We start from the raw sequence: 57,671 nt of genomic DNA, 5'->3' as shown, positions 1-57,671 counted from the left end.
TACCTGTGGCTGTAGTGATCTCAACTACCGTATCCACACTACTTGGTACATCAATACTTACTGGTACACTTGCTGTTCCTGCGCCTTCATCAACTGTTACATCTCCGATAGTAACCACTGGAGTACCATCGTTATCTGTAATCGTTACTGTTCCACTTGGATCTGTGTTGCTCGTGTTTCCACTTGTCACATTTCCGTTTACTGTGAAGGTCTCATTTGGCTCATCGATACCGTCATCCGTTACTGGAATACTTACATTAACACTAGTGCTTCCTGCTGGAATCGTTACTGTTGTCGTTGTTGTCGTATAATCTGAAGCACCTGCTGTACCTGTGGCTGTAGTGATCTCAACTACCGTATCCACACTACTTGGTACATCAATACTTACTGGTACACTTGCTGTTCCTGCGCCTTCATCAACTGTTACTCTCCGATAGTACCACTGGAGTACCATCGTTATCTGTAATCGTTACTGTTCCACTTGGATCTGTATTGCTCGTGTTTCCACTTGTTACATTTCTCGTGTTTCCACTTGTTACACTCAAGTCTTACTGGCTCAATACCATCATCCGTTACTGGAATACTAACATTAACACTAGTGCTTCCTGCTGGAATCGTTACTGTTGTCGTTGTTGTTGTATAATCTGAAGTACCTGCTGTACCTGTGGCTGTAGTAATCTCAACTACCGTATCCACACTACTTGGTACATCAATACTTACGGTACACTTGCTGTTCCTGCGCCTTCATCAACGTTACATCTCCGATAGTAACCACTGGAGTACCATCGTTATCTGTAATCGTTACTGTTCCACTTGGATCTGTATTGCTCGTGTTTCCACTTGTTACATTTCCGTTTACTGTGAAGGTCTCACTTGGCTCATCAGTTGTATCGTCTGTAATTGGAATACTAACATTTACGCTAGTGCTTCCTGCTGGAATCGTTACTGTTGTCGTTGTGGTTGTATAATCTGAAGTACCTGCTGTACCTGTGGCTGTAGTGATCTCAACTACCGGTATCCACACTACTTGGTACATCAATACTTACGGTACACTTGCTGTTCCTGCGCCTTCATCAACAGTTACATCTCCGATAGTAACCACTGGAGTACCATCGTTATCTGTAATCGTTACCGTTCCACTTGGATCTGTATTGCTCGTGTTTCCACTTGTTACATTTCCGTTTACTGTGAACGTTTCATTTGGCTCATCAGTTGTATCGTCTGTAACTGGGATACTAACATTAACACTAGTACTTCCTGCTGGAATCGTTACTGTTGTCGTTGTTGTCGTATAATCTGAAGCACCTGCTGTACCTGTGGCTGTAGTGATCTCAACTACCGTATCCACACTACTTGGTACATCAATACTTACTGGTACACTTGCTGTTCCTGCGCCTTCATCAACTGTTGCTTCCAATGTACCACTGGAGTACCATCGTTATCTGTAATCGTTACTGTTCCACTTGGATCTGTATTGCTCGTGTTTCCACTTGTTACATTTCCGTTTACTGTGAAGGTCTCATTTGGCTCATCGATACCATCATCCGTTACTGGAATACTAACAGTTACGCTAGTGCTTCCGCTGGAATGGTTACTGTTGTCGTTGTTGTTGTATAATCTGAAGTACCTGCTGTACCTGTGGCTGTAGTAATCTCAACTACCGTATCCACACTACTTGGTACATCAATACTTACGGGTACACTTGCTGTTCCTGCTCCTTCATCAACAGTTACATCTCCGATAGTAACTACTGGAGTACCATCGTTATCTGTAATCGTTACTGTTCCACTTGGATCTGTATTGCTCGTGTTTCCACTTGTTACATTTCCGTTTACTGTGAAGGTCTCATTTGGCTCATCAGTTGTATCGTCTGTAATTGGAATACTAACATTTACGCTAGTGCTTCCTGCTGGAATCGTTACTGTTGTCGTTGTGTTGTATAATCTGAAGTACCTGCTGTACCTGTGGCTGTAGTGATCTCAACTACGGTATCCACACTACTTGGTACATCAATACTTACCGGTACACTTGCCGTTCCTGCTCCTTCATCAACTGTTACATCTCCGATAGTAATCACTGGAGTACCATCGTTATCTGTAATCGTTACTGTTCCACTTGGATCTGTATTGCTCGTGTTTCCACTTGTTACATTTCCGTTTACAGTAAAGGTCTCATTTGGCTCATCAGTTGTATCGTCTGTAATTGGAATATTTACATTAACACTTGTGTTCCTGCTGGAATCGTTACTGTTGTCGTTGTTGTTGTATAATCTGAAGTACCTGCTGTACCTGTGGCTGTAGTGATCTCAACTACCGTATCCACACTACTTGGTACATCAATACTTACCGGTACACTTGCCGTTCCTGCTCCTTCATCAACAGTTACATCTCCGATAGATACCACTGGAGTACCATCGTTATCTGTAATCGTTACTGTTCCACTTGGATCTGTATTGCTCGTGTTTCCACTTGTTACATTTCCGTTTACTGTGAACGTTTCATTTGGCTCATCAGTTGTATCGTCTGTAATTGGAATATTTACATTAACACTTGTGTTTCCTGCTGGAATCGTTACTGTTGTCGTTGTTGTTGTATAATCTGAAGTTCCTGCTGTACCTGTGGCTGTAGTAATCTCAACTACCGTATCCACACTACTTGGTACATCAATACTTACGGGTACACTTGCCGTTCCTGCTCCTTCATCAACAGTTACATCTCCGATAGTAACTACTGGAGTACCATCGTTATCTGTAATCGTTACTGTTCCACTTGGATCTGTATTGCTCGTGTTTCCACTTGTTACATTTCCGTTTACTGTGAACGTTTCATTTGGCTCATCAGTTGTATCGTCTGTAACTGGGATACTAACGTTTACGCTAGTGCTTCCTGCTGGAATCGTTACCGTTGTCGTTGTTGTTGTATAATCTGATGTTCCTGCTGTACCTGTGGCTGTAGTGATCTCAACTACCGTATCCACACTACTTGGTACATCAATACTTACTGGTACACTTGCCGTTCCTGCGCCTTCATCAACAGTTACATCTCCGATAGTAACCACTGGAGTACCATCGTTATCTGTAATCGTTACTGTTCCACTTGGATCTGTATTGCTCGTGTTTCCACTTGTCACATTTCCGTTTACTGTAAAGGTCTCATTTGGCTCATCAGTTGTATCGTCTGTAACTGGGATACTAACATTTACACTTGTACTTCCTGCTGGAATCGTTACTGTTGTCGTTGTTGTTGTATAATCTGATGTTCCTGCTGTACCTGTGGCTGTAGTGATCTCAACTACCGTATCCACACTACTTGGTACATCAATACTTACCGGTACACTTGCTGTTCCTGCGCCTTCATCAACTGTTACATCTCCGATAGTAACCACTGGAGTACCATCGTTATCTGTAATCGTTACTGTTCCACTTGGATCTGTGTTGCTCGTGTTTCCACTTGTCACATTTCCGTTTACTGTGAAGGTCTCATTTGGCTCATCGATACCGTCATCCGTTACTGGAATACTTACATTAACACTAGTGCTTCCTGCTGGAATCGTTACTGTTGTCGTTGTTGTCGTATAATCTGAAGCACCTGCTGTACCTGTGGCTGTAGTGATCTCAACTACCGTATCCATACTACTTGGTACATCAATACTTACTGGTACACTTGCTGTTCCTGCGCCTTCATCAACTGTTGGCTTCCAATGCTTACCACTGGAGTACCATCGTTATCTGTAATCGTTACTGTTCCACTTGGATCTGTATTGCTCGTGTTTCCACTTGTTACATTTCCGTTTACTGTGAAGGTCTCACTTGGCTCATCGATACCATCATCCGTTACTGGAATACTAACAGTTACGCTAGTGCTTCCCGCTGGAATGGTTACTGTTGTCGTTGTTGTTGTATAATCTGAAGTACCTGCTGTACCTGTGGCTGTAGTAATCTCAACTACCGTATCCACACTACTTGGTACATCAATACTTACGGGTACACTTGCTGTTCCTGCGCCTTCATCAACGGTTACATCTCCGATAGTAACCACTGGAGTACCATCGTTATCTGTAATCGTTACTGTTCCACTTGGATCTGTGTTGCTCGTGTTTCCACTTGTTACATTTCCGTTTACTGTGAAGGTCTCATTTGGCTCATCTGTTGTATCGTCTGTAACTGGGATACTAACGTTTACGCTAGTGCTTCCTGCTGGAATCGTTACTGTTGTCGTTGTTGTTGTATAATCTGATGTTCCTGCTGTACCTGTGGCTGTAGTGATCTCAACTACGGTATCCACACTACTTGGTACATCAATACTTACTGGTACACTTGCCGTTCCTGCTCCTTCATCAACTGTTACATCTCCGATAGATACCACTGGAGTACCATCGTTATCTGTAATCGTTACTGTTCCACTTGGATCTGTGTTGCTCGTGTTTCCACTTGTTACATTTCCGTTTACAGTAAAGGTCTCATTTGGCTCATCAGTTGTATCGTCTGTAATTGGAATATTTACATTAACACTTGTGTTTCCTGCTGGAATCGTTACTGTTGTCGTTGTGGTTGTATAATCTGATGTTCCTGCTGTACCTGTGGCTGTAGTGATCTCAACTACCGTATCCACACTACTTGGTACATCAATACTTACTGGTACACTTGCCGTTCCTGCTCCTTCATCAACAGTTACGTCTCCGATAGATACCACTGGAGTACCATCGTTATCTGTAATCGTTACTGTTCCACTTGGATCTGTGTTTGACGTGTTTCCACTTGTTACATTTCCGTTTACTGTGAAGGTCTCATTTGGCTCATCAATACCATCATCCGTTACTGGGATACTTACATTAACACTAGTACTTCCTGCTGGAATGATTACTGTTGTCGTTGTTGTTGTATAATCTGAAGTACCTGCTGTACCTGTGGCTGTAGTAATCTCAACTACCGTATCTACACTACTTGGTACATCAATACTTACTGGTACACTTGCTGTTCCTGCTCCTTCATCAACTGTTACATCTCCGATAGTAACCACTGGAGTACCATCGTTATCTGTAATCGTTACTGTTCCACTTGGATCTGTATTGCTCGTGTTTCCACTTGTCACATTTCCGTTTACTGTAAAGGTCTCATTTGGCTCATCAGTTGTATCGTCTGTAACTGGGATACTAACATTTACACTTGTACTTCCTGCTGGAATCGTTACTGTTGTCGTTGTTGTTGTATAATCTGATGTTCCTGCTGTACCTGTGGCTGTAGTGATCTCAACTACCGTATCCACACTACTTGGTACATCAATACTTACCGGTACACTTGCTGTTCCTGCGCCTTCATCAACTGTTACATCTCCGATAGTAACCACTGGAGTACCATCGTTATCTGTAATCGTTACTGTTCCACTTGGATCTGTGTTGCTCGTGTTTCCACTTGTCACATTTCCGTTTACTGTGAAGGTCTCATTTGGCTCATCGATACCGTCATCCGTTACTGGAATACTTACATTAACACTAGTGCTTCCTGCTGGAATCGTTACTGTTGTCGTTGTTGTCGTATAATCTGAAGCACCTGCTGTACCTGTGGCTGTAGTGATCTCAACTACCGTATCCACACTACTTGGTACATCAATACTTACGGGTACACTTGCTGTTCCTGCGCCTTCATCAACTGTTGGGCTTCCAATGCTTACCACTGGAGTACCATCGTTATCTGTAATCGTTACTGTTCCACTTGGATCTGTATTGCTCGTGTTTCCACTTGTTACATTTCCGTTTACTGTGAAGGTCTCACTTGGCTCATCGATACCATCATCCGTTACTGGAATACTAACAGTTACGCTAGTGCTTCCCGCTGGAATGGTTACTGTTGTCGTTGTTGTTGTATAATCTGAAGTACCTGCTGTACCTGTGGCTGTAGTAATCTCAACTACCGTATCCACACTACTTGGTACATCAATACTTACGGGTACACTTGCTGTTCCTGCGCCTTCATCAACGGTTACATCTCCGATAGTAACCACTGGAGTACCATCGTTATCTGTAATCGTTACTGTTCCACTTGGATCTGTATTGCTCGTGTTTCCACTTGTTACATTTCCGTTTACAGTGAACGTTTCATTTGGCTCATCAGTTGTATCGTCTGTAATTGGAACACTTACATTAACACTAGTACTTCCTGCTGGAATCGTTACCGTTGTCGTTGTGGTTGTATAATCTGATGTTCCTGCTGTTCCTGTTGCTGTAGTGATCTCAACTACGGTATCCACACTACTTGGTACATCAATACTTACTGGTACACTTGCCGTTCCTGCGCCTTCATCAACTGTTACATCTCCGATGCTGATGATAGGAAGAACATTAACTGTAAAAGAAATTGTTTGATTTAAACAAATATTTTGTGAATGAGTTACATTTACTCTGTATGTTCCTGCATCTAAATTTGTAACTGATCCTTGTGAATAAGTAGGTGAACTAGAATTTGCTTGAATTGTTACAAATCCAGCTCCATCGCCTCTATCAATTTGAAATTCATATAATAACTGAGTAGAAGAATCTGTACCTGAACCGTAATCTGGTGTTCCTCCAGTAAAAACAATCGTATTTGTTGCTGTAGAAGTCGCATCAACATTTAATGAACCTCCCGAAGGTATTGTTTGATTTGCTATTGTTGCTAAAGCTGTAATTTGTGTAGCTATTATTTCATTACCTGTAGCTCCGTTGTAACCTCCTGATCCACCAGTTACTAAACCTGTTCCACTAAATCCAGTTCCGTCCAATCTACCATCAGCAGGAGATTCATCTACACCTCCTGATTCTCTTGCATCTGGACAACCATCTCCATCAGAATCTAAATCTAAATGATTTGGAGTTCCATCTCCATCAGTATCTAAATAACAAAATAAATCTGAAAAAGGTAAATCTTGTCTAGAAATAGTACCTGGTAATTCATAATCTAAATCTAAAGATTCACCACCTCCATTTTCATAAAACGGTACAACAATTTCATGTAGTCCAACACCAAGGAAATAAGAATTTGAAACAGTTACAACTGCATGATCTCCATCATTATCAATTACTTCTACTCCATCAATAAATAATTTAGAACCATCATCAGATGCTAAATAAAAATTATAAGTTCCTGCTGTTGTTATATTTAAGTACCCTCTAAATCTTAAACCGTAAGAATTATTATCAGCTCCAATCGAAGCTATAATTGCATCTACATCAAAAGAGTTAAAAGTTCCAGAAGCATCAGGACTAGTAGTAGGAATGTTATCTACTGTTAATCCTGCTGGTGTACCATCATAATACTCATAAGAAATACTTCCTGAACAAGAAGCTAACTCTACAGTATCAAGAATACCATCATTATCATCATCTAAATCTGTTATATCAGAAACTGAATCATTATCTGAATCAGCACCAACAAATAAAGTAGCACTATTTACTATATCTAAACACAAATTATTATTGTGTGAAACAACTAAAAAGTACTCTGTATTATTTAAACCAGTTACATTAGCTATGTTTAATATATCTGTATTTTCTCCGCTATAATTTGGATCTGAAGCTGCTATAGCAGTTCCTCCAGAACTAGGATTTCCAATAAACCATTGATAATTTATTCCTGCATTTGCATTTCCTGGTGTACCATAAGTTGGTGTTCCTGAACTATAACTTGTAGCACTTGAAGCAGTAGCTGATGTTATTGTAAATGAAGTACTCGCTCCTTCTGCAACAGTTTGATCCACTAAGGCAGTTGCATCGACAGAAGCTTCTACGGCTATGAACTCACCACCTCCAGCAGACAATCCATTATACCCACCAGAACCACCAGTAACTTGACCTGTACTACTAAAACCTGTTCCGTCTAAAATTCCATTAGCAGGAGTAGTATCAACTCCTCCAGATTCAACTACATCAAAACAACCGTCACCGTCTGAATCTGAATCTAAATGGTTAGGAATATTGTCGTTATCTACATCATCGAATGTACAGTATTCAAAATTTGTGAACGTAAATGTAACTGATCCATTATTAGCAACATTACCGTCTTGTCTTTCTTTTCTTGTTGTTACTTGAAATGAAGAAACAACACCATTTATAGATATATCTGTAAAGCTATTATTAGCATTTCCTCCACTAATAAACGAAGTAATTGTAGGAGAATTTGTTCCATTATTATCTATATCAAATAATACTCCGTTTGGATTTGGATCACCTGCACCTGAACCATTGTAGTCATCACTAATAGTATTAAAAACAGGATCTGCAAAACCTGCCATAAACACATCATTAGCCCCAGAAGGTCCTGTAGATGTTACAGTTACTTTATCTCCTTGATCTATTCCAGTCCATCTGAAATTAACATTTGTTACTGGTTGGCTAAAAGTGAAAGTGTATACTACTGAATCTCCTGCTCCATCGTCTGCATTATTTCCTTGAACTCTTAGCGTAGTTGCATTCTGTACTTGTAACTGAGTTAAATTTGCATTAGTAGTTGTTGCTGCTAAATCTATATTAACACCATCATGTGGGTAAATATCATTAATTGCAGCCGCACCTAGAAAACTTCCAGTTGTTCCTACATTTAAAGCACCTGGAGCACAATTTAATCCTTCATTAGCATCAGTAATTCCATCGTTATCGTTATCTGTATCACAATTATCTGGTATTCCGTCTGAATCTGCATCCTGGTTATCATCAAAACCATTACACACATCAGAAGCATTTGGAACACCGTCTCCATCATCATCACACTGAGCATCTCTTGTATCAAAATCAGTAGCTGTTCCAACAGACTGACCACCAGAAACTAAATTAGGAACACCACTACCATCTACACCTCCAGTAATTCTTCCACTACCATCAACTTGAACAGTTGTTATTCCTGCTCCACCTTCTAATGCATCAAAACATCCGTCGCCATCAGAATCTAAATCTAAATAATCTTTAATTCCGTCGTTATCAGTATCTTGTGTTTGACAAAAAGAAAAATCTCCAATTGCCATGGCTTGATTAGCACTTGGTGAACCTCCACTATTTCTATATCTTAATTCTAATTGAACAACCCATTGTTGAATGCCATTAACAACAAAACTACCGTCTAATCCTGTACCTGTAATTGTATTCCCAGAAACTGTTTGACCATTTGTTGTATATTCTGCTGCATTAAGTGTATGAATAGAACCGTCTGATAGCGTGAATATTAAATCAATATTATCTGTAAAGTTTGGTCCTGTATCTACATCAAATAAAGTAAAACCTAAATTAAATACAGGTTCATCAAAAATAAAGGTATGTCTAGATTCAGCCGAAGCAGTGGAGGATTGGGTTAAAACATAACCGTCTCCAACAAAAGTACCTGTTAGATTTTGTATTCGATACTGTTGATTATTTATAACACCTATTACTTCTCTCTGTAACGTTAAGCCTACTCCATTGATATCTATAGTCGGATTCTGTAATGGATCTTCTCCTGTATTAGCCGCTGTGCCAGCAGTATAAAACGAACTCCAGTCTAAGTTCGTATCTGTTCCCGAACAAGTTCCGAATTCTAAAGTATCTAAAATACCATCATTATCATCGTCAGCATCTGTTAAGTTATTAAAAGCATCTCCATCAGGATTTGGAATAGCTGGATCTGCAGGTGATACATATATATCTGCTATCCAACCAGCTTGATTTATAACGTTATCGGAATCAAAAACAAAATGTAATTGTGATCCTGTAGATGTTATAGTACCTGGAGCGAAACCATCACAATAAAATCCAATTCTATTTGCTGCTATAGGTGCATTTCCATTAAAGATTTGTAAAAAATCAAAACACCCACCTCCTCCTGTAGACTCTACAGAAAAGTTAGTGAAATTTACAATAAGTGTACCTCCTGTGGCAGCGGTTAAAGTAATACTGTTATTTTCATTGAAACCATAATCACCTGTAGAACCTCCACTATCAACAAATGTGGCTCCATTATTTACCGTTTGATTTGGACCGGTGATGTTTATCTCTTGAGAATAAACTTGATTTAAAAAAGCAGATATTACAATTAAAGCAACCGTAATTAATGCCTTTGGGGATTTTAAAGGGTAAAAGTTTCTCATGCTGACAACTTCTATTTTTGAAAACTTACTTAACTATATTCTTAATTAGCTATCAACTATATAAACTCTAAAAAATCTTAATAATGAAAATATGCAGAGAAGTTAAATATATCCCTCCGTGTTATAATCTCAAAGTAAAGACCCTTTATACAAGTTATAAAACTTGATAGCGGGGGGAACATATTTCGTGTGCAAATATATATTTTTTTAACACACATTTATATTTTTTAGAAACTTTTTTTATCAAAAAGTCACAATTTAGTATCAAAAATTCATTAATTATTTTTTAATGTAGACTCTGAACCCTTGTCATCCTTACAGAAAAAAATAAATTTATTTTTTTGTTTTTTTTAGACTACCAAAAAACAAATAGATAAAAAATATGATCAACAAACAAAAAATAAGAAAAAACTATTTAATTGACTTTAATAAAAGATTTCTAAGGAACGAAAAAACAAAACTCATACAATTACAAAGGAACACCAACAAAAACACCTCAAAAAGCCTTAAATCACTTTTTTTAATTTTTCAATTACAAATTCCACCTCTTCTTTATCAGAAAACTTACTAAAAGAAAATCGAACGGATGATTTCGATATTTCCTCATTATTTAAAATTTCTTTTAGTACATGAGATTTTTTTGAAGCTCCACTTTGACATGCACTTCCTCCTGAAACAAAAACTCCATTTAAATCTAAATTGAATAATAACATTTTGTTTTCAATAGGAAATCTTACATTTAATATGGTATATGAAGATTTTTCTGGAATACTTGATAAACCGTTGAATTTTACATCAGGAAAATTATCTGTAAGTAGACCTATAAAATATTCTTTAACGCCTGAAATTAATTTAGCTTTTTCTCCCAAGTCTGTTAAACTAATTTCTAAAGCTTTTTGCATACCTAAAACAGCATGTATATCCTCTGTTCCTGAACGTTTTCCTTTTTCTTGTCCACCTCCATGAATAATAGGTTTTACAGTAACGTCTTTTTTAACAAACACAAATCCCACTCCATTAGGACCATGAAACTTATGAGCACTTGCAACTAAAAAATCAACATTTACTGCTTTAAGATCAATCTGAAAATGACCTACTGCCTGCACAGCATCTGTATGAAAAAGAGCTTTATGATTTTTACAAATCTCGCCAACTTTCTCAACAGGCAAGATATTCCCTAATTCGTTATTCACCCACATTAAACTCACTAAAGTCAAACTATCTGTACTCGATAATTTATCTATTAGATCATTTAAGTCTACTTCTCCTTTATCATTTAAGCCTACAAAATCTAATTGAAAATCATACTCTTTTTTTAATTCTAACAGAACATCTAAAACTGCATGATGTTCTATCTTAGAAGTAATAATTCTTTTTACTTTTAAATTTTCTACTGCATTTCTTAACACTAGATTATTACCTTCTGTTCCACCAGAAGTAAAAACAATCTCATTTGAATTTGCATTTAGTAAACTAGCCATCTTTTTTCTAGCTGTTTCTAGTTGAACCTTAGCTTTTCTTCCTACTTCATGAATAGACGATGGATTCCCATAATTCTCTATCATAGATTTTGCCATAACATCTACCACTTCTTTTAAAATAGGTGTGGTGGCCGCATTATCAAAATAGACTTTTTTCATACTTAGTAAATAATATGCAAAAATACTGATTTATTGATTTTGATACACATAAACCTCAGTCGCACCTAATCCATATTTCTGATAAGACGCATCATAAAACTTAACAGGGTACCTATTCAACAAATAATGTAACTCCGACTTTAACACTCCTTCTCCTACGCCATGAATAAAAACAATTTTTGAAATCTTCTTTTGTATACAATATTCTACTTTTCTTTTTGCAGTTTCAATTTGAATAGAAAGTATATCATAATTATCCATTCCTTTTCTAGACTTCACTAACTTCTCTATATGCAAATCAACTTCCATTACAACTTCATTTTTACTTTTAATAAATGAAGTTTTCTTCTTCTTATGTTCATCAGCTAGTTCTTTCTGCCTTAAGAAACGATTGTCATTTTTAGAATATCCTGAGATACTATTTTGCTCTACATCTATCTTTACCAACTCCGCAGAAAAAAAAGTCATCTCCATTCCATCATCTGTTCTAACCAAAACTGCATCGTCATTAATCTTGACTACAACACCTTTTATAACATCATCTAAAACAGCTACTTTATTACCAATTTCTAAACACATAGTTAACCTTAAATTAAAAACAAGAAGCGAAGCTCTTTATTACTTTTGTACCGAATAATTAATAGCAAAAATACACTTAAAGTCCCCTTAAAACACTATTAAACTAATGATAAAAACTACTAATTTCGAAACTAAAGTTTTTTTTGAAGATGCTAGAAAAGATTTAATTGTTTCAGAAGAGAGGAAAGATTTATTGTATTCAATAGCAGACAAGATTGTAGAAGAATTAGAGGACAGAGATAAAATCAACTTAAATTTTATTTGCACACACAACTCTAGAAGAAGCCAAATGGCACAAGTTTGGTCTTTTTTCGCTACAGAATACTTTAAGCTAGAAAACATATTTGCTTATTCTGGCGGAACTGAAACCACTGCTTTTCATAGAAACACTGTAAAATGCTTACAAAAAACAAGTTTTGATTTTAGTGTAGAAGATTTTTCTCATCAAAATCCGTTGTATTTAATTTCATTTAAAGGAGCCAAAAAAACGATTAAGGGATTTTCTAAAACTTACGATAATGAAGACAATGATTATCCTTACATAGCTATAACAACCTGTGATCATGCCGACGAAAATTGCCCTTTTATTCCAGATGCAATTCATAGGTTTCATTTACCTTATACAGATCCTAAAGTAGCTGACAATACAGATTCACAAAATGAAAAATATTTAGAAACCAGCAAAAGAATAGCTGGTGAATTGTTTTTAATATTTGAAGAAACAAAAAGATTACTTTCATAAAAAGTAATCTTTTTTCATCTATATCTCTGTATTTTTATCATAAGGAATACTATCAAGAATGTGCTCTATGCATTCTATTCTAGCTTCAGTTTTCCTATTTGCTCTTATAACTTTCCAAGGAGACAGCTCTGTATTGGTTTTTTTAAACATTTTCTTTTTATACACCGTGTAATCATCCCAAAGTTCTTGAGCTCTTTCATCCACACGAGTCATTTTCCATTGCTTTAGCGGATCATTTTTAATATCATCGAAACGTTTTTGCTGTTCTTTTTTAGAAATAGACATGTAAATTTTTACCAAACGAATTCCTGATTGTAAAATCATCTTTTCAAATCCATTTACCTGCTTCATAAAAATTTTATATTCCTGCTCTGAACAAAAATCATTCACAGGTTCTACTACTGCTCTATTATACCAACTTCTATCAAATAAAACCAGCTCCCCTGCCTTTGGAAATTGCTCAACATAACGCTGAAAATACCATTGTGTCTCTTGTTCTTCCGTAGGTTTTGGTAATGCAACTATTCGCATATGCCTAGGATTTATTCGCTCTGTAATCCTTCTAATAGCACCACCTTTCCCAGCAGCATCTCTACCTTCAAATAAGATTATAATTCTTTCATTATGTTCAATTGCCCAAGTTTGTAATCGTATCAACTCAACTTGTAACTCTTCTAACTTATTTAGATAATTGACATATCTTAAAGCTTTTTCAATATTATAAGGTTCTCTAGAAAGTATAGCTTTAAGTCCTTCTTTAGAACTTAACTTTTCTGCATCAATCGCTGACAATTCTATTTTAGAACTTTTTTTATTCTCCATAAAAATTTAATCGTTTTGAACTACAGATCTGTAATATCGCATTACTACATTTGGATCTGGATTTAAATATGTCATTGCATCTTCTTTTCCTTCATAATCAAACTTAGATAATACATGACGCATTGCTTCTAACCTAGCCGTTTTTTTACTATTAGTTTTTATGATAGTCCAAGGACAATAAGTAGTATGTGTATTCGAGAACATTTCTCCTTTATAATAGGTATACTTATCCCATAACTCTTGACCTTTTTTATCTACAGGACTAAACTTCCAATGCTTTAATGGATTATCCATTCTAGCCTCAAAGCGTTTTAACTGTTCTTTTTTGGTTATAGATAACCAAAATTTAATTACTACTACCCCATCTTCATACAACATGTGTTCAAATTCTGGTACTTGAACTAAAAACTTTCTGTATTGCGCATCAGTACAAAACCCCATTACTGGCTCAACAACAGCTCTATTATACCAACTTCTATCAAAAAAGACAATTTCTCCTGGATTAGGTAACTCTTTTATGTAACGCTGAAAATACCATTGTCCCATCTCAACTTCCGTTGGTTTATTTAATGCGACCAAACGAGAAGATCTTGGATTTAAATGTTCCATGAATCTTCTAATATTCCCTCCTTTTCCAGCCGCATCTCTTCCTTCAAAAATAACAGCTACACGTTTTTTATTTTTTGCTATCCATTGTTGTAATTTCACAAGTTCAACCTGAAGATCTTTTAACTCTTTTTCGTAGATCAAATCTTTCTCAACAGATTTAAAAGGTATCTTCTTATCTTTAATAAGAGTCAACAATTCCTCATTACTTTTAATATTCAAAAAATCTTGTGCTGTTATTTTCCCTTTTTTATCCATATAAAATTAAAACTACTACTAAATTATAAATTCTACTTTAGAATGTTATATGTTTTTTTTGTTATTTTCGTCTAGTGAAAAAATTGATTTTATTATTTTTTGTAATCATTAATTGCTATAGTCAGAAAAAGTATTCAAAACAGTTTAGCTTTGTAAATGATAATGATTTGTACATATCTTTTTATCAAGATCGATATTATACTAACGGAGCTTTTCTAAACTACTCTTACCTAAGCACTAAAGCATCAGAGAAAGTTGTAAAGAAAATTTATAATTTTCAGATTGGACAAAAATTATACTCGCCTTTTAAGGCCAATGTTAGATTTCTAAGAGAACATGACAGACCTTTTGCTGGATACTTGTATGGTGGTTTTGGTATAAGTTATTTTTTCAAAAAGAAATCTTTATTCCGAATTAATGCTGAAGTTGGTGTAATTGGCCCTTCTGCTTTTGGTAAGGAATCTATGAATTTTGTACATGATATTTATGGTTTCGATCCAGCTACAGGATGGAAATACCAAATTCAAGATGCATTTGCTCTGAATTTTAATGCAGAATTTACCAAACAACTAACTACATCAAAATATATTGATTTAAACTGGGTAAACACAGGAAATTTAGGGACTGTTTTTTCTGATATTTCTACAGGTTTTTTGTCTAGAATCGGAATAAAACCAATACAAGACCTTGCTAACAGTATCGCTTTTAATAGCAATTTAAACAATGAAGTAACCAATTTTAATAATGAAATTGAAACCTTTTTTTACATAAATCCAATGCTTCGATACGCTATATATGATGCTACAATACAGGGAAGTTTTTTAAATGATAATAATCCTGTTACTTTCGAGCTTAAACCATTTGTACTTACTACAGAAATCGGGTTTAAATTCACTGCTAATAGATTTAATTTTAAATACGCTATTATACACCATACCAAGAAATTAAAAAGCATAAATGTACCTAACGGAAACTTTTATGGTAGCATTGCTATTAATTATCTTTTTAATTAATCAACAATAACAACAAAAGTGTTGATAAAATAATTTTTAAAATTAACGGAATAGAATATCTTTGTACATCAAATTCTTTAGAAAAAAACAATGAAATTTATTGTATCTAGCTCACATTTACTAAAACAGCTACAAATTTTAGGTGGAGTAATTAACAGTAATAACACCTTACCTATTTTAGATAATTTTTTATTTGAACTTTCAGAAAATCAACTAAAAGCCTCTGCTTCTGATCTTGAAACTACAATGAGCGCTGTTGTAAATGTGGAAAGTACAGATACGGGTTCCATAGCAATTAATGCTCGTTTACTTTTAGATACATTAAAAACTTTTCCTGATCAGCCTTTAACTTTTAAGACTGAAGGAGAAAATACTATTGAAATTAGCTCTGAACAAGGAAAATATGATATGGCTTATTATGACGGAGAAGAATTTCCTAAAGCTATAGAATTACCTTCACCTAGTAGTACAGATGTTCCTTCTCATGTATTATCTACAGCTATTTCTAAAACGATTTTTGCTGCTGGTAATGATGATTTAAGACCTGTAATGAGTGGGGTGTTTTTTCAATTTAACTCTAAAGAATTAACTTTTGTAGCTACAGATGCTCACAAATTAGTGAAATACACAAGAACTGACGTTTCTGCTGATAAATCTGCTGAATTTATTATGCCTAAGAAGCCTTTAACAATTTTAAAAGGTATACTTGGAGGTTCTGAAGAAAATGTAACTATAGAATATAATGACACTAATGCTAAATTCACTTTTGATAATGTTGTATTAGTTTGTCGTTTGATTGATGGGAAATATCCAAATTACGAAGCTGTAATTCCAAAAGAAAATCCTAATAAATTAACTGTAGACAGAGCTTCTTTCTTAAACTCTGTGAAGCGTGTTTCTATTTTCTCTAGTAAAACGACTCACCAAATCCGTTTAAAAATGGCTGGAACTGAGTTGAATATTTCCGCTGAAGATTTAGACTATGCAAACAAAGCTGATGAACGTTTAAACTGCGATTACCAAGGTGATGATATGCAAATCGGTTTTAATTCTCGCTTTTTAAGTGAAATGTTAAACAACTTAAACGCTAATGATGTTCAATTAGAAATGAGTTTACCAAATAGAGCTGGAATTTTAACTCCAATAGATGGAACTGAAGATGGTGAGCATGTAACGATGTTAGTTATGCCAGTTATGTTAAATGGATAATTTTTTTTCCAAAAACAATATTCAAAAAAGAGATTAGATTATAAACTAATCTCTTTTTTATTTTTTGATAAATTTTACGCTTTTAGAAAACCTTCCAGAAGCGGTATCAATTGTAATCATATAAATATTTCGGGTAAGTTGAAAAATTACATCATAAAACTCATAAGAATACACACCCGTTTTCAGTTGAAATTTTTCTCTTCTTATTCTCCTTCCATGAAGATCGAAAATATTCAGATAAGCTTCTTCTTCAATATTTGACTCTACTAAAGCATGAACATAATCATCAGACGGATTAGGATACAAGGAAACAAAATCTAAAGTAATTTGATCCATCTTACTTTCTTTATTGTAGTAATCGTAGAATAGTTTAATACTATTATACATATTTAAACTCCCACCTGATGTTGTCTTATCTTGTAAAAAATCAATCTTATCAATCCCTTTTAAGATAAAATCTTTAATAGACAATGCTACTTTTTTAGGATTCTCCTGAATATCATTATCAAAATCTTCAAAATACATTTGATACATTAGACCAATAGCGCTTGTTACATAAGGTGCTGCTGCTGAAGTTCCATCGAAAAAACCAAAGTCTCCAGAATTTAATAATGTAAAACTTCGTTCACCTGGAGCTGCTATATCAACAGACTCTTCTCCAAAAGCAGCATATTCTAATCCAGAACTTTCATTATGTATATTAGTTACAGTTAATAGAAAATCACTTAAACAAGTAGATGGCATATCTCCTATTTGATCAACATTTACATCTTCATTAGGAACAGAAGAAACAACTAAAACACCTTGTTCACCTAATAAATCATAATAACTACACCATTGCTTATTATTATAGTTCCATAAACCATTTTTACCCCAAGAACAATTTACGGCAACTATAAAAGCTCCCTCTTTACCATTAGTTTCATTATATCTTTTTCTCATTTCAAGAATGTAAGCCAAAGATTCTTCAATTTCTTGAATAGAATTTCCTTTTACCAAACTCATAACCTTAACTAATCTTTGTTTAGCTAATTTTTGATGTAAGAAACTCTTTATTATACTAAACACAGGTGTTCCGTGCCAATTACCAAAATTTTTATTAGTAACATCATTTGAATGATCTGAAAAGTTCCATCCAAAAACATCATCTATATAACCATTCTTATCATCATCAATTTCATTTCCTGGAATTTCTTCTGAATTTTTCCAAATTATATTCTCGTCAAATAATTCAAGTTGGATTGGCGCATCTAAAATTGCAATAACTGGAATTCTCTTAGGAACTTCAGTTTTCTTTAAAATCTGTAAAGCTTCTGCATATTTCACCTCTTTCAAATTCTGAGATTTTATATGAGATATATGAACTGCAAAAACTAAAAAAACCAAGAGTAACTTTACTCTTGGCTTCTTGTTTTGTTGTTTCTTAGTATTCAAACTCAATAGTAACAGAATTATTAGAACCTTTATATTTTCTTCTTGCTTTCATGTGATAACAAGGAGTTCTTGTAAAAGATTTTGTTTCATTTCTTTTAATTCTAGTCCACTCACCTGCAATAGTGCTCCATCCACTTGAAGAAGTTTTTTTGTAACTCACACTGTAATATCCTCTTTTCCAAAAGTTATGTCCAAAAATATTAACAGTTACTGTGTTTCCATCGATAGCTTCACTATAGTATGTTGAATATTTCCAACCTCTTACATCATCACTGTAAGGTGGATTCTCAGTTAATATTAATCTTTTATTCGTATCAACGATATTCTTTCTTATTATTCTATATGAAATTTCAGCTCCTACATCATCATTCGTGTCATCATCTGAAGCATTATTTTCATCACCCGGATTTAATTCGATTACTTCTTCTGATTTTGATAATATGTTTAATTCAAAGCTTTCTTCACTCCATAAATCTAAAACCGAAGCATCATTTGATCCAACTTCTAATGTAACTGAATTCGCTTTTGCAGTATCATAAATAGTTATTTCTTTTGTAAACTTCCCTAAAAATGAACTTTCTTGAGCTTCGATTTCTGACATCTCAGACTCATCTGAACAAGAATTTAAAAATGGAATTGTCGCTATTACTAAAAAAAGAAATGCTGTTTTTAAAGTTTTAATTTTTTTCATCGTTTAAATTTTATTGGTTTTTAAATATTCAATTGTCTTTTTATGACTTCAATTGATTTTCGGTCTACCCTTAGCCTTAGGAATTGTTAACACCTCAAAAGTAAAAACCAACCTGTATTCAAACACTACACAAAAAGGCAGTAACACCTTAATAAACAATAAACTAAACTTTATTGTAGTATTTTGAAAAACAGGTTTTTTCCTTTTAGAGTTTTAATCTTTTTCTTTAGACAAAAAATAGAGCCTTGATAAATTACCAAGACTCTTTGCTAACAATTATTATTAAAAATTTAATAAAAACAATGTTCTATAATACTACTTTCTCATAGTTTAAAAAGTAAAGAATATATCATGGAAACTTCCTGTTGGACTAGTTCCCCAATATGTTTCATGTAATGAACCTCCTGAATTAATTGAATATGAAGCTGTACCGAAATTAAATAATGTTATTTGAGTGGTAAAATAATTTGTACCGTTCCAACTACCACCAGTAGCCACAGTTTGAGAAGGTGCTCCTGAATACGGATTTACATCAACTAATAAATCGTAGTTTAAAGAATTATCTGAAATTGTTGGTACCCAGAAAGAAAAGAACCAAAAAGAAATTCTTCTCTCTACCCAAGTAGAACCTCCTACAAAATTAATGAACCCAAGATTTTCATTAAAAACTGCTCCTCTTAATCTTACATTATTATTAATATTTACACTACCAAACTGAGTAGTTCTAGCCTCAATCTTTTTGCTTTTATACTTAAAAACAGACAAACCTTTACTGTATTGGTAATCTACTTCGCTCTTAATTTCAATTTTTCCAGCTCTATACTTTTCTTTGAAATCATTTATCTCATCTCCTGAACCAGCTCTGTATGTGTATACAAAATCTTCATCAATTCTATAAATCTTATCATCTATAATCACTTCTCCATCTTTATTCAAAATTGATAGAAATAATGAACTATTAGACTTTACAGCTGGTAATTCTGTTCTTTCAATTCCTAATTCTTTAGCTTCCTCACCACTTATATTATACAATAACAATAATGATAAAAAACCTTTCTCTTTGGCAGATTCTTTTGCCTCTTCTAATAAGTTAGCACTATTCTTTTCTTTTATATATGCTCCCAACTCATCGAAAGATTTAAACTCTAAAATATCATATTCATCTCTTTGCTGAAATGCTATTTCTTCTTGTTCTAAATTGGTTACAACCTCTTCCTCTTTACATCCTATTGCCATGATAGTTATCATGATTAATAAAAATACTTTTTTCATTATAATTTAATTTATCTTAATTTTCACCTACTCTCACGCTTTTCGGTTTCCGCGTTTTTAAGGTTGATCAATCCTTTTTAAAACAATTGTTATTCGTTTATTCATTAAAACAACACCGCAAACATACTCTCCACCTGAATTTTAACTCTCATGTTAAATCCTATTTAAAAAAGTGAAAACCCCTTCAAAAAAAACAGGGAAGAAATCCTTTAACGCCGTTTATTTTTTTTGTTAATATTTTAGTATTTAATAAGTCATAAATAATTGTATTTTTACGTTCGGTAAATACATGAAAAGTATGAGTAAAATCATTGCAATAGCAAATCAAAAAGGAGGAGTTGGAAAAACTACAACTTCTGTGAACTTAGCCGCTGCTTTAGGCGTATTAGAAAAAAAAGTTTTACTTATTGATGCAGACCCTCAGGCAAACGCTACTTCTGGGTTAGGTATTGATGTAGATAGTGTTGAGATTGGTACTTACCAAGTGCTTGAACACACTGCTTCTGTAAAACAAGCTATTGTTAAAACAGAATCTCCAAATGTAGATTTAGTTCCTGCTCATATTGATTTAGTTGCCATCGAAATTGAATTAGTTGATAAACTTGAGCGTGAATACATGCTTAAAAAATCTTTAAAGGAACTAGAAGATGATTATGATTATATTTTAATTGACTGTGCTCCTTCTTTAGGTTTAATCACGTTGAATTCTTTGGTTGCCTCTAATTCTGTAATTATACCTATTCAATGCGAATACTTTGCTTTAGAAGGTTTAGGAAAATTACTAAACACCATAAAGAGTGTTCAAAAAATACATAATAAAGAACTAGAAATAGAAGGACTGTTATTAACCATGTATGATGCCAGATTACGTTTATCTAATCAAGTAGTAGATGAAGTAAGAAAGCATTTTAACTCAATGGTTTTTGAAACAATAGTTCACAGAAATATACGTTTAAGTGAAGCTCCTAGTTACGGAGAAAGTATAATTTCATATGATGCCACAAGTAAAGGTGCAGTAAATTATATTAACTTAGCAAATGAAATTATAAATAAGAACTCATAAAATGGCAAAAGCAACCAAGAAGCAAGCATTAGGAAGAGGATTATCAGCTTTGTTAAAAGAAACTGCAGAAGTAAATTCTGCTTCAGATGAAAATGCCGATAAAGTTGTTGGTAGTATTATTGAAATTGATTTAAATCTAATTGAAGTAAATCCTTTTCAACCAAGAACTTATTTTGATGAAGATGCGCTACAAGAACTAGCAAACTCTATTAGAGAATTAGGTGTTATTCAACCTATTACTGTTAGAAAACTTGCTGAAGATAAGTTTCAATTAGTTTCTGGAGAAAGACGTTTTAGAGCTTCTAAATTAGTTGGTAATACTACAGTACCAGCTTATATTCGTATAGCTAACGACCAGGAAATGCTAGAAATGGCGTTAGTCGAGAACATACAAAGAAAAAACTTAGATCCAATAGAAGTCGCTTTATCTTATCAAAGATTAATAGATGAAATAAAACTTACTCAAGAAAAGCTGAGTATTCGAGTTGGAAAAAAAAGATCGACAGTTACTAACTATTTACGTTTATTAAAGTTAGACCCAATTATTCAAACTGGAATGCGAGACGCATTTATTTCAATGGGACATGGTAGAGCTTTAATTAATGTTGAAAATCCTTCTGATCAACTTAAAATTTATGAGAAAATTTTACGTGATAAGTTATCAGTAAGACAAACAGAAGATTTAGTAAGAGCTTTAAAATCTGGAAATTTAGCCAAAGCGAGCAAGAAAAAAACATTACCATCTTCAATAACAAATAGTATCCAAGATTTTAATCAATTTTTTGATGCTAAAATTAATGTTACTGTAGGAAATAATGGAAAAGGTAAAATTTCTATTCCTTTTACTTCGTTAGAAGATTTTAATAGAATAAAAGATTTGCTAAAATAGAATTGAAAAAACTTTATTACATAATATTATTTTTCGTGTGTATTCATACTTACGCACAAAAAGATTCTACCAAGGTACAACAAGTATCTCAGCTACAGTTAAGATCGCCTAAAGTTCAATACAATCCGCTTTCTCCTTCAAAAGCTGCATTTTATTCAGCAATTTTACCTGGAGCAGGACAAATTTATAACAATCGATATTGGTGGCAATTGCCTTTAATCTACGGAGGAATGGCAACTAGTATTTATTTCTTTATTGATAATAGTAATGAATATGATCGATTTAGAACTGCCTTCAGACAACGAAGTGCCGGACTACAAGATGAATTTACTTTAGCAGATGGAACTCAAATTATTTCAACTGCAGGATTAGAAAGCGCACAGCGTCAACTAAGACAAAATAGAGATTTATCGTTATTAACCACAGTACTCATATATGTTTTACAAATAGTAGAGGCTAGTGTAACTGCACATTTAATACAATTTGACGATAGTGACGATTTATCTCTCAGTCCCACTGCTATTCCAAGTAGAGACGCTTATGATGCTTCACCAAAGGTAGGTTTAACCTTAAAATATACTTTTTAAAATGAAAATAGCCTTATTAGGTTACGGAAGAATGGGTAAAGAAATAGAAAAAATTGCCCAACAAAGAGGTCATGAAATCGTAATTAGAGATAATGGAGAGAAAAGTTACGATATTACAACCGCAGATGTAGCCATAGATTTCAGTATTCCTAACGCTGCTTATAATAATATTACAAATTGTTTTAAGAACAACATCCCTGTAGTTTCTGGAACTACAGGATGGCTTGACAAATATGAGGATGCTTTAGAAATTTGTAAGGCAAATAACGGGGGATTTATCTATGCGTCAAACTTTAGTTTGGGTGTAAATATTTTCTTCGAACTTAACAATCAGTTAGCAAAAATGATGAGTGCTTTAGATCAATATAAAGTTGATATTGAAGAAATTCATCATACCAAAAAACTTGATGCACCAAGTGGAACTGCCATTACTTTAGCTGAAGGAATTATTGAAAATTCTGAAAGAAAATCTTGGGAGTTAAATGGAGAAGCTTCTGAAGAAGTTATTCCAATCACTGCAGTAAGAACTCCTGACGTTCCTGGCACACATACAATTAATTACAACTCTGTAGTTGACGCTATAGAAATTAAGCATACAGCTCATAACAGACAAGGCTTTGCTTTAGGAGCTGTTATTGCAGCAGAATGGTTAAAAGATAAGCAAGGAGTGTTCACCATGAAAGATGTGTTAAACATTGGTTAAAGTAGACTAGCTATTTTAACGAAAAAATGTAGATTGCGTCTTAATATTGATAAAAACTAAACTAGAGAAATTATGTCATTTACAGGATGGTTTATTTTATTTTTAATTATCCAATTCATCCACTTTTTAGGAACTTGGAAATTATATGTTAAAGCAGGAAGAAAAGCTTGGGAAGCGGCAGTGCCTGTATATAATGCCATAGTTTTATTGGGTATTTTAAAAAGACCTAAATGGTGGGTTATATTATTATTTGTACCTACAGTAAATCTTATCATGTTTCCTGTAATTTGGATAGAAACTTGTCGTAGTTTTGGATTTAAATCTACAAAAGATTCGATTTTAGTAATTGCTACTTTAGGATTCTATATCTTTTATATTTCATATTTCAACGACCCGCAATATGATCAAAAAAGAGCTTTAAAAGCACCTACAACTGCTGGTGAATGGGTAAGCTCAATCGCATTTGCAATAGTTGCGGCTACCATAGTTCATAACTACTTTATCAGACCTTATGTAATTCCTTCATCTTCTTTAGAGAAAACTTTATTAGTTGGAGATTATTTGTTTGTAAGTAAGTTTCATTATGGTTCTCGAGTTCCCATGACTACAGTTTCTCTACCAATGATTCACGATAGTATTCCTGGATTAGGAACTAAATCTTACGTATTTAGCGATGATTATGAGAATAGAAATAATTCTTTAATAAATAAGCTACAATTACCTTACATGAGGTTACCTGGTTTAAAAAAGATTAAACGAAATGATATTGTAGTTTTTGGTCAGCCGGCAGATACGTTAAGAAATATGAATATTCTTACTTCTGACAGAAATTATTACAAGCCTATCGACAAAAAAACAAACTTAGTTAAGCGTTGTGTTGGTATTGCTGGTGATAGTTTAGAAATTAAAGATGGATACATTTATATTAATGGAAAACGAACTGTACTTCCTAAAAGTGCTAAGCCACAATGGAATTTTATTGTAGATACTAATGGAGAAAAACTATCTCCTGGAGATTTAAAGCGCTATAATATTAGAGAAGCAAAAGTATTTAATGATGGAAGGTTTTATCTAACATTAACAGATGCAGAAGCAGCAGCATTAAAGAAAAACCCAAAAGTAAAAAGTATCGAAAAATCTAATCGTCCAAAAGGATATTATGATGATGGAATTTTCCCGCATAATCCAAAATATCCTTGGTCTATAGATAATTTTGGGCCTATTTATATTCCTAAAAAGGGAGCTACAGTTGCTTTAAATGCAGAAAGTATTCCTTTTTATAAAAGAATTATTCAAGAATACGAGAAAAATGAATTAACATTTTTTGGAGACGATATATACATCAACGGAAAGAAAACAGATTCGTATACTTTTAAACAAGATTATTATTGGATGATGGGAGATAACAGACAAAACTCTTTAGATGCTAGAGCATGGGGTTATGTTCCTTTTGATCATGTAATTGGTACTCCTGTAATGGTTTGGTTTAGTTATGATAAAGATACAGGAAGTATTCGCTGGGATAGAATGTTTACAACGGTTACTAATGGAGAATCTAAGTCATATTTTTGGTTAGGTATAATAGCTGCTTTGGCTATTTTAGGATTTGTTTTTATGCCAAAAAAGAAAAAAGCAAAATAATTTGAGTCTTTTCATCCCTACATATTTTTCACCTATCAGCCAATATGCGGCCATTTTACAATCTGATGGAATTATTTTTGAACAAGAGGATAATTTCCAAAAACAAACGTACAGAAACAGATGTTACATTTATGGAGCGAATGGTAAATTATCTTTAAATGTTCCTGTAAAACATCTTAAAAGTACTTCAGGAAGAAAAAAAACGAAAGACACACTCATTGAAAATGACTTTCCTTGGCAAAGTCAACATTTTAAATCAATAAAAACAGCATACCAATCATCTCCCTACTTCGAATTCTTTGAAGATGACATTTCTAATATCTTTAGTAAAAATTACGTATATTTAGTAGATTTAAATATCGATACGTATTTATTTGTAACTGATGCCTTGCAAATTTCTCAAGAATACTCAAAGACAAAAACGTATGAAATGACACCTTCACTTAACGATTATAGGGAATTAGCAATCGCAAAGAATGGTGTTTTTGTAGCAACTAAAGAATATACCCAAATGTTTGATCATAAGCATGGGTTTATTCCTAATTTATCTATTTTAGACCTTCTATTTATGGAAGGTCCTAATGCATTAACGTATCTTGAAGATACGAACATTTAAACATTAACCCCAGTATAACTTCAATTTTTAACCGTATGGAAATTGATTTAATAACATCTTTGCTAAGATCGTATGTAAACGATCTTTCAGACGAGGCTATAACGTTATTTTCGAGTTTTATTTCTTTAAAAGAATACCCAAGAGATCATATTATCATAAAAAATAAATCTAAGGCCAATAAATTTTATATTATAAAATCTGGTATTGTTGGTAGTTTCGCACAAGATAAAATAAGCGAGAAAGAATACATAAGAGCCATTCACAACGATAAAACTATATTTACTAATATTTCTTCATTAGATAAAGATGATAACAGAAGTGTAAACTACTACAAATGTTTATCTGACTGTGTCGTATACCAAGGTAGTTATCCAGAATTCATCAAACAAACTCACTTAAACCACGAGTTGTCTGTTCTTTACAACAGAATACTTGAAGACGCACTTCTTAGGTCTCAAAAAAGAATTGATGAATTATCTTTTATGGATGCTACACAGCGTTATCAAGCTTTAAAAAATAACATCCCTAATATTGAAAATTTAATTGCTCAATATCAGATTGCAAGCTATTTGAGCGTTACACCTGTACAGTTAAGTAGAATTAGAAAAAAAATGTACTCTCAATAAATGAAAGATACTTTTGTACACGACTTTTGTAAGATATACATGAATGATATATCGCAAGAATCTATAGATAAATTTAATAATTTATTAAGCTTCAAAGAATTCTCTACTAATGAAGTAATTAAGGTTGATCCTTTAAAAAATCAGAAATTTTATATCATAGTTGATGGTATTATAGCGAATTATTCACAAGATGAAAAAGCAAATAAAGAGTACATTAGAGCTATTTTATTTGAAAAGCATGTGTTTATAAACCTTACAGGTTTAGACTTTGTAGAACATATTTCTACCGACTATTATAAATGCTTAACCAAAGTTAAATTTTTAGTTGGTGATTTAAATGACTTTTTCAATTTGGCTCAAAATAGTGTCGAGCTTTTTAATTTTATCATAAAATTAAATCATGTTTCTATTTATTATCTACAAAACAGACTTGACAGACTTTCATTGTTAGATGCTACAAATCGTTATAAAATACTTAAGAAAAGAATACCAAATATAGAAAACTTAATACCTCAGTATCAAATAGCAAGTTACTTGAATATTACACCTGTACAATTGAGTAGAATAAGGAAGAAAATGTATTCAATTTAATTTATAAACCTATGTTTATCAAACGAATGCGATTATATTTTAAATTTGTAAATGAAATAATTCCCTATAATTAGTCAATTAGAAAAGGCTTGCTATCCCCATGTATTTAATTTTGATTGCAAGTCTTTCTTTATCCGAAAATTTTACTTCTAAATCGACTTATCAAAGCATTAAATTGTGGTGAAATTTTTAGTTTTACAACTACTATTAAGTAGAAAACAGTAATTACTAAACTTTTTATTAAAATATTTAAAATGATATGAACTGGTATTTTACCTAGAAAAAACTCTGGAATAGATAAATGCCAAAAATAAAAAGTTGCAAAAAACACCATTATAACTAAAGAAATAATAGCTGTTTTTTTAGTGTATGGATTCATTTTAAATTTAGCCTTAACAAACCACAATTTTATCGTATTAAATACAAATAAGCTTATTAATGTTGAAAGTGCTAAACCTTCAGTACCAAAATCCATAGAAAAATAAAAGAGTTTATTTAAATAATATACTGAAGCTGCCATTCCAAAACCTATAGGCAATATCATACGGTAAAATTTAGAGTTATTGATAATATCTCTATTGTTTCCTAAAGACATTGTATACATTTTCCCTAATGAAATCATTAGAACAACTAACTCTCCTCCTGCATAACCTTCTGGCATTATTTTAAACAAATCGCTAATACTACAGTTCACTAAAAGAAAGAACAAACCACTTATTAATATTAAATTTATTGAACTTTTCTTATAAAGATTGTCTACTTCTTCTTCGTTATTATCATTTAAAGATTTCGAGGTTAATGGCTGTAAAATTTGACCTAATGCTCTACCAGGCGCTTCAATAAAAGAACCTATATACACTGCTACAGCATAATAACTTGCAGCTTTAATTGCTTCTTTACCTGGTATCATTAATTTATCAATATCAATAATAATAGCACCGGCGCTACCTGCTAAAAATATGTATGCAGAATACTTTATAATCTCTTTAGTATTAACTGGTAATAAAAAAACAAACTTTGGAAAATACGTTTTAAATGCATAAAACATCATAATTAAAGTTCTTACAACATAAAATATAGTTAATGCAAATATGAATTCAGATTTTGATATCAATTGAAAAAATACGGCTAATAATAAAACAAAAACTGCAGCCCTATTATAAAATTCCTTTAATACATTTCCTAAAACCGTTTTTAAATGCACTTTTGCCCACGAATAAAAAACTTCAAAATAAGCACAACAAACAGCTATAATATATATTGCCATAGTGTAATCTTCTACTTTTGAATCGTTACTTTTATTTAATTGAGAAATGATAAAGTCATGAAATATATCCCAAAAAAAACCAATTGGTAGTGCAATAACAAGAGGAAATAAAATAATAGATGATAAAAACCTATCTCTTTCTGCTTTTGTTTTGTAAGAAGAATAAAACTTAACAATAGTGTTATGAACACCAAAGGCTATTAAAGGCATAAATAAATTTGATGCTGATAGCAAAAAAGTAACTAATCCATGATATTCTTCTTGAAGAATATTAGGGTAAAATATTATTGCATTTATAGCTCCAACGAGGAAACCTAAATAAATAACTAAAGTATTTCTAAATGACTGTTTAAATATAATTCCCAAATTAATCTTGAATTAAATCTTTAATAATAACGGATAGTTTCTCAGTTAATTTTCTTCTATGAAAACTATCTATTCCTTTTGATGATAACTGCAAGTTACCCTTTTTATAATCTGCATATAGATTGAGAATTGTTTTTTTAGCCAATTCTTTATTTTTAAAGTCTACAGCAACACCTGAATTAGTTTCTGATAAGATCTCTGCCAAATCTCCATCTTCTGGTGCAAAACCTAAAATAGGTCTATTCGCTTGTAAATATTCAAAAGTTTTGCCCGGAATCATTTCCTTTGCACTTGGATAATCATTCACTACTATTAAAAGTACTTGAGACTTTCTTTGATTTAGTTTGGCTTCTAAGTGCGGAACATAGTCTATTCGTTTTACATCTTTAAAGAATCTTGTTTCTATTTCTTTTTCCCAAATAGAATCATCTACTTTACCTATAAATTTGAGTTCTAAATCATCTGTAAAATCGGGATTCTCATTACTAATTTCAGTAAGTGCTTCCCAAAATGCTATAGGATTTCTTTCAGAATTCATCGTTCCAATATGTGTAATACTGAACTTTCTATCTAGTTCTTCTTTTGCAGTTTCTAAACCTTTTTCAGTGTCAAAACCATTAGTAATTACGGCTATATTAGCATTAAAGCTTTGATATTTTTTCTTAGCGTTATTACTTACCATAATTACCTGATCAGCTGCTCTTACTACTTCTTCTTCTAATTTAAAATGTTTTTTTCTTGCAGCATTAGTTAAAGGTAGTAAATGAAAATAATCTATACTAGTCCATGGATCTCGAAAATCTGCAATCCACTTCACTCCTATACTTTCTTTAAGTTTTTTTCCAATAAGATGTAAACTATGAGGTGGACCTGTAGTTATCACGGCATCTATTGCATTCGTTGAAAGATAGGTTTTCAGCATTTTTACAGCTGGTTTAACCCAAAATTTTCTAGCATCTGGAATAAAATAGTTTGCTCTTATATACAAAAGTAATTTTGATATAAGAGATGGATTAGGATCTAGAAAACCAGCACTTCGTTGTGTTTCGTTTTTCTTAAACTTAGCTACAATGTTATTTGGCTCAAAAATCGGGCATTTAATTAATTCTATTCCTTCTGGAACATCAGTAATTAAAGTTTCATCTAGTGTAGGGTAAAAAGGATTTTCTGCTGTGAACACAACAGGCTCTATTCCAAAATCTCTTAAGTATTTTACAAACTTTAACCAACGTTGCACTCCAGGTCCTCCTGCTGGTGGCCAATAATATGTTACAATTAGTACTTTCAACTTAAACTATGATATAAATCGATTAATGTTTTGGCTGTAATTTCCCAGACAAAATGATTTCTAACAAAATTTTGTCCATTCTCCCCTAGTTTTACTCGTAATTCCTGATCATTATACAAAGTAAGTATCTTTTCTGAAAAATCTTCACTGTTTCTTTCTTCATGTACTAATCCAGAATTGTACTTTTCTATCAATTTTTGCTGTGCTGTGGCATTACTTACTACTAAAGGTTTACCAAATCCCATATATTGAAAGATTTTGTTAGCGTAAGCAACATCATGCTGTATACTTCTTCGTAATGGAGAAATACAAATACTACTTGTTAAAATATAAGATGGAAATAAAGTTAAATCTTGCCAACCTTCAAAATCTATATAATCATTAACGCCTAAAGTTTTAGCTCTACTTTTCAAAACTGTATCTGTAGTATTCGAACCTACAATGACTAATTTAAAATTAGGAATAGTTTTTATAAGTTCTGGAACAGCATTTATTGCAGTTAATAATCCTCTTCGTACATTAGTATCTCCTAAATATAAAACGACAAAATTATTCTTGTAACGCTCTATAATAGATTCGTCTATCTTAGCATTTTCATAAAAGGATTTATTTATTGTATTAGGTACTAGCAATACTTTATCTGGGTTTTCCACCCTTTCCTTTAGTTGATCTACAAACTCTTGAGATACCGTTAGAACATTTGTAGCTTTTTTGAGAAAAATAGCTTCCTTTTGTTTCCACCTTTTTGGAGAAATGATATACTTACCAGGAAATTTTTGTAAATGTGGATAAAACTTCATGTTTTCCGGTAAATTATCGTGTAAATCTAATACTACTGGAAGATTAAATTCTTTATTAGCAGAAAATACTGCTTCGGCTACTCTTATATCATGACAATGTAGTGCTTCAATTTCATTTGAAATTATAAAATCTTTGATTTTCCTTTTCATCATAATAGTATAAAAAGGAACCGTATAAGCTAATGCAGATAATTTATATTCAAGCTTAGAGCTTTTATATCTCCTAACCTTTATTTTTTTTACTTCTTCTTTTAAACTTTGATTGTTGTAAGTTAAACAGAATAGAAATACATCATGTCCACCTTTTATAAGTTCTATTGCTTCATTTTCTACTCTTGGATCTGGAGGATAAACATTGTCCAGTATCATTCCTATTTTCATAATAAAGTTTACTTTGTCTAAAAGAAAGTTTAATAGAAAACAAATCTATTGATTATAAATAGAACTTCACCAAAAGTTACAAAATAAAAAAAGGAGTATTGACACTCCTTAAATCGACCTCCATTGCTATTTTCCCTGAAAATTATTCTTTGACTTTTAGCTCGGCCAAAATTAGGTTTCTCTGGTATGTTTGAAAAGTTTTATATTGCGCTTTTTATAAAATGTATGCAACCTTCTTAGGTAAAAAGAAGAAAAACAAACCAAATAATCCGCTGTAAATTGAAAGAAAAATTATTCTTTTTATTAATTCTTGTATGCTGTTTTTGTGAAGCACAACTCGACTCTAAAGATATTTTTTATGGTAAAGTATATCACTATAAAGGCTCTAATTTAGACAGTCTATACAACTATGCTAAAAAGCATATAAATTCTGAAGACTTGTGTGTAAGATTAAGTGCTGAAAATGCTATTATTTATTATAACTACCGTCTTAAAAAATATGATAAAGTAGAAGAGTTAACAGAAAAATTGTTAAAAAAAACAGACTCTTTAGCTTTATTAAAAAATGTAAACGACTGTGTTGTTAAAACAAAAATTGCAGTTTTTAATCGACTATTTTGGACTTATAAGAATACAGAAGAATTCGAGAAAGCATACAATAAACTTCTACAATTTTCTGATTATGTAAAATCTATAAATGATACAGAATTTGATAAGTTTCATTATTTAGTCACGATTAACATGTCTAAAGCTCTAATTAAAAATGAATTAAAATTAGAAAATGACTCTAAAAAAATTCTACTAAATATTATTAAGGATATTGAAAATAAGAAGGTAAGTAAAATAGATACTGGTAATTTTAATCATATTATAGATAAAAAAGCAGCTGCTAATAATTTACTTGGTAAAACATATTTACTTTTAAGCAAACGCGAAAAAAAACCTGAACTATTAGATTCTACTATCTACTATTATAATAAAGCATACAAGTATGCAAAACTTTTTATTCCTCCACACCCTGATTCAGAGTTAATGTATACTCTAAAAATGACAGAAGTTTACATTAGTAAAGGTGCTTATGAAAAAGCATTAGAATTAGTAAATAATTACGCTAAAATTAATAATGGTCATGAGTATTTACAAGAATCGTTTATGAATAAAGCTATATGTTTTCATAATTTACAGAAAAGCGACTCTGCTATTTATTATGCGCATAAATTAATTGAAATTCCTAATCTTAGTAAAAGTTTTTTAATTACTGGATATGATATTCTTTCTAATCAATACATCAAAAAAAATCAACTAAAAAAAGCGTATAAGTATTCAAAACTAACTTTAAGTGAATTTGATAAGGCTAGACTACAACAAGATAAAACGTATCAACTATTATATGATAATGATATCGAAAAAATTAAAGAACTTAATCAATCAATATTAAAAAGTGAAAAAAGTAAATACACTAACATTATTTTAACTTTTGCTCTTATACTGTTTATTGCTTTTAGCTTCTTTCTATTTAAAAGAAAAAAATACAAGAATAAAATTGTTGATATCCAAAATAAAGAGAAAGAAGAAGATATTAAGATTGAAATTTCTAAAGAAAAAGAATCTCAAAAAGTTGAATATAATATTGATGAAGAATTAGAAAATAAGATATTAGCTAAAATTAACACCATAGATAATGAACTTAGTTTTCTAAAACCTGATTTTACTATAAACACTTTAGCTAAAGACTTACAAACTAACTCAACTTATATTTCTTTCATTTTTAATAAAAACAAGAATGAAACTTTTAAACAGTACTACAGCAAAAGAAAGATAGATTATATAGTAGAGAAATTAAATGATGAAAAAATATATCGTAATTATTCAATACAAGCTTTAGCAGAAGAGGTTGGATATACAAACGCTTCTGCTTTTACCAGAGTTTTTAAAAAATATATGAATATTACTCCTTCAGCTTACATTAAGAATCTAAAGGAGTAGCTTTTTTTCTTTCAAAATAAAACCAAGCAATCGAAATTAAGGCAAACAAACCTAAAAAGATCAACGATATTTTGCTTCCTGTTTTAATGACTTTAGGTTCAAATTTAAACTCAATTTTATGTTCTCCTTTAGGAATATGCATACCTCTTAAAACATAGTTCACTTGATAATGAGGCTCTAATTTTCCATCTACATAAGCATTCCAACCATCCTTATAAAAGACTTCAGAGAAAACAGCAAATTGATCTTCTTTTGTATTACTAATATATGATAAATGGTTAGGTGTATATTTTTCAAGACGAATAGACGCTGAAGAATCTTTTTTGAAAGTATTTACTCCAGAATACTCATTTTTTCTAATCACAGTAGCTTTCTTAGTATTAAGAGACTTTAAAATATTTATTTCATCATTAGCAGAAGCTACTGGTATTAACTTAGACGTAAACCATGCATTTCCGTTCGCTTTATCATTTTCTAAAACAGTTTCATCACTCAAAATAAAATATTTTGTATTTAACATATTAAGTGAACTAAAGCTTGCCTGCTCTAACTTTTCTACAATGGAATCTCTACTATTAAGAATATTGATTAAACTAGATAATTCTCTACTAATGTTATATTCAAATAATTCTTGGTATCGCATCATCTTCGCGGCATGGTATCCACCAATTGAATTATGAAAATAAGAAGTTCGACCTTCGTTTACCAGATTAGCTGTTAAATTAGCTACTCTAAAATGAGATTTATCTTCTAGTATTTTTTTATCAGCTTTGTTTGCTACAAAAGGTCTTTGAACATTTCTTGCTGTAGTAAAATCATCTTTATTTACATATTTTAAATCTACACTTAGTAAATCGAAAAGTATTAATACCGCAGTTAATCCAATAACTGGAATTAACTTTACCTTCTCTTTTATGAAGAACCACAATATTCCTCCCGATAATACTACAAGTATTAGAGATCTTAAAGAATCTGTATACAACATCGATTTTCTGTCTGCAATTAATGCATCTATCAATGTTGGTAATTCTTTGTATTGATATTGGCTATCTCTTAAACCTTCAAAAGTAGAAGATGCTAAAGCTAATAATAATCCTAAGATAATTACACCACTGGTAACAGCTACAGCTTTAATTAATAATTGCTGTTTTTCTTCTTTAGCCATTTTGGTATTAAAAAACTCTTTAAGTCCTAAAACTCCCAATAATGGCACGCATAATTCTGCAATTACTTGTATTGAAGAAACTGCTCTAAATTTATTGTAAAGAGGTACATAGTCGATAAACAAATTAGTTAATACCGAAAAGTTTTTTCCCCAGCTTAACAATATTGAGAAAATTGTTGCACTTACTAACCAATATTTCAATTTTCCTCTCACAAAGAAAACTCCTAAAAAGAACAAAAACCATATTACTGCTCCTATATATGCAGGTGCTTCAACTATTGGTTGATCACCCCAATAGGTTAAAACTTGTTCTGAATACTCTTCAGCAGCTTTTTTTCCTGCTTTTTCTTCAAATACTTTATAGAAATTAGAATTTTCTCCTAATTTTTCGACTGTCCCTCCTCCCATATAACGAGGAACAATAAGATTAAAGGTTTCTAAAATACCGTAACTATATTCGGTTATGTAAGCTTTGTCAAGACCTTTCGCTTTCTTTTTAGGAGATCCATCGGTATTTATCGTTAATTCAGATTTTCCTCTAGTACTATAGTTAGCATATTCTTTCGTTGACAATAAACGAGTCGCATTGGTTCCTATACCAATAACAAAAGCTACAATTAAAATACCTGCTTGTTTTGCGAAAGTTGGTAACTGTTTTTTCTTGAAGGCATCTATAGCTTCTACAATTCCTAAAATTAGGATACAAAAACCTAAATAATAAGTCATTTGTATGTGGTTGGCTACTATTTGTAAAGCCATAGCTATAACAGTAACAATGAAACCTAATAAATATCTTTTTTGAAAAACATATATAACTCCTGCTAAAACAGCTGGCATATATGCTATTGTATGTGCTTTGGCGTTATGGCCTGCACCAAAAATAATAATCAAATACGTTGAAAAACCAAAAGCCAAACTACCTAAAATAGAAAGTTTCCAATCTACTTTCAAAGCATTAAGTAATAAGAAAAAGCCTAAAAAGTATAAAAATAAATAATCTGCCGGTCTCGGTAAAAAACGTAATAAATAATCTAACTCTTTGACAAAATCGTTTGGAAACTTTGCCCCTACTTGATATGAAGGCATTCCACTAAAAGCATTACCAATCCAATAAGGTTCTTCATTATTCTCTGCTCTAAAGTCATTCATTTCTTTAGCCATACCAATGTATTGAGTGATATCGCTTTGTTTGATTTGTTTTCCTCCTAAGACAGGGTTAAAATATAATAAAGAAGCAATTATAAATAATACAATTGCTCCTACGTAAGGTAAATACTTCGTAAGTTTCATGGTTAGTCTATTTCTTCAAAATCAATATATTCCCCTACTGATTTATCACTTTGTTTGTTTGAATTTGGCTTTTTATCAATGATCGTTTCTCCTACTTTAATATCGTTTGTAGTATTTTGGCGAGTCTGATTTCTCATCTTCTCCTCCATTTTACTCATCGCTTTTTTCATTAAATACGGAGCAAACAATCTTGCTAAAAATTTAAATGAATAGTATATTATACCAATTATAAGAAGTGTTTTTATTAAACCCATATAATTTTTATTGCAGTATCTTATTAATAGTTTTTCTAAAAATCATTCAAAAATAACAATTTGAGCTAAAACCTTGCGTTAATAGTTTGGTAAACTTAATGGATTGATATTTTTACTGTATGTTTGTAACTGTTGTAAATTGTACGTGTTGATTATGATGAAAAGACTTTTTTATTTACTCCCCCTAATTGTTGCATTTCCTTTATTTGCACAATATACTGATGTTATAAATTCAAATAGACCTGGATTCTCTGAAAGTCCTTACAGTGTTGGTATTGGAGTTTATCAGTTGGAGACTAGTATTTTTCATAGAAAATTTGAGGCTCAAAGCCCTATTTTTAGTAATCCGAGAGCTACCGGATTAGATTTACATTTCAGAATGGGAGCTTTAGATGAAAAATTAGAATTCAATCTTTCAACATCTTTTCAAAGTAATGAGTTTGCCTTTACAAACGTATTTCAGTCTACTAGAACACAATTTGGCTTAGGGCAACTAACATTGGGAGCAAAATATTTAGTTTACAAACCTAAATATCAAGATAAATCGAAAGAAATTAGGAGTTGGAAAAAAAGACATTCATTTGATTGGAAAAGATGGATTCCACATGTTGCCGTATATGGAGGTTTGAATTTTGGTTCTGTTTTGAACGACTTTCATGCTAGAGGTGGTATTACTCCTAAAATTGGTGTTTTACTTCAAAATGAATTTTCACACAAGCTTAATGTGGTTACTAATATCCACTATAATTATATCGGAGGTTATTTACCAGAATTATCTTATGTAGTTACTGGAACGTATAACTTTAATCAAAGGTGGTCTGGATTTGCAGAACATCAAGCTTTATTCAACAAACAAGAAAATCAAAGTAATTTAGGAGCTGGAGCTGCATATTTATTCAATAAAAATTTACAGATCAACTCATCACTTAGAGCTACTTTCCAAGAAGAAACTGTTGGTTATCATGCAAGTATTGGAGTTTCTTACAGATTAGATAAACATGTTGATCAGTTTGAAGAACTTGATGAATTTGGAAATAAAATAGAAGATGATGAAGTTCAAACTTACAACAAAGGCTTCTTTGGAAGAATGTTTGACAAAATAAAAGGTATCTTTAAAAAGAAAGATAAAACTGAACCTCAGCTAGAAGAAGGCAAAACTATTGAAGACGTTCAGGAAAATCCTAGAGGTAGAACTCGTCAAAAATCTATTTTAGACGACCTTACTAAAAAAGACGAAAAAGCCAAGAAAAAAACAACAAAAGAAAAGAAAAAAGCTGCTAAGAAAAAACAAAGAGCTGAAAAAAAAGCTAAAAGAAAGGCACAAAAAGCGAAAGAAAAAGAAGAAAAGAAAAAGAAGAAAGAACAAGAAAAATTAGAGAAAGAGATTAAAAAACTAGAAGAAGAATTGAAAAAAGAAGAGGAAGAAGAAAAAAAGAAAGAGGAGAAAAAAAAGAAAAAGGAAAAAGACAAAAAAGAGAAAGAAGAACAAAAAGATGACCAATAGAAATCATACATTTGTTTTATGATTCAACTAAAGGAAATAAAAACAAGAAAGGAAATAAGACAATTCGTTTTATTTCCTTTCTCTTTATATAAAGATAACAAGTACTGGGTACCGCCAATAATTAATGATGAAGTTAACAACTTTGATCCAGCTAAAAATCCGGTTTTTGAACATGCAGATGCTCGTTTGTTTGTTGCTTTAAAAGGAAAAAAAATTGTTGGACGTATAGCTATAATTATAAATAATTACGAAGTACAAAAACAAGGGATAAAAAAATTAAGATTTGGCTGGTACGAAGTTATTGATGATGTAAACGTAAGTAAAGCTTTAATAGATAAAGCCATTGAAATTGCAAAACAGCAAGAACTTGAATACATAGAAGGTCCTGTAGGATTTAACAATTTAGATAAAACAGGTGTATTAACCGAAGGTTTTGATCATATTGGAACAATGATCACTTGGTACAATCTTCCTTATTATAAAGATCATTTAGAACAGTTAGGTTTTGTTAAAGAAAAAGAATATTTAGAAAATAAATTTTTATTCAAAAATGTTGATGCAAAAAAGTATACAAAGGCAGGTAATTTAATTCAAAAAAGATACAATTTAAAAGAGCTTACTTTTACATCAACAAAAGACATTTTACCTTATGTAGATGAAATGTTTGAATTATTTAGTGAATCATATTCTAAACTTTCTACTTATGTTCCTATTTCAGACAAACAAATTGAGTTTTTTAAAAAGAAGTACATCTCTTTTATAAATCCAGAATTAATTAAATTTGTTGTAGACAGCAATAATAAAATGGTCGCATTTTCTATAGTTATGCCTTCCTTCTCTAAAGCTTTACAAAAAGCTAAAGGAAAGCTATTCCCATTTGGCTTATTTCATTTACTAAGAGCTAGAAAATATGCCAAGGATATTACTTTTTACCTTATTGGAGTACATCCTAACTATCAAAATAAAGGTGTTACAGCTATTATTTTTAGAGAAAATATAAAGACATTTGCTGCTAAAGGAATTGTTAACTGTATTAGAACTCCAGAATTAGAAGACAATACTGCTATTTTTAAAATTTGGAAAGATTTTGATCCAGTGACACACAAGAGAAGACGAACATATCGATTAAATATATAATGCAACTTTTTTTCAATCCAGAAATTACAGAAGAAACAACAGAAATCATTTTTAATAAGGAAGAAAGTCGTCACATAGTGAAAGTTCTTCGTAAAGAAAGTGGTGATGAAGTAGTTATTACAAATGGTAAAGGAATCGTTTTTACTGCGATTATAACTATTCCTAGCGATAAAAAGTGCGTAGCAAAAATTACAACTACCGAAAAAAAACCTAAGGAATGGAATTACCATCTTCATGTCGCTATCGCTCCAACTAAAAATATGGATAGACTTGAGTGGTTTGTAGAAAAAGCTACTGAAATTGGAATTGATGAAATTACTCCAATTATTTGTCACAATTCAGAGAGAAAAGTGGTTAAAATAGACCGTTTACATAAAATTATGCTGGCGGCTATGAAGCAATCATTAAAATTTAATGCTGTAAAAATTAACCCTGTAATTAAATTTTCAGAATTCATAGATCAAGAGTTCTCAGGAAATAAATTTATCGCACATTGTCATGATTCAGAGAAAAAAAGTCTTAAAAACATTGATAAGTTCTCTTCAGAAATACTAATATTAATAGGACCTGAAGGTGATTTTTCTGAACAAGAAGTCGCATTAGCTAATACATCTACGTTTACTCCTATATCTTTAGGAAATAGTCGATTAAGAACAGAAACAGCTGCTTTAACAGCAGTTCAACATATTAGTTTTCTACATTATTAACTAATAAAACATCTTAATTCTGGGGAAAAGTACCGTTGCAATAAATTTTTATAAATAATTTATTTTATTAAATTTATGTCCCCTAACCCCCAACAACCAAAGATTAAATTATGCTATTAGCATTAAACATAACGGAGATTTTTAATATTTTTTTATTAGGAAGTGCACTTTTGGGCTTTTGCTTGAGTTTGTTTATGTTCTTCTCTAAGTATGGAAAAGATAGAAGTTTATTGTTTTTAAATTTAATGATCTTAACTATAGCCCTCAATAATTTTCAATCTTGGGCATTGGCATTAAATTTACTACAACATAAATTTATGCTAAGTTATATACAAATACCTTGGCACTTTTTAAGTGGTCCGTTTTTCTATGCTTTTCTGGTAAACTATCTAGATATTGTAAATCATCAGAAAAAACTTCTTAAGTACTTTTTAGGTGTTTTTTTGATAATGTGTATAGCACAAATCAGTTTTGTGATTAACTACACTGGAGGTGGTACCATTGATGAACTAAATTATATATATGAAAGATATACTTCTATAGAAGAGCTAATAAGCTTTATAAGTTCTATAAGTATTTTTGTTTATTCTTATTATGTACTTAGAAACAAAGAAAACCTGTTTCAAAAAATTCTTTCGTTTGATAATTTAAAATGGATTTATAACTTTTTTAAACTTACAGGTATTGTTTATTTACTTTGGGTATTTGCATTAGTTATAAAGTTTAGTTTAAATTTTTCTGGTTTTATTTATTCATATTATCCTTTAAGAGTATCAACTACTGTTATTATCTTTATTCTAGGTTATCAAGGAATTAAATATCTAAGAATATTAAAAGAAAGAAAACATATTAGAGAAGAAAACGAAAATGAAATTACTGATACTTTAATCCAAGAAGACAAAGAACCAGCTTCTAAGTATGAAGAACATTTTTTAAATATTGACTCTTTCGTTAGAACGAATAAAAAATTTTTGCAACCGAAGTATACACTCAATAATCTATCTAAAGAAGTGAATATTGGTACCAGTACATTATCTGCTATAATTAATAATAATGCTAAAAAAAGTTTTGTTGATTATATTAACGAAATGCGCGTAGATCAAGCAAAAAAATTTTTACTCAACCCTAAATATGAAGGATACACAATTGCTTCTATTGGATTAGAGTCTGGTTTTAACTCCAAATCAGCTTTTTATGATGTTTTCAAAAAACATACTGGTTGTACTCCTTTAGCCTTCAAAAATTCAAACATTTAATTATTTCTTACTGATAAATTAGTCCGAATTCATCCAAATCATGTGTTTTAGGACTTTAATTCTTAAGTTCAAGCCTATATTTGAAACATATAATTTGATAAAATAATATTTAATAAATTTTATTTTATCGAATTTATTCCAAGAACTATAGAGAGCATGCTCTCTATGAAGAGGGAAAAGCAAAAACACTGTTTATTAACAGTGTTTTTTTATGGATAAACTTGTCCTAAAACATCCAAAACATGTGTTTTAGGAGTCTAGTAACGAATATCTTATCTATATTTGAAACGAAAACTTACATAAACCAGTAAATATATTTAGGGATTAATATTTACTACTTTCTTCACAAAAAAAACATCATTAGAAGGGAATGATGTTTTTTTTTATATATGATTTATTTATTTTTGGTATATCATGAAATTTATAAACATACTATTAGTATTCTTTACTACACTATCTCTGTCTTTACAAGCACAACAAGTTGGTATTTTAAAATATGGCGGTGGTGGTGATTGGTATGCCAATCCTACATCGTTACCCAACTTAATTAAGTTTAGTAATACTTACACAAAAACATCTATTGAAAATAATATTGCTACTGTAGAACCAGATAGTGAAGATATTTTTAGCTTACCTATTGTTTTTTTAACTGGACATGGTAATGTTTACTTTGACGATACAGCTGCAGAAAACTTAAGAAGGTATCTTATTTCTGGTGGATTTATTCATATTTCTGATAATTATGGATTAGACAAGTATATTCGTCGTGAAATGAAAAAAGTATTTCCTAAACTAAATTTTCAAGAAATCCCTGCTTCTCACCCTATTTTTCATCAGACATTTAATTTTCCTAAAGGATTACCTAAAATTCATGAACATGATAAAAAGGCGCCTCAAGGATTTGGTTTATTCTATGAAGGTAGATTAATTGCTTTTTACGATTATGAAAGTGATTTAAGTGATGGTTGGGAAGATGAATCAATTCACAATAACCCTAAAGAAACCAGAGAAAAAGCTTTACGAATGGGAGCCAATATTATTGAATTTGCCTTTAAGAACTAAAATTATAGCTGTTTTCCGTAATAGTTTAAATCAATTAATTCTCCATTAGTAGTTCGATAGTCTTTCGTAATTGTACCTTCTAAACAAAAACCACATCTTTCAGCTAACGCAATACTCTTCACATTTCGTTGAGATATTCTACAGAAAAGTTTTTTAAAACCATGCGTTTTAACGACACTTTCTAATAACGTTGTAAAACTTTTAGTAATAATACCTTTCCCTTCAAAATTAATATCTATAAAAGCTCCTAATTCTGCTTTAGGTATAGACCAATCTATATTTTTAAAATCAATAAAGCCAATCAACTCTTCATTGTTAAAAATAAGATAAGGATAGTATGCTCTTTGTTTTATTTTACTTTCTATCGTTTTGCAATAATTTAAGGTACTTTCTTTAGTTTGGGTATATTTTATTGTTCCTGCAAAAAAATCTTCTAATCTACTTTTATTGTTTTGAATTAGCTCAAAGAAAACCTCTGTATCTTCTACAGTTAACAATCGTATAGTAAAATTATACATTCTATTAAATTTGATACCTCAAAGAAACAAACAAGAGAAAAAATAAATGTTGATTGAAGTCACGTTTTTTTAATTCTACTTAATGTTTCAGAAGCCATTCTTAAATAACTTGCAATATATTTATGAGGAATTTCTTGAAAAAGTTCTGGATTTCTATGCAATACTTTCTGATACCTTTCTTCAGGAGACGTTAATAATAAGTCTTTTTCTCTTTCAAATTGATGTAATATGATTTCTTGTAGTATTTCATTCCACAATTTTAAATACTCGGTATTCGTATCTAAAAAATTGTAAAATTCTTGTTTTGAAATATAAAAAACAGCGGTCTTTTTTAGTGCTTTTATTTCAAGATCACTAATTGAATTAGATAAAAACGAATCGATAGCTGTGATAATCGAGTTTTTATACCCAAAATACATTACATGTTCTTCTGTATTATTGGTAAAGAAAACTTTTACACTACCTGATTTTATAAAATAGATATTAGTATCCTTAGATCCTTTAACTTTTATAAACTCATCTCTTTTGAAGGTTTTCTGTTCTGTTAAAATACCTTCTTCTAAAATTTTGTTTTTTAATAATTGATAATTTTTCAAAACAGTTGAATTACTATTTAATTCAAAATAGCATCTTGTATAACCTTCTGTATTTTAGTTCTTATATTACTTTTAACTAATTTTCTATTCCCCATAGTCGGATAAACTCTATTGGATAAAAATACATATAGAATTCCCGTATCAGGATCTGCCCAAGTATAGGTTCCTGTAAAACCACTGTGACCAAAACTATTTTCAGAAACACAACCACAAGTTGGCTTTTCTCTAGGATTTATTTGTGGTTTATCAAAACCTAAACCTCTTCTATTTCTTACTTGAGGATAATATCTTGTATTAAACTTCTCAACAGTTTCTGGTCTAAAATATTTTACACCTCCATAAGTTCCGCCTTGCAAGTACATTTGCATAATTTTAGCTACATCATTTGCATTCGCAAATAAACCAGCATGACCTCCTACTCCACCTTGCATTGCAGCTCCCATATCATGAACATAACCTCTTAATAATTGTTCTCTGTAATAATCGTCTTTTTCTGTAGGAACTACTTCTTTCCAATTAAACTTTTCAAGAGGTAAATATGAAGTTCTATTTAAACCTAAAGACGCATAAAACTCTTCTTCTACTACTTTATCTAAGCGTTTTTTATACTTTCTTTCAACAACCTCTTTAAGTATATAATATCCTAAATCACTATACTTGTATCCTACTCTTTCTCGTAAATCAGAATCTTTTATTCTAGTATAAATAGAATCTTTGTAATCTTTATTTAAATATAAATCTTTAGCTACTTTTATAGGAAACTGCTTCGATTTTTTAGTCCTATAATATTCTTTTGACACTTTACCTGTGATAGAATCGATTGTTCTTGTGTAAAATGGAATCCACGATTTTAATCGAGCATAATGTGACAAGATTTGTTTGATATTTAAGTGCTCTTTATTACTATCTTTATAAGTTGGAAGTAAATCAACTAAATCAGAGTGAAGTGATAATTTTCTATCTTCTTCTAATTTCATTACAGCTGGTAAAGTAGATAAAATTTTAGTTAAAGAAGCTAAATCGTAAACATCTGATTTTTTTACTTTTCTTCGTTTAGCATCAGTTTGATAACCAAAAGTTTTATGATAAATTACTTTTCCGTGTCTCGCAATTAAAACCTGACCTCCTGGAGCCATTTTTTGCTGTAAAATTGTATCAATATAACGATCTACATATTTTAATGTATCTCTTGATAAATTTACAGCTTCTGGTATGGTATATTCAAAGCGATTTAATGGAGATATAATCATTCCATTTCCTGCTTTAAATTCATTTCTAATACTTATTGGAAGTCTTCCTGAAATTTCAAAAGCTCCAAAGATTGCTTGAGCAGAAAGCTCTTGAGCTAACTTACTATTTTGATAAGAAATAATAATATTATCAATATTCGTAAATGTTTTTACTTGTAATAAGCTGTAAGGATTAGCAAAAACATCAAGTATTACACGTTTATTTCTTGATATTTCTTGTAACCAAACTAAATCTTGATTAGAGAACTTATAAGATTTCCAAGGATTTTTATTCGATTTATGAAAACCTACAATTACTAAATTATATTCTTCTAATTTTTTAGTTAGTTTATCTAAATGCTTTGCTGAAACCACATCTACTTTAGCATAGTTCTGAAGCATTTTTACAAAATCATCTCCTTTATCATCTCCTAAAGCAACATAAGCTATATTTTTTAACTCTAACTTTTTAATTGGTAATGTTTCTCTTGTATTTTTTAGAACAGTTAATGATTTTTTAATTAAATCTCGATGTAATAATTCATCTTTAGCTGTATTTAAATCTACCAATAAACTATCCGTTTTAATTGCGTCAAACTTCTGTAAACCAACTAAATATTTTGCTTTTAAAATTTTTCTTACCGACTTATTAATCCTTTCCTCATTTAATTCACCTTTCTCTAAGGCTTTTTTAAATGCTTTTACCGTATTCGGAATATCTTGAGGAATCAATAAAATATCATTTCCTGCTAGGAAAGTAGCCAGATTAATTTCAGCAGCTGTGGCATAATTTGCTGCTCCTTTCATATTTAATCCATCAGTTAAAACTAAACCTTGAAAACCTAATTTATCTTGTAATAAATCAGTAACTACATTTTTAGATAATGAAGATGGTAGATTTGTATTCGACTCTAAAGAAGGAATACTTAAATGCGCTGTCATTACACTTGCTACACCCGCATCAAACTGTCTTTTAAAAGGATATAATTCGGTAGAGTCTAATCGTTGTAATGTAAAATTTATTGATGGTAATGTTAAATGTGAATCAGTAGCTGTATCTCCATGTCCAGGGAAATGCTTGGCGTTTGCTAAAACACCAACACTTTGCATTCCTTTTGTAAACGCCACAGATTTTTCTGCTACATTTTCTTTCTTTTCTCCAAATGAACGATTTCCAATAATTGGATTGTCTGGATTTGTATTAATATCTACAACCGGAGCAAAATTGATATGAATTCCTACTCGTTTACATTGTTCCCCTATTCTTTCTCCTAACTTTTCAATTAACTTATTATCACGAATGGCTCCTAAAGTCATATTCCAAGGAAAACGATATGTATTTTTTAATCGCATATCCAACCCCCATTCTCCATCGAAACCAATCAATAACGGAACTTTTTTAGTTAAACTTTGATACGTATTAGTGAGCGCTACTTGTTTTTCTGGTGTTCCTTTCATGAAAATTAAATTTCCAACATGATGTTTTGTGATCAAATCAGAAATAAATTTTTCGTGTTTCGCATCTTTATTAGAATATGCTTGCACCATAAACAACTGTCCTATTTTTTCTTCAATAGACATTGAATCGATAATACTATCTACCCATTCTTGTTGTAAAATGTACTGTTTTGCTCGTAACGGATCTAACTGCTGAGCATTAATAACACTGGTAAAAATTATAGCTAATAATAGTATCTTTTTCTTCATATAAATCGTTCACACGTTAATTTAACGAGCTTTAAAATTTCATTATTTAAAACGTCGGGGATTACTTTACTTTAAACAATTCTTATACCAAAAATCGGCTATGCCAGCTTTTGTCTGCTGTAACTTCCCATTTGGTTTCAAAATCCTCTTTAGTGTTTACCATATTATTAAAAACAACTGTAGCAGCAGTTATTTTCTGTTGTTTGGCAAATTCTTGAAAATCTGAGAGTTTTACAACATTGATATTATCATTGTCTTTAAATGAAATGTTCATTTTATCCATTAAATCTACATTGAACTCTTCTTCTATAGATTTAACAAAACGTACAGAAGCATCAATAGAGCAACCAGAAGCTGAATTAAAGTTTTCATCTATTGCCAATACTATAAACTGATTGTATTTAATAGCAAAAGATCCTTTTAAATCTTCACCATGTCTGGTCCATTGATCAATAAATAACAAAGCTCTTGCAGAAATTACTTCTATTTCTTCTTGATTGAATGTTCTATCAGCTTGATATACCCAAACTCTTGCAGAGTTGGGTAATTCGTTATAAGGTATGTACATTGTTATCTTAAATTAAATTTTTGTTGTAACGCTTTTAATTTTTCTTCATCTGTCATTTCAGGCGTTTTAGGCGAACTCATTCGTTCTTTTATTTGGCGTAATACTTTTTTAGTATATAATGGAAAGTCTGCTTGTTGAATCCATGAATTGTATCCTGGATTTTCTTTTAAGACATCTTCTACTTTTCTTCCTTTATATTTTCCAAAAGAAAATATCTCATCTTCATCTTCATCAAATAGTATGAATCCTGCAAAATCTGCTCGTTTTGTATGTGAAGAAAATTCACTTAACGCTTCAACTGAATTCTCTATATCTTCATATTTATCTAATTGTGCTTTTAAGATTTCATATGTTGCTAATGTGTCTGCTTCAGCAGAGTGGGCACCTTCTAAATCTTTTCCACAGTAAAATTTATAACCTGCACTTAATGTTCGTTGTTCTTTTTTATGGAAAATTACTTGTACATCAATGGCTTTTCTTTCTTCCATATCAAAATCGATTCCAACTCTTAGTAATTCTTCAGCTAAAAGCGGAATATCAAATCTATTTGAATTAAATCCAGCTAGATCTGAATCGAATATCATCTCGTTTATTTTAGATGCTAATTCTTTAAATGTTGGTTCTGTAACAACTTTTTCATTTGTAATTCCATGAACATCTATAGCTTGTTGTGGTATTTCTATTTCAGGGTTTACCAACCAAGTTTTACTTTCTTGTGTTCCGTTAGGAAATATTTTTAGTATAGAAATTTCTACAATTCTATCGGTGGCTATATTAATTCCAGTTGTTTCTAAATCGAAAAAAACGATAGGTTTTTTCAGGTTTAACTCCATATAGTTATTAAAAAATTTTAATGGTAGTATTTACTTATTTAAAATGTACAAAGATGTCAATAATAACGTTATTATTCGTTATTTAGTTCTTCTTTAAACTCGTTAATTTTATCTAAAAGTTTTTTATCTAAAGTAGGCTCTTTAAAATTATACTTTTCAAAGGCTTCTAAAATAGTTTGTGCTACAATAAAACGAGCTGTTGGTTTATCATCTGCAGGTATTACATACCAAGGTGCATGATCTGTTGATGTTCTGTTTATAGCATCTTCGTAACAAAACTGATATTTGTTCCAAAGCTTTCTTTCTTTTAAATCTCCAGCTGAAAACTTCCAATTTTTCTCAGGAATATTTAAACGACGTAATAACCTATTCTTTTGTTCTTCTTTAGATAGATGTAAGAAGAACTTTAAAATAATAGTTCCGTTAGCTGCTATATGTTTTTCAAATTGATTGATACGATCCATTCTATCATGATAGAATTCATCATTTAAGTCTTCCAAACTTTTTACTGTAGGAATATTTTCTGAAAACACATATTCTGGATGTACTCTCGTTACTAGTACATTTTCGTAATGCGTTCTATTAAAAACACCAACTTTTCCTTTGGCTGGTAGTGCAATATAATGTCTCCATAAAAAATCATGTTTTAATTCTAATTCTGTAGGAACTTTAAAACTATGTACTTCTACACCTCTAACATTAAATTGTTTAAACACTTCTCTTACCAAGCTGTCTTTACCTGCAGTATCCATACCTTGTAAACAAATTAAGGTACTGTATTTACCTTCTGCATACATTGTATTTTGTAAGTCGGCTATCTTTTTTCGTACTTTTTTTAATTTTTTCTCAGCATCTTCTATATACTCTAAAGTTTTCTTCTTCTTTAATTTTACTTCTCCATTAACTTTATATTTCTCTATATTCATCTTCATTCTATTATTGATTTTATAAATGTAAAAAAAATATAGTAGGTCTTAAAGCGATATTGTAAGTCTTTTGTTAAAAAAACTACTAATTTGGAAATTAAATTATTCTTTATGCATTATCGATTCATTTTTATCTTTTTGATTTCTTTTTTTAGTTTAAATGCACAGGAAAAACCTGTAGTTGTTTTAGAATTGTTTACATCACAAGGATGCTCTAGCTGTCCGCCTGCAGATCGACTTCTAGAAGAAATTAAAAACAACAATGATAGTGATAGAGTTATACCTGTAGCTTATCATGTTGATTATTGGGATTATATCGGTTGGAAAGATCCTTTTGCTTCTAAAGATTACACCGACAAACAGCGAGATTATGCTGAGAAATTTTTAAGCAGTTCTATTTACACACCTCAATTAGTTATTAATGGCGATGAACATTTTGTTGGATCTGATAAAGTGAGAATTGAGAGAAGAATTAAACAAATTTTACACAGAGGCTCCAACTCGAATACCATAGAAATATCTGACACAGAAATTAATGATGGAAAAGTAATTTTTTTTTACAAAGTAGACGGAAAAACAAAAAAACGTAACATTCATTTTCTCTTAGCTATAAATAAACGCATTACTCCAGTAAAAAGAGGAGAAAACAGAAATAGAACTTTAATAAATACTAATATTGTTGTACTTGAAAAAATAGTTGCTTTGACTAACAAAGAAGGGAAAATTTTACTTTCCATTCCTGATATAGTAAAAACAGAAGATGAATTAAGGTTGATTGCAATAACTAAAGACAGAGAACAATTAGTGACTTCTGGAGTTCAAGTAAATCTTTAATAAAAAGCATTTTAATTTCTCATTTTTTTGAATTGTTTTTTTCTTGAGTATCATCAGAATTAGCAATCAATCTAAAAAAGTAAATACTTGTATTCTAAGTAAATTTCCCAAAAAATTATACCAATGAATACAACTGTGATTATTAAAGGAAGCTCTAAGAAAAATGGAAATACACAGAAAATAATCGATCTTTTAAATGTAGATTCGAATTTCGATGTTATTGATCTATTAGATTATAATATCGGTCATTTTGATTACGATTTCAAAAATGTAAATGATGATTTTCTCCCATTGTTAAAAAATATTACAGAGAAATATAATACTATAATTTTTGCTACTCCTATATACTGGTACACAATGAGTGGGATTCTAAAAGTATTCTTTGATCGATTATCAGATCTATTATACCATCAAAAAGATTTAGGTAGAAAATTAAGAGGTAAAAATATGGCTATGGTTAGTAATTCTGGTGAAAATGATAGAAGACAAGGTTTTGAAATGCCTTTTATAGAAAGTGCTAAATATTTAGGAATGAATTACCTTGGAGATATGCATGTTTGGTTTTCAAAAGATGGAAGTAAAATTGATAATGTAGCTGGGAATCAGCTAAAAAAATTTAAAGAGACTTTATAAATCTAAATATTTTCTTTTTTACCAATTACTTTTATCGTAATATTGCAATATACTAATACTTGTATGGGATTAACGAAATCAGAAATATTTTCAAAAAAGCAAAATAATATTGCTCAAATAGCTAAAGTTTTAGGGCATCCAGCCAGAATTGCTATACTCGAGCATATTGCTAAAGTTGAAACTTGTATTTGCGGAGACCTGGTAAATGAAATCGGACTTGCTCAACCTACGATTTCTCAACATTTGAAAGAGTTGAAAAAGATTGGAATCATAAAGGGAAGCATTGAAGGAACAAGTATCTGTTATTGTTTAAATGATGTAAAATGGGAAGAAATAAAAGATACATTACTACAATTTTTGAATACATTTTCTAATCAAAATAACAGTTGTTGTTAAAAAAATTTAATCATCAATATCGTAATATTACAATGAATAAAGCATTAATCAAAACTATTGAAAATATCGCTTCTTTATCCGTTGATAAAAAAAGACAAGAAGTGCTATATCCTTTAGTGGATTATATAAAAGAGAAAAGAACTAAAAATGAAGATATAAACATCAATTTTATCTGTACACATAATTCTAGAAGAAGTCATTTAGGTCAGATATGGATGCAGACCCTAGCGAATTATTTTAATATCAAAAATATTAAAACCTATTCTGGTGGTACAGAAGCCACAGCTTTAGCAAATCCAATTGCTGAAACATTGAAGAATCAAGGATTTGATATCAATATTATTGGTGAAAATACAAATCCCGTTTACGCAATTAAATATGATGAAGTTTCTCATCCTATTATTGGTTTTTCTAAACGTTATGATGATTCTTTTAATCCAAGTTCAAAATTTGCTGCAATAATGACTTGTTCTCAAGCTGATGAAGGTTGTCCTTTTATCGCTGGCACAGATAAAAGGATTGCCATCACTTATGAAGATCCAAAAATTTCTGATCATACTGACAAACAAGCTCAAACATATTTAGAAAGAAGTAATCAAATTGCCTCTGAAATGTATTTTGTTTTATCTCAATTAAATTAAACAATTATGAAACTTACCGAAATAAAAAAACACTTAAAAGAATTAAACACTATAGCTTTTCAATTACCAGATGGTAATTTAGTTCCTGAACATTTTCATGTAACAGAAGTTGGAAAAGTTACTAAGCATTTTATAGATTGTGGAGGAGTGCTTCGTAAAGAAGAAAAAATAAATTTTCAATTATGGAATGCTAATGATTATAACCATAGGTTACATCCAGAAAAATTAATCAACATTATAGAACTATCAGAAAAGACTTTAAACCTTAAAGATGTAGAAATTGAGGTTGAATATCAAGGAACAACTATTGGTAAATATGATTTAGATTTCGATGGAAAAAATTTCTTGTTGGTTAATACAGCCACAGCATGTTTAGCTGAGGATCAATGCGGAATTCCACCGAAACAAAAACCTAAATTAAAACTATCAGAAATTCAAAGTCAAGGATTTAGTTGTGATCCAAATTCTGGTTGCTGCTAAGAAAAATTCAACAGATAGTTAAATTTCAAATATTTAAAAAACTTTATCAAATATATATTGAAAAGCTATTAATTAGCATTCTAATTTAGCATCTTATTGATTTTTAAGTATATTTAACGCTTAACTACAAAAACTTTAATATGAAAAATATAGGAAGCGCTATGGCGATCTTTGGAATTTTAGCAATTGTTCTTGGTTTCTTAAACAGAGTTCCAAAACTTTTAATTTGGATTTATAACTGGGGAGAAACTACAGCTTGGATTATTAAAATTGCACTAGTAGTTGTTGGTGGTGCTTTATACTTATTTTCAAACGGTGAAGAGGAAGAAGAAGAACAAGAAGTATCGGAACAATAACATTATAATTTTTCAAACTGAGCTTAACAGCTCAGTTTTTTTTATCAAATATTTAATCTGCTTTAGTATAATTAATTAAAAATATAAAAAGTAGTATCTTCGCGGCAACAACCCCTAAATATTACATCAATGAAATTATTAAAAAGATTTTATCCCTTTTTATTGATTTTAATTTCATCTTTTTATTTCATTTCTTGTTCAGATTGTAAAGATGAAAATCCGCGAGCCCGAGTTACTAATATGTCTGAAAAGGAAGTTGCTGTAAGCATTGTAACATCAAATAATGCAATAGAAACTGTAGACAGTTTAAATGAGTTAGAGCCGGGTAAATCATCAAAGTTTAAAAGTTATGATTCTGGAGTAGTTACTTTTATCATCACATTACAAAACAGATCAGAAATTACAGAGTCTATTGATATGGACTTTTGTTCTGAATATGAAATTATTGTAAATGAAGATGGAAGTATTATTACAATTTCAAACGGCTTAGAATAAATTAAAGAACTCAAACAAAAAATCCCAAGTATTTTACTTGGGATTTTTTTTATTTATCACTTTCAAAAGAATATTTATTTTTTTGTTTGTACGGACGAATAATTAACCTAGTTTCTCGATCAAAACGTATGTAATTATACATCCAATTTAAAAATACTACAGCCTTGTTTCTAAATCCAATTAATGAAAATAGGTGAACAACCATCCAAACAAACCAAGCAAAAACTCCCTGAAATTTCCATTTTGGTAAATCTACCACGGCTTTATTTCTTCCAATAGTTGCCATAGAACCTTTATCATTATACACAAAAGGCTTTATTTGCTTTCCTTTCTGTAATGCTAAAATATTTTTTGCAAGCAAATTTCCTTGTTGAATAGCTGGTTGCGCCATCATTGGATGACCGTAAGGAAAAGCTTCAGTATTCATACACGCTACATCTCCTATTGCAAAAATATTCTCGTGAGAAGTAACTCTATTAAACTGATCTACTTTATACCTTGCGGCTCTTTCTACAACACACTCTGCATGCAAACCATCAATAGAAGCTCCTTTTACTCCAGCAGCCCAAATTACTGTACTTGCCTTAAAATGATCTTCACCATTCGTAGTTATGATATTACCATCATAATTTTGTACGCGGAGACTTTTCCATACATCAACACCCAACTTAATTAAAAAATCTTCTGCTTTTTCTGAAGCTTGCGGACTCATACCTTTCAAAAGGCAATCTGCACCTTGAATTAAGTTTATCTTCATTAAACGAATATCTAAATCAGGATAATCCTTTGGTAAAATCTCCTTTTTCATTTCCGCTAATGCTCCTGCTAATTCAACACCAGTAGGTCCGCCACCAACAATCACAAAATTCATTAACTTTTTTCGTTCTTCTAAATCAGAAGTCAATAAAGCTTCTTCAAAATTCTCTAGAATTAAACTTCTAATATTTAAAGATTGAGGAATCGACTTCATTTCCATGGTATACTTTTCAATGTTCTTATTCCCAAAGAAATTGGTGGTAGAACCAGTAGCAATTACTAAATAATCGTAGTTTAAACTACCGATTGATGTTTTTACTTCATTCTTTTCTGCGTCTATACCTGTAACTTCAGCCAATCGAAAATAAAAATTCTCGATATCATTAAACCTTTTTCTTAAAGGAAAAGCAATACTATCTGGCTCTAAACCTCCAGTAGCAACTTGATATAATAAAGGTTGAAATGTATGGTAGTTATGTTTATCTAAAAGAACTACTTGTAATTCTTTAGCTTCTAAACCTCTTGCAACGGCTAATCCGGCAAAACCTCCACCAATAATAACTACTCGTGGAAAGCTAGTTTGAGGTATATTCATATTATAATTTTTTATCTATATAGATTCCTGTAACAAATTTAACTAAAACTTTTTGTTTAAAACTGTTATAATTTATGTAACAAAAACAGTATTAAGTTACTATTAGTAACCTAAAACAAGATCTATTAAAAATTAGCTCATTTATACAGTTTTTAAACCAATTATTTTATAGTTTTGTTAAAGTAGAATAATCATAACTTAGTTTTATGTTTACTATTTTTAAGAAGAAGAAACAGAAATACTTTATCATTAACTGTAACACTGACAGTATTTTAGTAAATGGAACTCCACTTACATTTCCTACCGATTTTGAAAATCTAGTAGAAATTTTCGGTAAACCTTCCAGGACAATCAATTCAAGTAGCGAATATGTTATTTGGGATGATTATGGAGTATCTAGTAGTTTAAAAGACGATAATAAAATCGTCTCTATAAATGTCTACCAAAATATCAATGCCAGTGAATATGTTCCTAAAAAACCATATACTGGAACACTATTTTTCGAAGAAGAAGATATTACCTTTAATGAATTTAGTAAAATAGGACTTGGTAAAATAGCTATTCACAGATTAGGAAGCGAAAATGAAACTAGATTCGGCTTTAGTTTAGGAATCAACAACGATTACAAAGCTTAACCTCTATTTTTAAGTTTCAGTAGCTCTTTTTCTAAAAACAATAGTTTATTTTCAACCTCATCACCTATTTCTGGCAATCGCTTTATAAATGTATATTTTGCTTGCCATAGTTCTTTTATGTCCGTTTTTGAAAAAATCTTTTCATCAATATTTTTATGTTCTGCTTTAAAAACAACTTTATCTGAAATAAAGTAAATTTTTCTTAGTATGATTTCTTTTTCTAAAACAGCAATAACTACCTCTCCATTTCCATAACTTTCAAAATCTTCTTCCTTTACTTTTTCTGCAATTACGATATCTTTAGGATACAAACCTTTATCATGGTCTGTCATTTCAAGATTTGTTACTGTAAATGCTCGAAAAGTTTTACCTATTTCTACTGGTATACTAATTATGGATAGATCGTTTAAAAAAGAAGGATTATTGTAATGCTTACAATAACTCTCAATATTTTTCTCAGAAACATAAGGTATATTAACAAAACTTTCTTTTGTATACACACTATCATCTAGAATTAAGTCTTCTTTAAAACGTAACAATTCATTCACTGTTAAATCAGAAGTTAGCATACTATCTATTGAAATGCTAAAATAATTAGCAATTTTAATTATCGTTTCTATTTTTGGTTCACTTCTACCCTCTTCATATGCTCCTAATGTAGGTCTCTTTAAATCAAATAATTCAGCGAAAGATTTTTGACTCAACCCTTTTACTCCTCTAATTTTTTTTATGTTTCTTCCGAAAAAAGACATGATTTGCTAATTTTATTTGCAGATATCAAAAAATTATGTATCTTTACACTAACAATATTAGCTAATAAAAACGAATATTGCTAATTTTTCTAGAAAAAAAGGTCGCTAAACTATTAACTATTTTATTATGATTCTATTAACTTTACACCTTGTAGTATTGTTGGCATCCGCAATATTATCATAAGGAAAATCAATTACGAAACTATCTAACTATAACCAATTGCTAATGAATATTCACTTTAATAAAACGAAAAACTTTTTATTAGAATTAAACTTTACAATTAGTAAAGAGATCGAATCTGATGGGATTTTTGTTATTGAAAAAGAGAATTTTGGAATAAAAAACTTAATTATTGGTGTTGCTTATCCAATACTAATCATAGAACAATTCATCTTTAAAGCAACGCAACCAAATGAAGCAATGTTTAAGGCATTACTTCAAAAAAATAGAGATATAATTCATGGAGCTTTTGTGCTTGATGAAACAGGTGAACGTGTCATTTTTAGAGACACATTACAATTAGAAAACTTAGATATTAATGAATTAGAAGCCAGTTTAAACTCTTTAAGTTTGTTACTTAGTGAATACTCTGAGCAAATCATTAATTTCTCAAAATATTAGAAATTATGAATTTTTTTAAACGACTTTTTAAAATAGGACAAGCAGAAGCAAATGCTGCAATAGACAATATGGAAGATCCTATTAAAATGACGGAACAAGGTATTCGCGATTTGCGTATTGATCTTGAAAAATCTCTCGAATCTTTAGCACAAGTGAAAGCTCTTGCTATTAGAGCTAAAAATGACATTGAAGAATTTACAACTAAAGCTAATGATTACGAACAAAAAGCCATGTTAGTACTTACTAAAGCTAAAAATGGTGAATTAGAGTTCAATGAAGCAGATGATTTAGCTAAACAAGCCTTACTAAAAAAACAAGAAATACATTTGCAAATAGAAAATGCGAAAAATGAAGCTACCAGCTTCGACAATTCTGTTGCTCAATTAGAAGGGAATGTTCATGAAATTAAAGGAACAATAAGTAAATGGGAAAATGAATTAAAAACCCTTAAAGCTCGCGTAAAAGTTTCTAAAGCAACAAAAAACTTGAACAAACAAATGGCTGAGATGGATAGTTCTGGAACGGTTGCTATGTTAGAACGTATGAAAGAAAAAGTACAACAAGAAGAAGCTTTAGCTGAAGCCTATGGAGATTTGTCTAAATCATCGAAAACTGTAGATCAAAAATTAAACGAACTTACTGATACTAAAAATAAAACCGCTGAAGATAATTTAGCTCAACTAAAAAAACAATTAGGTTTTGAAGATTAAATTCTTCTGCCACAAACTAAAAACTATGAAAACGAAAATTATATTAATCACTATTCTTTCTTTATTAACTTTTACTTCTTATGGTCAAAATTCTAAAGAAAAAGAGCCTAAGTCTACGACTACAAATTTTGAACTTAAGACATCAAGTATAGAAAAGTTACACACTTTCAATTGGAATGCTCTAAAAGAAATATTCAAAGAGAATGACGATGATCAAGAAATTACAATTGGATTTATTTATGAAAATAAAGCTCAAATAGACGATACAAAAGTTAAAATTGATAATTTTGAAATCAAATTATCAGGAAAAACTTCTGATTTAGATAAAATGACCAAAAAATTAAAGAAATCATTTGATAAATTAGAGGAGTTTAAAAACAAAAACTAGAGTCTATAGAATAAAAACTAACACACATTACTAATAGCTATGACATTAACAGACATTGTATTTTCTGATGTAAACATCACATTAACCATTCTTTTAATTCTACTTTTGACTTATTGGCTTATTACCATGATCTCAGGTGTAGACTTCGATTTAGATGTTGATGTAGACGTAGATATCGATGTCGATATAGATGCTGATATTGATGTAGACGTAGATTCTAATATAGGTACTGGTATCGAAGGAAGCGATATCGACTTTCATGATGTAGCTAATACAGAAGTTAATCAAGAAGATATTATAGGCAAAAGAAGAAAGCCTTTAAAATGGTGGCAAGTACTATTAATCTACTTCAACTTTGTCGGTTTACCATTTATGTTCACATTTACATCTTGGATTTTCATATGGTGGCTTATAACTACTTTAGGTACAACAATTACTCATAGCTATAATAGCACTTTTGGCTTCATTATAATGTTAGGAAGTTTTTTTCCTTCATTATTTGTCACTAAAATCTTCACTACTCCTTTTAAGGCATTTTTTAAGAATCTTAATCAGGATGGAGATGCACCAGCAGAAATTATTGGACGAAAAGGAACAAGTTTATCTAAAATATCTGATAAAAAGTTAGGAAGAGCTGAAATTAAAGTAGATGGAAATACACTTAATATCAACATAAAATCTTTAGATGGAAAAGAAATAAGTTATAATTCCCAGATACTAATTATCAAACAAAGCAACGATAAACTATTCTATTATGCTCAAGAATATAAATCAGGTAGCATAGATATAAACTTTTAAAAAATTAAATTTACAACAAATAAAAATCACTAAAACTAATTAATTACTATGACAGATTCAATTATTCAACTTTTAAGTGTTGGCCTTGGTATAATTCTATTCATTATTATAGTATACTTTGCAATTATTGCAATGTTTTACAAGAAAGTACCTCAAGGAGAAGCCTTAGTTCGTACTGGATTTAAAGGAACAAAAGTGGCAACCGATAGAGGTATGTATGTAGTTCCTGTTTTTCACCGTGTTGAAATCATGGATATTTCTGTAAAGAAAATTCAAATTGAACGAATTGGAGACGACGGACTTGTTTGTAAAGACAACATGCGTGCGGATATTAAAGTAGCTTTCTTTGTTCGTGTTAACAATGAAGTAGATTTTATTAAAATGGTGGCTCAGACTATTGGTTGTGAAAGAGCCTCTGATATAGAAACTTTAGAAGAATTATTTGAAGCAAAATTCTCTGAAGCCTTAAAAACTGTAGGTAAAAAGTTTGATTTTACCGAATTATACGAAGCTAGACGTGAATTTAGAGATGAAATCGTTGATATTATCGGTACAGATTTAAATGGCTATACTCTTGAAGATTGTGCGATTGACTACTTAGAACAAACTCCTGTTAGTTTCTTAAAAGCTGACAATATTTTAGATGCTCAGGGTATCAAGAAAATTACTGAGT

57 protein-coding genes (2 of these 57 only partly in view) are annotated in these 57,671 nt (G+C 31.0%); 30 read left to right on the top strand and 27 right to left on the bottom strand.

Translation table 11 applies throughout. From position 1 onward, the window contains the following. The 9 genes from AQ1685_RS20335 to AQ1685_RS07320 form a co-directional block, all read right to left on the bottom strand. Window positions 1–454 carry the 5' end (the start) of a Calx-beta domain-containing protein gene (locus AQ1685_RS20335; protein ID WP_162288560.1) on the bottom strand. Its footprint begins 596 nt before the window's first position, so the window shows 454 of its 1,050 coding nt (coding positions 1–454); its start codon is at window positions 452–454; its stop codon lies off the left edge, out of view. Between the two features lie 2 nt (window positions 455–456). Further along, a complete protein-coding gene (locus AQ1685_RS20330) occupies window positions 457–696 on the bottom strand; it encodes a hypothetical protein (RefSeq protein ID WP_162288559.1) in 240 nt (79 codons plus the stop codon). A 13-nt stretch (window positions 697–709) separates the two neighbouring features. Further along, entirely contained in the window at window positions 710–1,036 is a 327-nt protein-coding gene (locus tag AQ1685_RS07355; RefSeq protein ID WP_157730145.1) for a Calx-beta domain-containing protein, read from the bottom strand. Between the two features lie 6 nt (window positions 1,037–1,042). Beyond that, window positions 1,043–1,417, bottom strand: coding sequence for a Calx-beta domain-containing protein (locus AQ1685_RS07350; RefSeq protein ID WP_157730144.1), 375 nt, complete (start codon window positions 1,415–1,417; stop codon window positions 1,043–1,045). Window positions 1,418–1,918: 501 nt separating this feature from the next. Continuing rightward, window positions 1,919–2,077, bottom strand: coding sequence for a hypothetical protein (locus tag AQ1685_RS20325; protein ID WP_162288558.1), 159 nt, complete (start codon window positions 2,075–2,077; stop codon window positions 1,919–1,921). A gap of 134 nt (window positions 2,078–2,211) precedes the next feature. After that, on the bottom strand, window positions 2,212–3,630 hold the full coding sequence (locus AQ1685_RS07335; protein WP_162288557.1) for a Calx-beta domain-containing protein: 1,419 nt from the start codon (window positions 3,628–3,630) through the stop codon (window positions 2,212–2,214). 20 nt (window positions 3,631–3,650) lie between these two features. Next, complete coding sequence (locus AQ1685_RS07330; RefSeq protein WP_157730143.1) at window positions 3,651–10,085, bottom strand: Calx-beta domain-containing protein; 6,435 nt, start codon at window positions 10,083–10,085, stop codon at window positions 3,651–3,653. A 506-nt stretch (window positions 10,086–10,591) separates the two neighbouring features. Beyond that, entirely contained in the window at window positions 10,592–11,725 is a 1,134-nt protein-coding gene (locus tag AQ1685_RS07325; protein ID WP_095070822.1) for a cysteine desulfurase family protein, read from the bottom strand. 30 nt (window positions 11,726–11,755) lie between these two features. Next, a complete protein-coding gene (locus AQ1685_RS07320; protein WP_095070820.1) occupies window positions 11,756–12,304 on the bottom strand; it encodes a Smr/MutS family protein in 549 nt (182 codons plus the stop codon). A 106-nt stretch (window positions 12,305–12,410) separates the two neighbouring features. Between AQ1685_RS07320 and AQ1685_RS07315 the strand changes: the two genes are divergently transcribed. Next, window positions 12,411–13,046: a low molecular weight phosphatase family protein gene (locus AQ1685_RS07315; RefSeq protein WP_095070818.1), complete on the top strand. Its 636-nt coding sequence runs from the start codon at window positions 12,411–12,413 to the stop codon at window positions 13,044–13,046. A gap of 18 nt (window positions 13,047–13,064) precedes the next feature. Here AQ1685_RS07315 and ppk2 (AQ1685_RS07310) read toward each other — a convergent pair whose 3' ends face one another. Continuing rightward, window positions 13,065–13,868 carry a polyphosphate kinase 2 gene (ppk2, locus tag AQ1685_RS07310; protein WP_095070816.1) on the bottom strand — a complete coding sequence of 268 codons (804 nt, stop codon included), beginning with the start codon at window positions 13,866–13,868 and terminating at the stop codon, window positions 13,065–13,067. Between the two features lie 6 nt (window positions 13,869–13,874). Next, window positions 13,875–14,732, bottom strand: a complete 858-nt coding sequence (gene ppk2, locus AQ1685_RS07305; protein ID WP_095070814.1) for a polyphosphate kinase 2 — start codon at window positions 14,730–14,732, stop codon at window positions 13,875–13,877. Window positions 14,733–14,806: 74 nt separating this feature from the next. Here ppk2 (AQ1685_RS07305) and AQ1685_RS07300 point away from each other — a divergent pair, with 74 nt between their 5' ends. Beyond that, window positions 14,807–15,745, top strand: coding sequence for a lipid A deacylase LpxR family protein (locus AQ1685_RS07300; RefSeq protein WP_095070812.1), 939 nt, complete (start codon window positions 14,807–14,809; stop codon window positions 15,743–15,745). Between the two features lie 90 nt (window positions 15,746–15,835). Further along, window positions 15,836–16,954 (top strand): DNA polymerase III subunit beta, encoded by a 1,119-nt coding sequence (dnaN, locus tag AQ1685_RS07295; RefSeq protein ID WP_095070810.1) that lies wholly within the window; start codon window positions 15,836–15,838, stop codon window positions 16,952–16,954. Between the two features lie 57 nt (window positions 16,955–17,011). On the opposite strand, the gene AQ1685_RS20490 is transcribed toward dnaN, so the two are convergent. The 3 genes from AQ1685_RS20490 to AQ1685_RS07280 form a co-directional block, all read right to left on the bottom strand. Further along, window positions 17,012–18,388: a S8 family peptidase gene (locus AQ1685_RS20490; protein ID WP_157730142.1), complete on the bottom strand. Its 1,377-nt coding sequence runs from the start codon at window positions 18,386–18,388 to the stop codon at window positions 17,012–17,014. Then, on the bottom strand, window positions 18,378–19,079 hold the full coding sequence (locus AQ1685_RS07285) for a hypothetical protein (RefSeq protein WP_095070807.1): 702 nt from the start codon (window positions 19,077–19,079) through the stop codon (window positions 18,378–18,380). Before AQ1685_RS07285 ends, AQ1685_RS20490 begins: the two co-directional genes overlap by 11 nt. Before the next feature lie 330 nt (window positions 19,080–19,409). After that, window positions 19,410–20,351, bottom strand: a complete 942-nt coding sequence (locus AQ1685_RS07280; protein WP_157730141.1) for a hypothetical protein — start codon at window positions 20,349–20,351, stop codon at window positions 19,410–19,412. A gap of 298 nt (window positions 20,352–20,649) precedes the next feature. On the opposite strand from AQ1685_RS07280, the gene AQ1685_RS07275 reads away from it, so the two are divergent. From AQ1685_RS07275 to AQ1685_RS07240, 8 genes are all read left to right on the top strand, one after another. Beyond that, complete coding sequence (locus tag AQ1685_RS07275; RefSeq protein ID WP_095070804.1) at window positions 20,650–21,414, top strand: ParA family protein; 765 nt, start codon at window positions 20,650–20,652, stop codon at window positions 21,412–21,414. A 1-nt stretch (window position 21,415) separates the two neighbouring features. Further along, window positions 21,416–22,303, top strand: coding sequence for a ParB/RepB/Spo0J family partition protein (locus AQ1685_RS07270; RefSeq protein WP_095070803.1), 888 nt, complete (start codon window positions 21,416–21,418; stop codon window positions 22,301–22,303). 2 nt (window positions 22,304–22,305) lie between these two features. Further along, on the top strand, window positions 22,306–22,890 hold the full coding sequence (locus AQ1685_RS07265; protein ID WP_231970260.1) for a DUF5683 domain-containing protein: 585 nt from the start codon (window positions 22,306–22,308) through the stop codon (window positions 22,888–22,890). A gap of 1 nt (window position 22,891) precedes the next feature. Then, window positions 22,892–23,593: a 4-hydroxy-tetrahydrodipicolinate reductase gene (gene dapB / locus AQ1685_RS07260; protein ID WP_095070799.1), complete on the top strand. Its 702-nt coding sequence runs from the start codon at window positions 22,892–22,894 to the stop codon at window positions 23,591–23,593. Between the two features lie 72 nt (window positions 23,594–23,665). Beyond that, window positions 23,666–25,234: a signal peptidase I gene (lepB, locus tag AQ1685_RS07255; RefSeq protein WP_095070797.1), complete on the top strand. Its 1,569-nt coding sequence runs from the start codon at window positions 23,666–23,668 to the stop codon at window positions 25,232–25,234. Window position 25,235: 1 nt separating this feature from the next. Next, complete coding sequence (locus AQ1685_RS07250) at window positions 25,236–25,850, top strand: WbqC family protein (protein WP_095075022.1); 615 nt, start codon at window positions 25,236–25,238, stop codon at window positions 25,848–25,850. Window positions 25,851–25,885: 35 nt separating this feature from the next. Beyond that, window positions 25,886–26,476, top strand: coding sequence for a Crp/Fnr family transcriptional regulator (locus AQ1685_RS07245; RefSeq protein WP_095070795.1), 591 nt, complete (start codon window positions 25,886–25,888; stop codon window positions 26,474–26,476). Then, the gene (locus AQ1685_RS07240; protein ID WP_157730140.1) at window positions 26,477–27,067 is read left to right on the top strand and encodes a Crp/Fnr family transcriptional regulator; all 591 of its coding nucleotides are present in this window, start codon (window positions 26,477–26,479) and stop codon (window positions 27,065–27,067) included. A gap of 130 nt (window positions 27,068–27,197) precedes the next feature. On the opposite strand, the gene AQ1685_RS07235 is transcribed toward AQ1685_RS07240, so the two are convergent. The 3 genes from AQ1685_RS07235 to AQ1685_RS07225 are packed head-to-tail and all read right to left on the bottom strand — an operon-like array spanning window position 27,198 to window position 31,169. Continuing rightward, window positions 27,198–28,700 (bottom strand): lipopolysaccharide biosynthesis protein, encoded by a 1,503-nt coding sequence (locus AQ1685_RS07235; RefSeq protein ID WP_095070789.1) that lies wholly within the window; start codon window positions 28,698–28,700, stop codon window positions 27,198–27,200. Between the two features lies 1 nt (window position 28,701). Next, window positions 28,702–29,988: a glycosyltransferase family 4 protein gene (locus tag AQ1685_RS07230; protein WP_095070787.1), complete on the bottom strand. Its 1,287-nt coding sequence runs from the start codon at window positions 29,986–29,988 to the stop codon at window positions 28,702–28,704. Continuing rightward, window positions 29,985–31,169, bottom strand: coding sequence for a glycosyltransferase family 4 protein (locus AQ1685_RS07225; protein WP_095070785.1), 1,185 nt, complete (start codon window positions 31,167–31,169; stop codon window positions 29,985–29,987). Before AQ1685_RS07225 ends, AQ1685_RS07230 begins: the two co-directional genes overlap by 4 nt. A 279-nt stretch (window positions 31,170–31,448) precedes the next feature. On the opposite strand from AQ1685_RS07225, the gene AQ1685_RS07220 reads away from it, so the two are divergent. Then, window positions 31,449–33,155, top strand: a complete 1,707-nt coding sequence (locus AQ1685_RS07220) for a helix-turn-helix domain-containing protein (protein ID WP_095070783.1) — start codon at window positions 31,449–31,451, stop codon at window positions 33,153–33,155. Here AQ1685_RS07220 and AQ1685_RS07215 read toward each other — a convergent pair. Beyond that, window positions 33,136–35,610: a YfhO family protein gene (locus tag AQ1685_RS07215; protein WP_095070782.1), complete on the bottom strand. Its 2,475-nt coding sequence runs from the start codon at window positions 35,608–35,610 to the stop codon at window positions 33,136–33,138. The two genes, AQ1685_RS07220 and AQ1685_RS07215, sit on opposite strands and share 20 nt — an antisense overlap. Window positions 35,611–35,612: 2 nt before the next feature. Then, a complete protein-coding gene (locus tag AQ1685_RS07210) occupies window positions 35,613–35,864 on the bottom strand; it encodes a DUF4834 family protein (RefSeq protein ID WP_095070780.1) in 252 nt (83 codons plus the stop codon). A 154-nt stretch (window positions 35,865–36,018) separates the two neighbouring features. On the opposite strand from AQ1685_RS07210, the gene AQ1685_RS07205 reads away from it, so the two are divergent. The 5 genes from AQ1685_RS07205 (at window position 36,019) to AQ1685_RS07185 (ending at window position 41,530) form a co-directional block, all read left to right on the top strand. Beyond that, entirely contained in the window at window positions 36,019–37,368 is a 1,350-nt protein-coding gene (locus AQ1685_RS07205; protein WP_175577901.1) for a transporter, read from the top strand. Between the two features lie 18 nt (window positions 37,369–37,386). Beyond that, window positions 37,387–38,505, top strand: a complete 1,119-nt coding sequence (locus AQ1685_RS07200) for a GTP cyclohydrolase (RefSeq protein WP_095070779.1) — start codon at window positions 37,387–37,389, stop codon at window positions 38,503–38,505. Continuing rightward, window positions 38,505–39,212: a 16S rRNA (uracil(1498)-N(3))-methyltransferase gene (locus tag AQ1685_RS07195; RefSeq protein ID WP_095070777.1), complete on the top strand. Its 708-nt coding sequence runs from the start codon at window positions 38,505–38,507 to the stop codon at window positions 39,210–39,212. Before AQ1685_RS07200 ends, AQ1685_RS07195 begins: the two co-directional genes overlap by 1 nt. 110 nt (window positions 39,213–39,322) lie before the next feature. Then, window positions 39,323–40,468 carry a helix-turn-helix domain-containing protein gene (locus AQ1685_RS07190; protein ID WP_095070776.1) on the top strand — a complete coding sequence of 382 codons (1,146 nt, stop codon included), beginning with the start codon at window positions 39,323–39,325 and terminating at the stop codon, window positions 40,466–40,468. Window positions 40,469–40,882: 414 nt separating this feature from the next. Further along, a complete protein-coding gene (locus AQ1685_RS07185) occupies window positions 40,883–41,530 on the top strand; it encodes a DUF4159 domain-containing protein (protein WP_095070775.1) in 648 nt (215 codons plus the stop codon). A 2-nt stretch (window positions 41,531–41,532) separates the two neighbouring features. Here the strand turns inward: AQ1685_RS07185 and AQ1685_RS07180 are convergent, their stop codons facing one another. The 6 genes from AQ1685_RS07180 to AQ1685_RS07155 all read right to left on the bottom strand — a co-directional run bounded on the left by AQ1685_RS07180 (window position 41,533) and on the right by AQ1685_RS07155 (window position 47,907). After that, a complete protein-coding gene (locus AQ1685_RS07180) occupies window positions 41,533–42,048 on the bottom strand; it encodes a GNAT family N-acetyltransferase (protein ID WP_095070774.1) in 516 nt (171 codons plus the stop codon). Between the two features lie 59 nt (window positions 42,049–42,107). Next, window positions 42,108–42,644 (bottom strand): Crp/Fnr family transcriptional regulator, encoded by a 537-nt coding sequence (locus tag AQ1685_RS07175; RefSeq protein WP_095070772.1) that lies wholly within the window; start codon window positions 42,642–42,644, stop codon window positions 42,108–42,110. A 17-nt stretch (window positions 42,645–42,661) separates the two neighbouring features. Further along, on the bottom strand, window positions 42,662–45,580 hold the full coding sequence (locus tag AQ1685_RS07170; RefSeq protein ID WP_095070771.1) for a glycoside hydrolase family 3 N-terminal domain-containing protein: 2,919 nt from the start codon (window positions 45,578–45,580) through the stop codon (window positions 42,662–42,664). 82 nt (window positions 45,581–45,662) lie between these two features. Further along, complete coding sequence (locus AQ1685_RS07165; protein WP_095070769.1) at window positions 45,663–46,148, bottom strand: ABC transporter ATPase; 486 nt, start codon at window positions 46,146–46,148, stop codon at window positions 45,663–45,665. Window positions 46,149–46,150: 2 nt separating this feature from the next. Beyond that, window positions 46,151–46,981 (bottom strand): 3'-5' exonuclease, encoded by an 831-nt coding sequence (locus tag AQ1685_RS07160; protein ID WP_095070768.1) that lies wholly within the window; start codon window positions 46,979–46,981, stop codon window positions 46,151–46,153. A 71-nt stretch (window positions 46,982–47,052) separates the two neighbouring features. Continuing rightward, window positions 47,053–47,907, bottom strand: coding sequence for a PPK2 family polyphosphate kinase (locus AQ1685_RS07155; protein WP_095070766.1), 855 nt, complete (start codon window positions 47,905–47,907; stop codon window positions 47,053–47,055). 90 nt (window positions 47,908–47,997) lie between these two features. Between AQ1685_RS07155 and AQ1685_RS07150 the strand changes: the two genes are divergently transcribed. The 7 genes from AQ1685_RS07150 (at window position 47,998) to AQ1685_RS07120 (ending at window position 51,742) form a co-directional block, all read left to right on the top strand. Further along, entirely contained in the window at window positions 47,998–48,741 is a 744-nt protein-coding gene (locus tag AQ1685_RS07150; RefSeq protein ID WP_157730139.1) for a DUF1223 domain-containing protein, read from the top strand. A gap of 123 nt (window positions 48,742–48,864) precedes the next feature. Beyond that, a complete protein-coding gene (locus AQ1685_RS07145; RefSeq protein WP_095070762.1) occupies window positions 48,865–49,374 on the top strand; it encodes a flavodoxin family protein in 510 nt (169 codons plus the stop codon). Between the two features lie 63 nt (window positions 49,375–49,437). Further along, entirely contained in the window at window positions 49,438–49,770 is a 333-nt protein-coding gene (locus tag AQ1685_RS07140) for an ArsR/SmtB family transcription factor (protein ID WP_095070761.1), read from the top strand. Between the two features lie 32 nt (window positions 49,771–49,802). Beyond that, entirely contained in the window at window positions 49,803–50,411 is a 609-nt protein-coding gene (locus AQ1685_RS07135) for an arsenate-mycothiol transferase ArsC (RefSeq protein ID WP_095075021.1), read from the top strand. 6 nt (window positions 50,412–50,417) lie between these two features. Next, window positions 50,418–50,891, top strand: a complete 474-nt coding sequence (locus tag AQ1685_RS07130) for a DUF6428 family protein (protein ID WP_095070759.1) — start codon at window positions 50,418–50,420, stop codon at window positions 50,889–50,891. A 140-nt stretch (window positions 50,892–51,031) separates the two neighbouring features. Further along, window positions 51,032–51,247, top strand: coding sequence for a hypothetical protein (locus AQ1685_RS07125; protein ID WP_095070756.1), 216 nt, complete (start codon window positions 51,032–51,034; stop codon window positions 51,245–51,247). Between the two features lie 129 nt (window positions 51,248–51,376). After that, window positions 51,377–51,742, top strand: coding sequence for a hypothetical protein (locus AQ1685_RS07120; RefSeq protein ID WP_095070754.1), 366 nt, complete (start codon window positions 51,377–51,379; stop codon window positions 51,740–51,742). 49 nt (window positions 51,743–51,791) lie between these two features. Here AQ1685_RS07120 and AQ1685_RS07115 read toward each other — a convergent pair whose 3' ends face one another. Next, the gene (locus tag AQ1685_RS07115) at window positions 51,792–53,093 is read right to left on the bottom strand and encodes an NAD(P)/FAD-dependent oxidoreductase (protein ID WP_095070752.1); all 1,302 of its coding nucleotides are present in this window, start codon (window positions 53,091–53,093) and stop codon (window positions 51,792–51,794) included. Window positions 53,094–53,299: 206 nt separating this feature from the next. Here AQ1685_RS07115 and AQ1685_RS07110 point away from each other — a divergent pair, with 206 nt between their 5' ends. Further along, window positions 53,300–53,728, top strand: coding sequence for a DUF7738 domain-containing protein (locus tag AQ1685_RS07110; RefSeq protein WP_095070750.1), 429 nt, complete (start codon window positions 53,300–53,302; stop codon window positions 53,726–53,728). Here the strand turns inward: AQ1685_RS07110 and AQ1685_RS07105 are convergent. Next, the gene (locus AQ1685_RS07105; RefSeq protein ID WP_095070748.1) at window positions 53,725–54,480 is read right to left on the bottom strand and encodes a helix-turn-helix domain-containing protein; all 756 of its coding nucleotides are present in this window, start codon (window positions 54,478–54,480) and stop codon (window positions 53,725–53,727) included. The two genes, AQ1685_RS07110 and AQ1685_RS07105, sit on opposite strands and share 4 nt — an antisense overlap. 226 nt (window positions 54,481–54,706) lie before the next feature. Between AQ1685_RS07105 and AQ1685_RS07100 the strand changes: the two genes are divergently transcribed. The 5 genes in view from AQ1685_RS07100 to AQ1685_RS07080 are tightly spaced (at most 48 nt apart) and all read left to right on the top strand, a layout consistent with a single transcriptional unit that may run on beyond the window. Then, window positions 54,707–55,102, top strand: coding sequence for a type III secretion system chaperone family protein (locus tag AQ1685_RS07100; protein WP_095070746.1), 396 nt, complete (start codon window positions 54,707–54,709; stop codon window positions 55,100–55,102). Between the two features lie 5 nt (window positions 55,103–55,107). Next, the gene (locus AQ1685_RS07095; RefSeq protein ID WP_095070744.1) at window positions 55,108–55,812 is read left to right on the top strand and encodes a PspA/IM30 family protein; all 705 of its coding nucleotides are present in this window, start codon (window positions 55,108–55,110) and stop codon (window positions 55,810–55,812) included. Window positions 55,813–55,837: 25 nt separating this feature from the next. Further along, window positions 55,838–56,200, top strand: a complete 363-nt coding sequence (locus tag AQ1685_RS07090) for a hypothetical protein (RefSeq protein WP_095070742.1) — start codon at window positions 55,838–55,840, stop codon at window positions 56,198–56,200. Between the two features lie 39 nt (window positions 56,201–56,239). Continuing rightward, window positions 56,240–56,998 (top strand): DUF1449 family protein, encoded by a 759-nt coding sequence (locus AQ1685_RS07085; protein WP_095070740.1) that lies wholly within the window; start codon window positions 56,240–56,242, stop codon window positions 56,996–56,998. Window positions 56,999–57,046: 48 nt separating this feature from the next. Next, window positions 57,047–57,671, top strand: partial view of a flotillin family protein gene (locus tag AQ1685_RS07080; RefSeq protein ID WP_095070738.1) — the start only. It continues 1,445 nt past the right edge of the window; 625 of the gene's 2,070 nt are visible here — the first part of the coding sequence; its start codon is at window positions 57,047–57,049; its stop codon lies beyond the right edge, outside the window.

The sequence above is a fragment of the Tenacibaculum jejuense genome (assembly GCF_900198195.1).
GTDB classification, from domain to species: domain Bacteria; phylum Bacteroidota; class Bacteroidia; order Flavobacteriales; family Flavobacteriaceae; genus Polaribacter; species Polaribacter jejuensis.
Note: the sequence above shows the minus strand (reverse complement) of the source record. Positions and strands in the feature narration are given on the sequence as shown.

Excerpts from the sequence above, each read along its gene's own strand:
- ppk2 (WP_095070814.1), bottom strand. The coding sequence starts at position 14,732 with ATGGATAAAAAAGGGAAAATAACAGCACAAGATTTTTTGAATATTAAA.
- AQ1685_RS07190 (WP_095070776.1), top strand. The coding sequence starts at position 39,323 with ATGCTATTAGCATTAAACATAACGGAGATTTTTAATATTTTTTTATTA.
- AQ1685_RS07170 (WP_095070771.1), bottom strand. The coding sequence starts at position 45,580 with ATGAAGAAAAAGATACTATTATTAGCTATAATTTTTACCAGTGTTATT.
- AQ1685_RS07105 (WP_095070748.1), bottom strand. The coding sequence starts at position 54,480 with ATGTCTTTTTTCGGAAGAAACATAAAAAAAATTAGAGGAGTAAAAGGG.
- AQ1685_RS07160 (WP_095070768.1), bottom strand. The coding sequence starts at position 46,981 with ATGGAGTTAAACCTGAAAAAACCTATCGTTTTTTTCGATTTAGAAACA.
- AQ1685_RS07085 (WP_095070740.1), top strand. The coding sequence starts at position 56,240 with ATGACATTAACAGACATTGTATTTTCTGATGTAAACATCACATTAACC.
- AQ1685_RS07320 (WP_095070820.1), bottom strand. The coding sequence starts at position 12,304 with ATGTGTTTAGAAATTGGTAATAAAGTAGCTGTTTTAGATGATGTTATA.
- AQ1685_RS07095 (WP_095070744.1), top strand. The coding sequence starts at position 55,108 with ATGAATTTTTTTAAACGACTTTTTAAAATAGGACAAGCAGAAGCAAAT.
- AQ1685_RS07100 (WP_095070746.1), top strand. The coding sequence starts at position 54,707 with ATGAATATTCACTTTAATAAAACGAAAAACTTTTTATTAGAATTAAAC.
- lepB (WP_095070797.1), top strand. The coding sequence starts at position 23,666 with ATGTCATTTACAGGATGGTTTATTTTATTTTTAATTATCCAATTCATC.
- AQ1685_RS07315 (WP_095070818.1), top strand. The coding sequence starts at position 12,411 with ATGATAAAAACTACTAATTTCGAAACTAAAGTTTTTTTTGAAGATGCT.
- ppk2 (WP_095070816.1), bottom strand. The coding sequence starts at position 13,868 with ATGGAGAATAAAAAAAGTTCTAAAATAGAATTGTCAGCGATTGATGCA.
- AQ1685_RS07225 (WP_095070785.1), bottom strand. The coding sequence starts at position 31,169 with ATGAAAATAGGAATGATACTGGACAATGTTTATCCTCCAGATCCAAGA.
- AQ1685_RS07110 (WP_095070750.1), top strand. The coding sequence starts at position 53,300 with ATGTTTACTATTTTTAAGAAGAAGAAACAGAAATACTTTATCATTAAC.
- AQ1685_RS07270 (WP_095070803.1), top strand. The coding sequence starts at position 21,416 with ATGGCAAAAGCAACCAAGAAGCAAGCATTAGGAAGAGGATTATCAGCT.
- AQ1685_RS07355 (WP_157730145.1), bottom strand. The coding sequence starts at position 1,036 with ATGTACCAAGTAGTGTGGATACCGGTAGTTGAGATCACTACAGCCACA.
- AQ1685_RS07115 (WP_095070752.1), bottom strand. The coding sequence starts at position 53,093 with ATGAATATACCTCAAACTAGCTTTCCACGAGTAGTTATTATTGGTGGA.
- AQ1685_RS07145 (WP_095070762.1), top strand. The coding sequence starts at position 48,865 with ATGAATACAACTGTGATTATTAAAGGAAGCTCTAAGAAAAATGGAAAT.
- AQ1685_RS07335 (WP_162288557.1), bottom strand. The coding sequence starts at position 3,630 with ATGGATACGGTAGTTGAGATCACTACAGCCACAGGTACAGCAGGTGCT.
- AQ1685_RS07215 (WP_095070782.1), bottom strand. The coding sequence starts at position 35,610 with ATGAAACTTACGAAGTATTTACCTTACGTAGGAGCAATTGTATTATTT.
- AQ1685_RS07090 (WP_095070742.1), top strand. The coding sequence starts at position 55,838 with ATGAAAACGAAAATTATATTAATCACTATTCTTTCTTTATTAACTTTT.
- AQ1685_RS07135 (WP_095075021.1), top strand. The coding sequence starts at position 49,803 with ATGAATAAAGCATTAATCAAAACTATTGAAAATATCGCTTCTTTATCC.
- AQ1685_RS07330 (WP_157730143.1), bottom strand. The coding sequence starts at position 10,085 with ATGAGAAACTTTTACCCTTTAAAATCCCCAAAGGCATTAATTACGGTT.
- AQ1685_RS07285 (WP_095070807.1), bottom strand. The coding sequence starts at position 19,079 with ATGAAAAAAATTAAAACTTTAAAAACAGCATTTCTTTTTTTAGTAATA.
- AQ1685_RS07245 (WP_095070795.1), top strand. The coding sequence starts at position 25,886 with ATGGAAATTGATTTAATAACATCTTTGCTAAGATCGTATGTAAACGAT.
- AQ1685_RS07140 (WP_095070761.1), top strand. The coding sequence starts at position 49,438 with ATGGGATTAACGAAATCAGAAATATTTTCAAAAAAGCAAAATAATATT.
- AQ1685_RS07205 (WP_175577901.1), top strand. The coding sequence starts at position 36,019 with ATGATGAAAAGACTTTTTTATTTACTCCCCCTAATTGTTGCATTTCCT.
- AQ1685_RS07325 (WP_095070822.1), bottom strand. The coding sequence starts at position 11,725 with ATGAAAAAAGTCTATTTTGATAATGCGGCCACCACACCTATTTTAAAA.
- AQ1685_RS07195 (WP_095070777.1), top strand. The coding sequence starts at position 38,505 with ATGCAACTTTTTTTCAATCCAGAAATTACAGAAGAAACAACAGAAATC.
- AQ1685_RS07120 (WP_095070754.1), top strand. The coding sequence starts at position 51,377 with ATGAAATTATTAAAAAGATTTTATCCCTTTTTATTGATTTTAATTTCA.
- AQ1685_RS07200 (WP_095070779.1), top strand. The coding sequence starts at position 37,387 with ATGATTCAACTAAAGGAAATAAAAACAAGAAAGGAAATAAGACAATTC.
- dapB (WP_095070799.1), top strand. The coding sequence starts at position 22,892 with ATGAAAATAGCCTTATTAGGTTACGGAAGAATGGGTAAAGAAATAGAA.
- AQ1685_RS07185 (WP_095070775.1), top strand. The coding sequence starts at position 40,883 with ATGAAATTTATAAACATACTATTAGTATTCTTTACTACACTATCTCTG.
- AQ1685_RS07180 (WP_095070774.1), bottom strand. The coding sequence starts at position 42,048 with ATGTATAATTTTACTATACGATTGTTAACTGTAGAAGATACAGAGGTT.
- AQ1685_RS07130 (WP_095070759.1), top strand. The coding sequence starts at position 50,418 with ATGAAACTTACCGAAATAAAAAAACACTTAAAAGAATTAAACACTATA.
- AQ1685_RS07165 (WP_095070769.1), bottom strand. The coding sequence starts at position 46,148 with ATGTACATACCTTATAACGAATTACCCAACTCTGCAAGAGTTTGGGTA.
- AQ1685_RS07125 (WP_095070756.1), top strand. The coding sequence starts at position 51,032 with ATGAAAAATATAGGAAGCGCTATGGCGATCTTTGGAATTTTAGCAATT.
- dnaN (WP_095070810.1), top strand. The coding sequence starts at position 15,836 with ATGAAATTTATTGTATCTAGCTCACATTTACTAAAACAGCTACAAATT.
- AQ1685_RS07155 (WP_095070766.1), bottom strand. The coding sequence starts at position 47,907 with ATGAATATAGAGAAATATAAAGTTAATGGAGAAGTAAAATTAAAGAAG.
- AQ1685_RS07210 (WP_095070780.1), bottom strand. The coding sequence starts at position 35,864 with ATGGGTTTAATAAAAACACTTCTTATAATTGGTATAATATACTATTCA.
- AQ1685_RS07240 (WP_157730140.1), top strand. The coding sequence starts at position 26,477 with ATGAAAGATACTTTTGTACACGACTTTTGTAAGATATACATGAATGAT.
- AQ1685_RS07280 (WP_157730141.1), bottom strand. The coding sequence starts at position 20,351 with ATGAAAAAAGTATTTTTATTAATCATGATAACTATCATGGCAATAGGA.
- AQ1685_RS07275 (WP_095070804.1), top strand. The coding sequence starts at position 20,650 with ATGAGTAAAATCATTGCAATAGCAAATCAAAAAGGAGGAGTTGGAAAA.